At 63.1% G+C, this 56862-nt stretch carries 56 protein-coding genes and 1 tRNA gene (1 of these 57 only partly in view); 41 read left to right on the top strand and 16 right to left on the bottom strand.

Features of this window, described 5'->3' with window-relative positions:
• The 3 genes from AC1D75_RS00285 to AC1D75_RS00275 form a co-directional block, all read left to right on the top strand.
• Positions 1-2241: the 3' portion of a DUF4118 domain-containing protein gene (locus AC1D75_RS00285; protein ID WP_495513347.1), read on the top strand. 294 nt of this gene lie to the left of the window's left edge; only the last 2241 of its 2535 coding nucleotides appear in the window; its start codon lies off the left edge, out of view; its stop codon occupies positions 2239-2241.
• Positions 2234-2923 carry a response regulator gene (locus AC1D75_RS00280; protein ID WP_495513346.1) on the top strand — a complete coding sequence of 230 codons (690 nt, stop codon included), beginning with the start codon at positions 2234-2236 and terminating at the stop codon, positions 2921-2923. The genes AC1D75_RS00285 and AC1D75_RS00280 overlap by 8 nt, the downstream gene beginning before the upstream one ends.
• A gap of 515 nt (positions 2924-3438) precedes the next feature.
• Positions 3439-3918 (top strand): hypothetical protein, encoded by a 480-nt coding sequence (locus tag AC1D75_RS00275; protein WP_495513345.1) that lies wholly within the window; start codon positions 3439-3441, stop codon positions 3916-3918.
• Between the two features lie 635 nt (positions 3919-4553).
• Here AC1D75_RS00275 and AC1D75_RS00270 read toward each other — a convergent pair.
• Positions 4554-4627: transfer RNA gene (locus AC1D75_RS00270), tRNA-Pro, on the bottom strand.
• A gap of 65 nt (positions 4628-4692) precedes the next feature.
• Positions 4693-5688, bottom strand: a complete 996-nt coding sequence (locus AC1D75_RS00265; RefSeq protein ID WP_495513344.1) for a metallophosphoesterase — start codon at positions 5686-5688, stop codon at positions 4693-4695.
• A gap of 104 nt (positions 5689-5792) precedes the next feature.
• Between AC1D75_RS00265 and AC1D75_RS00260 the strand changes: the two genes are divergently transcribed.
• On the top strand, positions 5793-6260 hold the full coding sequence (locus tag AC1D75_RS00260) for a GatB/YqeY domain-containing protein (protein ID WP_495513343.1): 468 nt from the start codon (positions 5793-5795) through the stop codon (positions 6258-6260).
• A gap of 85 nt (positions 6261-6345) precedes the next feature.
• Here the strand turns inward: AC1D75_RS00260 and AC1D75_RS00255 are convergent, their stop codons facing one another.
• Positions 6346-8832 (bottom strand): penicillin-binding protein, encoded by a 2487-nt coding sequence (locus AC1D75_RS00255; RefSeq protein ID WP_495513342.1) that lies wholly within the window; start codon positions 8830-8832, stop codon positions 6346-6348.
• 206 nt (positions 8833-9038) lie between these two features.
• Between AC1D75_RS00255 and AC1D75_RS00250 the strand changes: the two genes are divergently transcribed.
• The gene (locus AC1D75_RS00250; RefSeq protein ID WP_495513341.1) at positions 9039-9356 is read left to right on the top strand and encodes a WhiB family transcriptional regulator; all 318 of its coding nucleotides are present in this window, start codon (positions 9039-9041) and stop codon (positions 9354-9356) included.
• A gap of 58 nt (positions 9357-9414) precedes the next feature.
• On the opposite strand, the gene bagB is transcribed toward AC1D75_RS00250, so the two are convergent.
• Together bagB and bagA are read right to left on the bottom strand one after the other, a co-directional pair.
• Entirely contained in the window at positions 9415-10509 is a 1095-nt protein-coding gene (bagB, locus tag AC1D75_RS00245; protein ID WP_495513340.1) for an ATPase BagB, read from the bottom strand.
• Complete coding sequence (bagA, locus tag AC1D75_RS00240) at positions 10509-11519, bottom strand: ATPase BagA (RefSeq protein ID WP_495513339.1); 1011 nt, start codon at positions 11517-11519, stop codon at positions 10509-10511. Before bagA ends, bagB begins: the two co-directional genes overlap by 1 nt.
• 144 nt (positions 11520-11663) lie before the next feature.
• Here bagA and sp36 point away from each other — a divergent pair, with 144 nt between their 5' ends.
• The 5 genes from sp36 (at position 11664) to AC1D75_RS00215 (ending at position 16012) form a co-directional block, all read left to right on the top strand.
• Entirely contained in the window at positions 11664-11828 is a 165-nt protein-coding gene (gene sp36, locus AC1D75_RS00235) for a Sp36 family protein (RefSeq protein ID WP_023956445.1), read from the top strand.
• A 7-nt stretch (positions 11829-11835) separates the two neighbouring features.
• The gene (locus tag AC1D75_RS00230) at positions 11836-12300 is read left to right on the top strand and encodes a RidA family protein (RefSeq protein WP_495513338.1); all 465 of its coding nucleotides are present in this window, start codon (positions 11836-11838) and stop codon (positions 12298-12300) included.
• Positions 12301-12594: 294 nt separating this feature from the next.
• Positions 12595-13767, top strand: coding sequence for a CoA transferase (locus AC1D75_RS00225; protein ID WP_495513337.1), 1173 nt, complete (start codon positions 12595-12597; stop codon positions 13765-13767).
• Positions 13761-15101, top strand: a complete 1341-nt coding sequence (locus tag AC1D75_RS00220) for an amidohydrolase family protein (RefSeq protein ID WP_495513336.1) — start codon at positions 13761-13763, stop codon at positions 15099-15101. The genes AC1D75_RS00225 and AC1D75_RS00220 overlap by 7 nt, the downstream gene beginning before the upstream one ends.
• 11 nt (positions 15102-15112) lie before the next feature.
• The gene (locus AC1D75_RS00215; protein WP_495513335.1) at positions 15113-16012 is read left to right on the top strand and encodes an LLM class flavin-dependent oxidoreductase; all 900 of its coding nucleotides are present in this window, start codon (positions 15113-15115) and stop codon (positions 16010-16012) included.
• Here AC1D75_RS00215 and AC1D75_RS00210 read toward each other — a convergent pair.
• Both AC1D75_RS00210 and AC1D75_RS00205 read right to left on the bottom strand, forming a co-directional pair.
• Positions 16009-16995: a MaoC family dehydratase gene (locus AC1D75_RS00210; RefSeq protein WP_495513334.1), complete on the bottom strand. Its 987-nt coding sequence runs from the start codon at positions 16993-16995 to the stop codon at positions 16009-16011. The genes AC1D75_RS00215 and AC1D75_RS00210 overlap by 4 nt on opposite strands.
• Positions 16988-17842: an HpcH/HpaI aldolase/citrate lyase family protein gene (locus AC1D75_RS00205; RefSeq protein ID WP_495513333.1), complete on the bottom strand. Its 855-nt coding sequence runs from the start codon at positions 17840-17842 to the stop codon at positions 16988-16990. The genes AC1D75_RS00210 and AC1D75_RS00205 overlap by 8 nt, the downstream gene beginning before the upstream one ends.
• A gap of 166 nt (positions 17843-18008) precedes the next feature.
• Here AC1D75_RS00205 and AC1D75_RS00200 point away from each other — a divergent pair, with 166 nt between their 5' ends.
• From AC1D75_RS00200 to AC1D75_RS00170, 7 genes are all read left to right on the top strand, one after another.
• A complete protein-coding gene (locus AC1D75_RS00200; RefSeq protein ID WP_495513332.1) occupies positions 18009-19163 on the top strand; it encodes an acyl-CoA dehydrogenase family protein in 1155 nt (384 codons plus the stop codon).
• Positions 19164-19190: 27 nt separating this feature from the next.
• A complete protein-coding gene (locus AC1D75_RS00195) occupies positions 19191-19937 on the top strand; it encodes a GntR family transcriptional regulator (RefSeq protein ID WP_495513331.1) in 747 nt (248 codons plus the stop codon).
• A gap of 34 nt (positions 19938-19971) precedes the next feature.
• Positions 19972-20778: an MBL fold metallo-hydrolase gene (locus AC1D75_RS00190; protein WP_495513330.1), complete on the top strand. Its 807-nt coding sequence runs from the start codon at positions 19972-19974 to the stop codon at positions 20776-20778.
• A gap of 393 nt (positions 20779-21171) precedes the next feature.
• Entirely contained in the window at positions 21172-23886 is a 2715-nt protein-coding gene (locus AC1D75_RS00185; protein ID WP_495513329.1) for a HAMP domain-containing sensor histidine kinase, read from the top strand.
• Positions 23883-24296 carry a roadblock/LC7 domain-containing protein gene (locus AC1D75_RS00180; RefSeq protein WP_495513328.1) on the top strand — a complete coding sequence of 138 codons (414 nt, stop codon included), beginning with the start codon at positions 23883-23885 and terminating at the stop codon, positions 24294-24296. The genes AC1D75_RS00185 and AC1D75_RS00180 overlap by 4 nt, the downstream gene beginning before the upstream one ends.
• A gap of 7 nt (positions 24297-24303) precedes the next feature.
• A complete protein-coding gene (locus AC1D75_RS00175) occupies positions 24304-24696 on the top strand; it encodes a DUF742 domain-containing protein (protein ID WP_495513327.1) in 393 nt (130 codons plus the stop codon).
• A complete protein-coding gene (locus tag AC1D75_RS00170; RefSeq protein WP_495513326.1) occupies positions 24677-25258 on the top strand; it encodes a GTP-binding protein in 582 nt (193 codons plus the stop codon). The genes AC1D75_RS00175 and AC1D75_RS00170 overlap by 20 nt, the downstream gene beginning before the upstream one ends.
• Positions 25259-25335: 77 nt before the next feature.
• Here the strand turns inward: AC1D75_RS00170 and AC1D75_RS00165 are convergent, their stop codons facing one another.
• Both AC1D75_RS00165 and AC1D75_RS00160 read right to left on the bottom strand, forming a co-directional pair.
• Entirely contained in the window at positions 25336-26010 is a 675-nt protein-coding gene (locus tag AC1D75_RS00165; protein WP_482137185.1) for a Crp/Fnr family transcriptional regulator, read from the bottom strand.
• A 169-nt stretch (positions 26011-26179) separates the two neighbouring features.
• Entirely contained in the window at positions 26180-26428 is a 249-nt protein-coding gene (locus tag AC1D75_RS00160) for a hypothetical protein (RefSeq protein ID WP_495513325.1), read from the bottom strand.
• 222 nt (positions 26429-26650) lie between these two features.
• On the opposite strand from AC1D75_RS00160, the gene nth reads away from it, so the two are divergent.
• Genes nth through AC1D75_RS00140 form a run of 4 tightly spaced genes read left to right on the top strand, consistent with a single transcriptional unit; the run spans position 26651 to position 29993 of the window.
• A complete protein-coding gene (gene nth, locus AC1D75_RS00155; protein ID WP_495515927.1) occupies positions 26651-27331 on the top strand; it encodes an endonuclease III in 681 nt (226 codons plus the stop codon).
• Between the two features lie 3 nt (positions 27332-27334).
• On the top strand, positions 27335-28063 hold the full coding sequence (locus tag AC1D75_RS00150; protein WP_495513324.1) for a TlpA family protein disulfide reductase: 729 nt from the start codon (positions 27335-27337) through the stop codon (positions 28061-28063).
• Complete coding sequence (locus AC1D75_RS00145; RefSeq protein WP_495513323.1) at positions 28060-28794, top strand: NUDIX hydrolase; 735 nt, start codon at positions 28060-28062, stop codon at positions 28792-28794. The genes AC1D75_RS00150 and AC1D75_RS00145 overlap by 4 nt, the downstream gene beginning before the upstream one ends.
• A complete protein-coding gene (locus AC1D75_RS00140) occupies positions 28794-29993 on the top strand; it encodes a MarP family serine protease (RefSeq protein WP_495513322.1) in 1200 nt (399 codons plus the stop codon). Before AC1D75_RS00145 ends, AC1D75_RS00140 begins: the two co-directional genes overlap by 1 nt.
• 31 nt (positions 29994-30024) lie before the next feature.
• Here the strand turns inward: AC1D75_RS00140 and AC1D75_RS00135 are convergent, their stop codons facing one another.
• On the bottom strand, positions 30025-30951 hold the full coding sequence (locus tag AC1D75_RS00135) for an alpha/beta fold hydrolase (protein ID WP_495513321.1): 927 nt from the start codon (positions 30949-30951) through the stop codon (positions 30025-30027).
• Between the two features lie 3 nt (positions 30952-30954).
• Positions 30955-31473, bottom strand: coding sequence for a phage holin family protein (locus tag AC1D75_RS00130; RefSeq protein WP_495513320.1), 519 nt, complete (start codon positions 31471-31473; stop codon positions 30955-30957).
• A gap of 193 nt (positions 31474-31666) precedes the next feature.
• Here AC1D75_RS00130 and AC1D75_RS00125 point away from each other — a divergent pair, with 193 nt between their 5' ends.
• Positions 31667-32170 carry an SRPBCC family protein gene (locus AC1D75_RS00125; RefSeq protein WP_495513319.1) on the top strand — a complete coding sequence of 168 codons (504 nt, stop codon included), beginning with the start codon at positions 31667-31669 and terminating at the stop codon, positions 32168-32170.
• A 16-nt stretch (positions 32171-32186) separates the two neighbouring features.
• On the opposite strand, the gene AC1D75_RS00120 is transcribed toward AC1D75_RS00125, so the two are convergent.
• Together AC1D75_RS00120 and AC1D75_RS00115 are read right to left on the bottom strand one after the other, a co-directional pair.
• A complete protein-coding gene (locus tag AC1D75_RS00120; RefSeq protein WP_495515926.1) occupies positions 32187-32849 on the bottom strand; it encodes a response regulator transcription factor in 663 nt (220 codons plus the stop codon).
• 1 nt (position 32850) lies between these two features.
• Positions 32851-34053, bottom strand: a complete 1203-nt coding sequence (locus AC1D75_RS00115) for a sensor histidine kinase (RefSeq protein ID WP_495513318.1) — start codon at positions 34051-34053, stop codon at positions 32851-32853.
• Positions 34054-34236: 183 nt separating this feature from the next.
• Between AC1D75_RS00115 and AC1D75_RS00110 the strand changes: the two genes are divergently transcribed.
• Positions 34237-34461 (top strand): hypothetical protein, encoded by a 225-nt coding sequence (locus AC1D75_RS00110; protein WP_495513317.1) that lies wholly within the window; start codon positions 34237-34239, stop codon positions 34459-34461.
• A 14-nt stretch (positions 34462-34475) separates the two neighbouring features.
• Here AC1D75_RS00110 and acs read toward each other — a convergent pair whose 3' ends face one another.
• Entirely contained in the window at positions 34476-36419 is a 1944-nt protein-coding gene (gene acs / locus AC1D75_RS00105; protein WP_495513316.1) for an acetate--CoA ligase, read from the bottom strand.
• 135 nt (positions 36420-36554) lie between these two features.
• Here acs and AC1D75_RS00100 point away from each other — a divergent pair, with 135 nt between their 5' ends.
• Both AC1D75_RS00100 and AC1D75_RS00095 read left to right on the top strand, forming a co-directional pair.
• Positions 36555-37403 carry a LuxR C-terminal-related transcriptional regulator gene (locus AC1D75_RS00100; protein ID WP_495513315.1) on the top strand — a complete coding sequence of 283 codons (849 nt, stop codon included), beginning with the start codon at positions 36555-36557 and terminating at the stop codon, positions 37401-37403.
• Positions 37404-37489: 86 nt separating this feature from the next.
• Positions 37490-38215, top strand: coding sequence for a Fic family protein (locus AC1D75_RS00095; protein WP_495515925.1), 726 nt, complete (start codon positions 37490-37492; stop codon positions 38213-38215).
• 435 nt (positions 38216-38650) lie between these two features.
• Here AC1D75_RS00095 and AC1D75_RS00090 read toward each other — a convergent pair whose 3' ends face one another.
• On the bottom strand, positions 38651-39487 hold the full coding sequence (locus tag AC1D75_RS00090) for an HAD family hydrolase (RefSeq protein WP_495513314.1): 837 nt from the start codon (positions 39485-39487) through the stop codon (positions 38651-38653).
• A 404-nt stretch (positions 39488-39891) separates the two neighbouring features.
• On the opposite strand from AC1D75_RS00090, the gene ssd reads away from it, so the two are divergent.
• From ssd to AC1D75_RS00035, 11 genes are all read left to right on the top strand, one after another.
• Positions 39892-40959, top strand: a complete 1068-nt coding sequence (gene ssd, locus AC1D75_RS00085; protein WP_495513313.1) for a septum site-determining protein Ssd — start codon at positions 39892-39894, stop codon at positions 40957-40959.
• Positions 40956-42152, top strand: coding sequence for a TadA family conjugal transfer-associated ATPase (locus AC1D75_RS00080; protein ID WP_495513312.1), 1197 nt, complete (start codon positions 40956-40958; stop codon positions 42150-42152). The genes ssd and AC1D75_RS00080 overlap by 4 nt, the downstream gene beginning before the upstream one ends.
• On the top strand, positions 42149-42958 hold the full coding sequence (locus AC1D75_RS00075; protein ID WP_495513311.1) for a type II secretion system F family protein: 810 nt from the start codon (positions 42149-42151) through the stop codon (positions 42956-42958). The genes AC1D75_RS00080 and AC1D75_RS00075 overlap by 4 nt, the downstream gene beginning before the upstream one ends.
• On the top strand, positions 42955-43557 hold the full coding sequence (locus tag AC1D75_RS00070) for a type II secretion system F family protein (RefSeq protein ID WP_495513310.1): 603 nt from the start codon (positions 42955-42957) through the stop codon (positions 43555-43557). Before AC1D75_RS00075 ends, AC1D75_RS00070 begins: the two co-directional genes overlap by 4 nt.
• Positions 43558-43604: 47 nt before the next feature.
• Positions 43605-43766, top strand: a complete 162-nt coding sequence (locus tag AC1D75_RS00065; protein ID WP_495515924.1) for a DUF4244 domain-containing protein — start codon at positions 43605-43607, stop codon at positions 43764-43766.
• Between the two features lie 8 nt (positions 43767-43774).
• Positions 43775-45157, top strand: a complete 1383-nt coding sequence (locus tag AC1D75_RS00060; protein ID WP_495515923.1) for a recombinase family protein — start codon at positions 43775-43777, stop codon at positions 45155-45157.
• Between the two features lie 178 nt (positions 45158-45335).
• A complete protein-coding gene (locus AC1D75_RS00055; RefSeq protein WP_495513309.1) occupies positions 45336-45584 on the top strand; it encodes a hypothetical protein in 249 nt (82 codons plus the stop codon).
• 295 nt (positions 45585-45879) lie between these two features.
• Positions 45880-46071, top strand: coding sequence for a helix-turn-helix domain-containing protein (locus AC1D75_RS00050; RefSeq protein ID WP_495513308.1), 192 nt, complete (start codon positions 45880-45882; stop codon positions 46069-46071).
• The gene (locus tag AC1D75_RS00045) at positions 46064-46228 is read left to right on the top strand and encodes a hypothetical protein (protein WP_495513307.1); all 165 of its coding nucleotides are present in this window, start codon (positions 46064-46066) and stop codon (positions 46226-46228) included. Before AC1D75_RS00050 ends, AC1D75_RS00045 begins: the two co-directional genes overlap by 8 nt.
• Positions 46229-48499: 2271 nt before the next feature.
• The gene (locus AC1D75_RS00040; RefSeq protein ID WP_495513306.1) at positions 48500-49276 is read left to right on the top strand and encodes a hypothetical protein; all 777 of its coding nucleotides are present in this window, start codon (positions 48500-48502) and stop codon (positions 49274-49276) included.
• 53 nt (positions 49277-49329) lie between these two features.
• Positions 49330-49632, top strand: coding sequence for a hypothetical protein (locus AC1D75_RS00035; protein ID WP_495513305.1), 303 nt, complete (start codon positions 49330-49332; stop codon positions 49630-49632).
• A gap of 693 nt (positions 49633-50325) precedes the next feature.
• Here AC1D75_RS00035 and AC1D75_RS00030 read toward each other — a convergent pair.
• A complete protein-coding gene (locus AC1D75_RS00030) occupies positions 50326-50988 on the bottom strand; it encodes a hypothetical protein (protein ID WP_495513304.1) in 663 nt (220 codons plus the stop codon).
• A 268-nt stretch (positions 50989-51256) separates the two neighbouring features.
• Here AC1D75_RS00030 and AC1D75_RS00025 point away from each other — a divergent pair, with 268 nt between their 5' ends.
• The 5 genes from AC1D75_RS00025 to AC1D75_RS00005 all read left to right on the top strand — a co-directional run bounded on the left by AC1D75_RS00025 (position 51257) and on the right by AC1D75_RS00005 (position 56192).
• A complete protein-coding gene (locus tag AC1D75_RS00025; protein WP_495513303.1) occupies positions 51257-52000 on the top strand; it encodes a DUF8168 domain-containing protein in 744 nt (247 codons plus the stop codon).
• Positions 52001-52432: 432 nt separating this feature from the next.
• Complete coding sequence (locus AC1D75_RS00020; RefSeq protein WP_495513302.1) at positions 52433-52951, top strand: hypothetical protein; 519 nt, start codon at positions 52433-52435, stop codon at positions 52949-52951.
• Complete coding sequence (locus AC1D75_RS00015; protein ID WP_495513301.1) at positions 52948-54372, top strand: hypothetical protein; 1425 nt, start codon at positions 52948-52950, stop codon at positions 54370-54372. The genes AC1D75_RS00020 and AC1D75_RS00015 overlap by 4 nt, the downstream gene beginning before the upstream one ends.
• Before the next feature lie 1143 nt (positions 54373-55515).
• Positions 55516-55836, top strand: coding sequence for a TadE family type IV pilus minor pilin (locus tag AC1D75_RS00010; protein ID WP_495513300.1), 321 nt, complete (start codon positions 55516-55518; stop codon positions 55834-55836).
• Positions 55833-56192 (top strand): Rv3654c family TadE-like protein, encoded by a 360-nt coding sequence (locus AC1D75_RS00005; protein WP_495513299.1) that lies wholly within the window; start codon positions 55833-55835, stop codon positions 56190-56192. The genes AC1D75_RS00010 and AC1D75_RS00005 overlap by 4 nt, the downstream gene beginning before the upstream one ends.
• The last annotated feature ends 670 nt before the right edge of the window (positions 56193-56862 follow it).

Here is a 56862-nt window from a genome sequence, read left to right as displayed (position 1 = left end):
CACACCAACGTTCCCGGTTCGCGAAATACCAAGCGGTGGCAGGACATCGACAAGCTGCGCGACGCCGGGATCGACGTGCTGTCCACGATCAACATCCAGCATCTGGAGAGTCTCAACGACGTTGTCCAGGAGATCACGGGCATCGTGCAGCGCGAGACGGTTCCCGATGATGTCGTCCGCAAAGCCGATGAGATCGAACTCGTCGACATCGCTCCGCAGGCGCTGCGACAACGACTGGCTGCGGGCAAGGTCTATCCCGGCGACCGGGTCGGCGGCGCGCTCGCCAACTACTTCCGGCAGGGAAACCTCACCGCACTCCGTGAGCTGGCGCTGCTCTGGTTGGCCGACCAGGTCGACGACAACCTGGCGGCATACCGTGCCGCACACGACATCACCGCGACGTGGGAGGCGCGCGAGCGAGTGGTGGTGGCGCTGACCGGTGGCCCCGAATCGGCGACGTTGTTGCGTCGGGCGAGCCGGATCGCTTCGAGATCAAGTGCTGAACTGGTTGTCGTGCACATCGTGCGGGCCGACGGACTGGCCGACCCGACGGCTGTCGACATCATCAAACTGACCGAGATCGCCAAAGGGTTTGGTGCACAGATCCACACGATCGTCGGGGACGACGTTCCGGTCGCGTTGCTCGAGTTCGCCCGCGGCATCAACGCCACGCAGCTCGTGCTGGGAACGTCGCGGCGCCCGCGGTGGAAGCGGATCTTCGACGAGGGTGTCGGTGCCACGGTGGTCCGGAACTCAGGGAAGATCGACGTGCACATGGTCACTCACGAAGAGGCCACGGCACGGAACCCGCTGGACATCAGGCAGACCAGATTTCATCGCCCACTTAGCTGGCTCGCCGCAGCGGTGGTTCCCTGCGTGGCCGCGGCTTTCCTTGCGCTGCTGGACGAATGGTTGGGGATCGCCGGCGAATCGGCGCTGTTCTTCGTGGTGATATTGGCGGTCTCGATGCTCGGTGGCATCGGGCCGGCGGTACTGTCGGCGCTCCTGTCCGGGTTGCTGCTCAACTACTTCTTCACCACCCCCCGGCACACGTTCACCATCAACGAGCCAGAGAATCTCATCACCATCATCGTGATGTTGATGATTGCCATCGCTGTTGCGGCCCTGGTCGATTCGGCGACGGTGCGGCGGACGCAGGCACAACGTGCCAGCCGCGATGCCGAACTCCTGGCAACATTCGCCGGAGCCGTCCTCAGTGGCGAGGGCCTCGAGGGGCTGCTGCAACGCGTCCGGGAGACATACGACCAGGAGGCGGTGTCGGTGGTGCGTCGGGGTGGTCGTGACCCGAACACCGTCGAGGGGGCGGTCGGTGATGACCCGCCGACGGAGTCGTCCGAGGCCGACACCGTGTGTTCGGTTCCGGGCGGTGAGTTCGAGATGCTGCTGAAGGGACCGAAACTCGGAGGACGAGAACGCAAGGTGCTGTCGGCGGTCGCCACGCAGGCGGCGGGGATCGTGGAGCGCCGTGAACTGGCTGCCGAGGCGTCCGAAGCACGCGCACTCGCGGAAACCGATCAATTGCGCAGGGCGCTGTTGTCGGCGGTGAGCCACGATTTGCGTACCCCGCTGGCCGCGGTCAAGGCGGCGGCGTCGAGTCTGCGGGGTACCGACGTCACATTCTCCCCCGAGGACACCGCAGAATTGCTCGCCACGATCGAGGAGTCGACCGATCATCTGACCGCGCTGGTGGGCAATCTGCTCGACTCGTCGCGGTTGGCGGCGGGTGTCGTCCGCCCCGACCTACAGATGGTCTACCTGACCGAGGTGGTGAGCGGGGCGACGGTCGGGATATCGCGGCTTGACCCGGCAGGCGCGAATCGCATCGAACTCGATGTCGAACACATCCTCGTCTACGCGGATCCGGGCCTGTTGGAGCGGGTTCTCGCCAACCTCATCGACAACGCCCTGCGTCACAGCGGCCAGTCGAGTCCGGTTCAGGTTCGAGCCCGGCTCACTGCCGATGACCCGCCTCGGTGCACCATTTCGGTATGCGACCACGGACCGGGTGTTCCCGCCGATGATCGGGACAAGATTTTCACCGCATTTCAGCGACTCGGTGATCACGACAACGGTGTGGGCGTCGGGCTCGGGCTGTCGGTTGCCCAGGGGTTCGTTGCGGCCATGGACAGCAAGATCGTCCCCGGCGTCACCCCCGGTGGGGGTTTGACGATGTCATTCCAACTTCCCGTCGGTCCTCCATCGGAGCGCGACGATGAGTGAGCGGGTGCGGGTCCTGGTCGTCGATGACGAACCGCAGATTCTGCGTGCGCTCCGAATCAACCTGAACGCGCGTGGATTCGACGTCACCACCGCCTCCAGCGGCGCCGGCGCGCTGACTGCCGCCGGGCAGACGAATCCACAGGTCATCGTGCTCGACCTCGGTCTGCCTGATATCGACGGGTTCACCGTGCTTGCCGGATTGCGAGGCTGGACCAATGTGCCGGTGATCGTGCTGTCCGCGCGCGTCGATTCGGCGGACAAGGTGCAGGCCCTCGACGCAGGGGCCGACGATTACGTGACGAAACCGTTCGGGATGGAAGAGTTCCTGGCCAGGCTACGAGCAGCGGTACGTCGCGGGAGTGCAAGCACCGATGACGGCGCTCCGGTGGTCGAGACCGACGCCTTCACTGTCGACCTGCGAGCCAAACAGGTGACGCGCGCCGGCGAGCCCGTGCACCTGACTCCCACAGAGTGGGGTGTGCTCGAAATGCTTGTGCGGCACGAGGGAAAGCTCGTCAGCCAGCGCGACATACTCAGCCACGTCTGGGGCCCGTCCTATGGCACCCAGACAAACTATTTGCGTGTTTATCTGGCCAGCCTGCGGCGCAAGCTCGAACCCGATCCCACCCGGCCGCGGCACCTTCTGACAGAAGCGGGCATGGGATATCGCTTCGTGCGATAGCGCGTTGTGTCGTCCAATATTTGTTGATTGCAATGAAATTATCATTGGTCCACTTGCCCGAAAGGGTAGGTGGACTTCGTTGCTAATTCTCGATCGCTTTTTTGAACCCTGTGGATCACAAACTTTGCGAGTGCTCGCTTTCGATACGATCCGCGTTAGTTGTTTGTGAACTTAGAAAACAGAATCCGATGAAGTAGGTGTGCCCGAAAGTTCGCACGTTTGTACTACAGCGCAGGTCAGTGGTGGTGTCACAATACTTCTTGACCCGCTCGAGGCCGCCGGTTTGCCAAAGATATTTCCCTTGTGGGAGTTTTACTTGGAATGACCGGTTTGGCAATTCAGTTGTGTAGTTCCGTGCCGGATTTCAGTTGTTGCCGGGCGAAGCCGTCCATTATGTGTTTAGGATCGAAGTGCTCTAGTGGAAGGGTGGACAATGGTGGTGGCCGGTCGGCTTGGTGATACTCAACTGTTTATCGAACCCGAGGGCATTTTGTTACAGAGAGCGGGCGAGCGCTGTGCAGCAATCAGGACCTGAGACAACAACGCTCCTTGCCACTCTTCGGCGCTGGCAGGACGTCGAATGTGCCGACGGCGTGTACTGGTGTGCAGCGTGGCTGTACTCGTGTGGAGATACGCTCGCCAATGACCTCCTCGAAGACCTCGTCCGCGATGAGGGTCTGGAAGACGCCTACATCGACGAGGCCCTTCGTATGTTGGCGCGCTCCCGATTCCAAGACCTCGTCGAGTGGTGCCTGCAGACGGCGACCCGCCTCGACGGATCGCTGACCACTGATCCCGGCCGCTGGTTGCCGGAACTCGTCCGGAGTCTCGACGACGGCGTTCTGACCCTGAGTGTGGCGCTGCACCGACTTGTATTGGCCGACATGTGGCTGATGACCTGTTCCGACTCCGTACTGATCCAGAACGCGCCTGCCATTCGCGCGTACCAGGCCAAACGCCAGGCGATTCTGGCAACGGCGGCGCAACGCAACTGATTTCATCGAGAGGCCTTGCCCAACGCCGGTCGCCGGGTACTTCAGATGACATGACCGGACGCTGCCGATCTTGTTCGGCACCAGAGATTCAGTACGCGCGAAGACGGGGGCATGATGCCCCCGTCTTCGTCCGGATCGTAGCTGTCGCAGAGACCTAGTTGGCTTGTGGCCCTGCGGTATCCGCGTCGACGCCTAGGACCTCTGCCCCGGGAGTTGCAGGGGCCAGTACTTCGTCGTCAGTTCCGGTTGAACCACCGGATGCGTCGGATGGGGCGTCCGGAGAGCCCAGTGTCTCTGCTCCGGGTGTCGCGGGCGCCAACACCTCGTTTGCGGCATCTTCCGAAGAGACCTCCGTCGTGCGGAGTTCCTGTGGGTCCTGGGCTGCCATGGTCGACCTCTCATGATGCTGATCGTGCAGTCGAGACTGCTTGTCAGTCCACAAAGAAATGTGGGGTGCACTTCTTCTTTACCCAGATCGGACATCACGAAACTTCTGCAACCGCGAACCGATGGGACCAGCGGGCGAGGGGACCGCAGATACGAGGAAACCCCGGCTCACATTTCTGCGAACCGGGGTCTCACTGCTTGTGTCTCAACCAACACATCTTGCAAGACCGATCGAATCGGTCTTTCAGTCGGGGTGGCGGGATTCGAACCCACGACCTCTTCGTCCCGAACGAAGCACGCTACCAAGCTGCGCCACACCCCGTGACAATCAACCTGCGATAGCTTACCGCAGTCCGCCCGAGGCATTAAATCGCCTGGTCAAGGGCCTCAATTGGCCTCGGCGCTGATCGGCGGAAGCGAGCCTTCCTGGTCAAAATCGGAGTCGTGATCGGAGACCGGTGTGAGCGTCAACAACGACGCCTCCGGACGGCAGCAGAAACGGGCCGGTGCGTACGGGGAGGTGCCCAGGCCCGCACTCACGTGCAGGCGCATCGAGGCGCCCCATGCGGACGGTCCCTTGACCCGCGACCGGTCGAGGTGGCAGTTGGTCACCAGCGCGCCGTACAGCGGCAGGCAGAGCTGTCCACCGTGGGTGTGGCCGGCCATGACGAGGTCGTAGCCGTCGTCGGCGAACCGGTCCAGGACGCGCGGCTCGGGCGAGTGGGTCAGGCCCAGGCGCAGGTGCGCGAGCGGGTTGGGCCGTCCCTCGATGGTCTCGTAGCGGTCGCGCCCGATGTGTGGATCGTCGACGCCGGCGGCGGCCACGCGGACCCCGGCGACCTCGAGTTCACGGACCGAATGGGTGGCATCGAGCCAGCCACGCTCGGTGAACGCCGCCCGCAGGTCCTGCCAGGGCAAAGGCTCCCCATGGGACCGTTTGTGGTTCTTCTTGAAGTACTTCAGCGGGTTCTTGGCGGTCGGACCGAAGTAGTCATTGGAGCCGAAAACAAACAACCCGGGCACCGACAGCAGTCCACCGAGGGCCTGCACCACCGCGGGCACCGCCTGGGGGTGGGCAAGGTTGTCGCCGGTATTGATCACCAGGTCGGGCTTGAGGCCGGCGAGTTCCTGGACCCACGCCTGCTTGAGGCGCTGGCCAGGCATCATGTGCAGGTCGCTGATATGCAGAACCCGCAGTGGTGTGGCGCCGGGCTCGAGCACCGGAAGTGTCTGATGGCGCAGCGCAAAGGCATTGCGCTCCACCAGAGTTGCGTAGGCGAGGCCGGTTGCGCCTGCGGCGACGGCGCCGAGCGCGATCTGCTGCAGCGTCGGGCGTGAGAGTTGATTCCCGCGCCGAGGAGCGCCTTGTAGTCCCTGAATCATGGTCCCAGAATACGCGCCGGTCCCGAACCCGCAGGTTGCTCGCCCTATGCCCTGAGAGAAAACAGGTTGGGAACGCGGTACCTCGTCGGCGTAGCTTTGACCTCATGTCGACCATCAAGGAACAGATCCGCGCCGATCTGACCACTGCCACGAAGGCCAAGGAAACCCTCGTCACCGGGACGTTGCGGATGGTTCTGGCCGCGATCGGTGCCGAAGAGGTCTCCGGCAAGGCGGCACGTGAGTTGACCGACGACGACGTGCTCAAAGTGCTTGCCCGCGAAAACAAGAAGCGGGCCGAGGCGGCCTCGATCTTCGCCGAGAACGACCGTGAGGAACTCGCCGCCAAGGAGCGCGCCGAAGCTGAGATCATCGCCCGCTACCTGCCGAGTCAGCTCGACGACGCCGAGCTCGAGACAGTGGTGAACCAGGCCTATGCGGCCGTCGCGGAACAGACGGGCGCCGAGCCGACGATGAAGCAGATGGGCCAGATCATGGGACAGGCCACAGCCCTGGCAGCCGGCCGGGCCGACGGCAAACGACTGTCGGCTGCGGTCCGCGCGCGACTGCAGTAACCGCAGCACCCCGAATTCGCGCCACTTACCTGCGTTCGCACCGGTTGCAACCGGCGCAAACGTAAGCAAGTGGCGCGAATTTTGGTTATGGGGGTGGCGGGATCTCGATCGGACCGATCCCCGGCACGGTGATCGTCGTCGGCAGAGCGGGTGCACGTGACGTCGCCGGTGGCGGTGGCTGCGTTCGCCCGGTGCTGACGTAGATCGTGATGGTGCTGCCGCCGATCGCGGTGTCCGCAGGGCTCGTCGACAGGACGGTCCCTGCGGTCGCAGTACCGTCTGTCTGGACCGAAGCGACCCGGAATCCGGCGTCCTCGAGGCGTTTGGTGGCCGCACTTGCGCTCATGCCAGCCACATTCGGGACGGATGCGCCGCCGACTCCGGCGACATAGCGCGGATCGTTGGGCGGCAGCGTGGTTGGCCCGAAGTTGTTGGCGATCGGCATGATCGCGGTGAACCAGGTCCGTGCCGGTTCACTACCGCCATACAGGGTTCCGCTGCCGCACTGCCGAAGTGGGCCCGAGCAGAGTTCGGACGGCGTCGGGGAATCGTTGTAGGTGTAGGTGGCCGCAGCCAGATTGTTGGTGAAACCGACAAAAGCCGACGAGCGGTGCGCTTCGGTGGTGCCGGTCTTGCTGGCCAACGGCAGACTCCAACCGGTGGAACTGGCGGCACCGGCGGCGGTACCCGCGCCGCGATCGTCGGCGCTCAAGGCGTTGGCGAGGGTGTCCGCGAGCCCGGGTTCGACGGCTTTCTCACACTTCGGTCGCTCGAAGGCGACTTCCTGGACCGCGGGGGCGCCGTTGGCGTCGACCACCTCGTTGCCGTAGCGGTCCCGCTTGGGCTGCGTGATCGATGCGATCGGATTGGGTGGGCACCAGACGCCGTGCGAGGCGAGCGTTGCGCCGACGTTCGACAACTCCAGCGCGTTGACCGCGGTCGGTCCCAAGGTGAACGAACCGAGGTTGCTCTGTTTGAAGTAGTCCGCCAGAGATTGCTCGCCGTTACCGGAGCTTCCGGGGCTGGCATAGGACCTCATGCCCAACCGAACCGCGATATCGACAGCCGGTCCCACGCCGACGTCCTGCAGTAGCTTCACAAACGCGGTGTTGGGCGACTGCGCGAGAGCGTCGGTCACCGACATCCGGGCCGGATACCTGCCGTCGTTCTTGACGCAGTAGCTGGCCGGGGGACAGCCGTTGGCGCCATCGCTGCTTCCCATGCCCTGGGCTTGGAACGATGGCGGGACCACCAGCGACGATCCGGCGCCGAGCCCGTTCTCCATGGCTGCGGCGACGGTGAAGATCTTGAAGATCGATCCGGCGCCGTCTCCGACCATCGAGAACGGCTGCGGCTGGACGGTCTGGTTCGCGTTCTGATCGAGCCCGTACGCACGACTCGAGGCCATCGACATGATGTCGTGCGATTCGGTGCCGGGCTTGATCACGCTCATCACCGTCGCAACGCCCTCGAGGTTGGGGTCGGTGATCTTCTGCACGCCGGCATCCGTCGATCGTTGGACGGCCGGATCAAGCGTGGTGCGGATCGTGTAGCCGCCACGGTTGATGGCTTCGCGGTTCATGCCGTTGGCGGCCAGGAACTGCAGTGCGTAGTCGCAGAAGAATCCGGCGTCGGCGGCGGAGAGGCAGCCATTGGGCAGGGTGATCGGGGAGGGGGCAACGCCCAGCGGGGCGCTCATCGCCGCGCGGTATTCGGCGGCGCGGTTCGGGAAGTTCGAGACCATCGTCTCGAGCACGACGTTGCGGCGTTCGATCACACCCTCGGGGTTGGCGTACGGGTCCAGGGCCGAGCTCGACTGGACCATGCCTGCGAGCATGGCTGATTCGGGCACCGTCAGATCTTTGGCCGGCTTGCCGAAGTAGGTCTGGGCGGCGGCTTCGATGCCGTAGGCCCCGTTACCGAACGGCACCACGTTCAGATAACGGGTGACGATCTCCTTCTTCGCCTCCTGCTTGGCCTCTGCGTCACTGAGGTTCCGGTCGCTCTTGATCTGCTCGGTGAGCGTGTTCTCGAGGGTCAACGCCATGCGGACCTCTTTGAGCTTGCGGGCCGGAGTCGTCTCGGTGGCCGCGCGGCGCTCGGCATCGTTCTGCGCGAGTACCAGCAGTTGGTAGTTCTTCACATACTGCTGGTCAATGGTCGATGCGCCCTGCTGGACCTCGCCGGACGACTGGTTCTTGAGGAACGCGCGGATGGTCCCCTTCCAGTCGACGCCGTCGTGATCGAGGAATCGGCGGTCCTCGACGGAGATGATCGCTCGGATCATTTCCGGCGAGATGTCGTTGTATCCGACCTGGGTGCGACGTTGGTCGTAGACATACGCAAACGGCTTGCCGTTGACGTCTGTCATGGTCGTGACCTCGGGGACCTGCCCCTCGATGAGCTCCGACGACACGTTCTGCATGGTGTCCGCCGCCCGATTCGACACCAGGCCAAGACCGCCGGCGATCGGAAACAGCAGGCCGGCGACCAGAACTCCGGCCAGGACACAGGATCCAACGAGCAGAGTTAAAGACTTCGACTTCGACACGCCCGCCACGATACGTGTCACCCCGCGGTGCCTTGAGGGGGTTCGACGGTCTTGAGATCGACCCGATACCTCATCTGTTTGGACGTCAGTGCCACTTTTTTCAACCCAGCTCTTGACTGGCCATGACTGTGATCCATAGATTAGTTCTACTTGAATGTGACTCACATAACATTCAGTCGTAAATGCAAGTCCAGGCGTACTTCATATGCTTTAGACAGGGGATGCACATGGCGAAAGCGGCAGCTGCGACCGTAGAAAACGAAGCCAGACTGGCCTGGGTGGCCAGGGCACGGTGCCGTGAGGTGGATCCTGACCAGCTGTTTGTCCGCGGCGCTGCACAGCGCAAGGCGGCAACCATCTGTCGGCATTGCCCGGTGCAACTCGAATGTGGAGCTGATGCACTCGACAACCACGTCGAATTCGGTGTGTGGGGCGGGATGACGGAGCGTCAGCGTCGAGCACTTCTGCGGCAGCATCCCGAGGTCACCTCGTGGAGCACATTCTTCGAAACTCAGCGCAGGCGTCAAATCGTCGGCGTTGGTTGAGTAGTCAAAAATAAATCACCAGAGGAGGCGGCCGGGGAGACCGCCTCCTTCCATGTTTTCAGCCTTTGTTTGTGAGCTGTTCGGCCACGGCACGTAACGCGGTCATATCCGCGACCTCGAACGGCAATGCCGGAACACCCACGATCGGAACCGTGGGATGTGAGGTTGTGAAGCTGTGCAGCAGGTGCAGCTCGCGTTTACCGATGGTGGCCCGCTCCGCGTGAATGGTCAGAATCGCCTTGGTCAGTGGATCATCGATCTGCGCGGCGGTGGCCTCGGCGGTCGATCCGCTGATGCTGGTCAGATTCGGATGGGTCCGATTGAGGATCAGCCCGGCCAGCGGCATCTTCTCTTCCGACAGTCGATCGACGAAAAATGCGGCCTCACGCAGTGCGTCCGGCTCGGCCGTGGCAACCACCGCGAACTTGGTCCCCGGCTGTTTGAGTAGCGTGTAAGTCTTGTTGGCCCGCTCGCGGAAGCTGCCGAACATCGTGTCGAGTGACTGTACGAACACGGACACGTCGCGCAGGGTCTCGCCGCCGATGATCGTCGAGACGCCCTTCATCGCCAGGCCCACGGCGCCGGTGACCACGCGCCCGACACCGCGTCCACCGCCGACGAGCACCTTCATCAGGCGACCTTCGAGGAACGAACCGAGTCGCTGCGGTGCATCGAGGAAATCCAAGGCATTGCGCGACGGTGGGGTATCGACCACCACGAGGTCCCAATCATCCTGCGCCAGAAGCTGTCCCAGCTTCTCCATCGCCATGTATTCCTGTGTCCCGGAGAACGAGCTGGCAACCGTCTGATAGAAGGAGTTGTTCATGATCGCCTCGGCCCGATCGGGCGGCGAGTATTGCGTGACCATCTCGTCGAAGGTCCTGCGCATGTCGAGCATCATCGCGTCGAGCGTTCCCTCACCGTCGATCTTCACCGGCTGCGGGCTGTTGGTCAGCTCGTCCATGCCCAGCGACTGGGCAAGGCGTTTCGCCGGATCGATCGTCAGCACAACAACTTTGCGACCACGCTCGGCAGCCCAGACCGCCATCGCCGCCGCAGTGGTGGTCTTGCCGACTCCACCTGCGCCGCAACAGATCACAACCTTGGTGCCCGGATCGACGAGGATCGCACCCATTTTCAGATCGATGGGCATCAGGCACCCGCTTTCTGCAGGATCTCGGACAGGTCGTAGAGACCGCCGAGGTCGATACCTTCGTCAAAGGCCGGGAGTTGCAGCTTGTCCTGGTGCAACGATTCCAGTTCGGCCCCGGCCTCGAGTTGTGCCTGCACCCGGCTGGCATGCTCGATGGTCTCGGTCAACAGGCCCTCGAAGTCGGCTTCGGTGACGGTCAGGCCTGCGGCGTCGAGCTGAGCCCTCAGCCGGCCGGCGTCGATCACGCCATCGGCGATGTCGGTGACCGAAGCGGCAGGCAGATGCTGCGGCGACACCCTGTTGATGATCAGCGACCCGATCGTCAGGTCTTTGCCCTCGAGCTCGTTCACCGCATCGATGGTCTCCTGAATCGGCATCGCCTCGAGCAGGGTCACCAGATGCACCACGGTCTCGCCCGAGTGCAGCAGCTTCACGACACCGTCGCTCTGATTGCGGAGCGGACCGGTCTTTGTCAGATCGGCCATCGCCTTGGTGACATCGAGGAAGTTACCGATCCGGCCCGTCGGCGGTGAATCCACAACCACCGCGTCGTAGATCCGGTTGCCCTTCTTGTCCGTCCGGACCACGCACTCTTTGATCTTTCCGGTCACCAGAACATCGCGAAGCCCCGGCGCGACGGTGGTGACAAAATCGATCGCCCCGATCCGGCGCATGGCGCGGCCGGCGAATCCGAGGTTGTAGAACATGTCGAGATATTCGAGCAATGCGTGCTCGATGTCGATGGCCAGCGCCGAAACCTGGCCGCCGCCCTCTGCGGTCGCGACTTTGGTCTCGGTCGGTGCCAACGGCGGGACATCGAATATCTGCGCGATGCCCTGCCGCCCCTCGCATTCCACGAGCAGCACCTTCTTGCCCTCGGCCGCAAGAGCCAACGCGAGCGCAGCCGCGACGGTCGTCTTCCCGGTCCCACCCTTACCTGACACGAAATGAAGCCGTGCTTTCCTGGCTGCTTCCGGCCAGTGATAACCCTGAGGTTGTTCTGACGTCACCGGCTCACCTTATCCATCAAGGGCGGTGACCAACATGGCGCAGCGGACTTCGGGCCCAAGTTTTGTCGCTCGCCCCGACTGTGGTTCCGACAGTTGACCGCGGCTGCCCCTGGCTTGCGCGTATGCAGCCGTTAGGCTGGGCACATGAGTGAGCCAACTGCCTGGGAATACGTGACCGTTCCGCTTCTGACCCATGCCACCAAACAGATTCTCGACCAGTGGGGTGCCGACGGTTGGGAGCTGGTCAGCGTCCTGCCCGGACCCACCGGCGAACAGCACGTCGCCTACCTCAAGCGCGCGAAAGGCTGATCTGCACATGACCTGGTCGGAGCGACTGACTGAACTGAACATCGTGCTCCCCAAAGTGGTGGCGCCCCTTGCCGCATACGTGCCTGCCGTCCAGACCGGCAACCTCGTATACACCTCGGGTCAGCTGCCGATGCTCGGGGGAGAGCTCACAGCGCACGGCAAGGTGTCCGAGGGCGCCGAAGGTGTGGTCCGGCCCGACGCCGCCGCAGAGGCCGCACGGGTCTGCGCGCTGAACGCGCTGGCCGCCATCGACGCGCTGGTGGGTATCGACTCGATCAAGCGGATCGTCAAGGTCGTCGGATTCGTGGCCTCGGCACCCGGGTTCACCGGACAGCCCGTCGTCATCAACGGCGCCTCGCACCTGCTCGGTGAGATCTTCGGTGAAGCCGGAGCCCACGCCCGATCAGCAGTCGGTGTAACCGAACTGCCACTCGGTGCACCGGTCGAGGTCGAACTCATCGTCGAGGTCTGACCACAGCGGTATCGATCCAGCTGTAACACTATTCCAAACCTTCACCGGTCCGCGCGCTCACTCCGAATCACGTGGGCGCGCGGATTCGTCTGGTCCAGACGACATTTCCCGCCGAAACCGTTGGCGGTGTTGATGAGTGAGACCTGGGCACCCTTGTCTTGAAGCCTTGTGGCATCGAGATCCCGGCGAACTCATCGTCGTGACGATGGAATCGACCCCCCTACCGCCTATGACAGGCGGGTGTGAGCTGGGTAATAGGCTGGTGCGAAATGCGGGGGACCAGAAGGAGCATCGGTGACCGATCCGGCGAGGCGCTGGGCCAGTAGCGGGATGGCTCATCTGACCGGTGACCCCGGCGGCCCACCTGATTTCAGCCGGGCCGGCATCCTGGCGCTGGCCGACGAGGCCGCAGCGCCCTTTGATGTCTCGGTCGACGATCTCCTCGCAGGCCGATCCGCGCTGATGGGGACCCGGCGACAGGGGCGGATATCGGTGGGCGGTGCCACCCGGTTGATCCGGTGCAGCGACACCTGGGCGGCGTTCTCCCTGGCCCGCAGCACTGACATCGAATCGCTGGGCGCATTGCTCAGTACCGATGAACCCATCGAGGACGTGTGGTCGACGCTGGAAGTCGCGGCCCGGGCCTGGGTGGCGGACGAACTCGTCGAGCGCGCACAGATGCTCGAGATCCCCGCATCGGTGCTGGGATCGGCGACCGCACCACCGTCGGTGATCACGCGAGGTTGGGACCGGTCGCAGCCGCGGGCAGTCGACAGCGAGTTGCTGGTGGTCGACCTGTCCGCGATGTGGGCCGGACCGCTGTGTGGACAACTTCTCGGGCGCCTGGGAGCCACGGTGATCAAGGTGGAGAGTCCCGGCCGGCCGGACGGCGCTCGCGCCGGGAACCCCGACTTCTTCCGGTGGATGAACGGTGGGAAGCATCTCTTTCCAGCCGAGATCACCAGCCGGAACATCGAATTGGCGAATCTGCTCGACGTCGCCGACGTGGTGATCGAGGCATCGCGACCACGGGCGCTGGAGTCCGCGGGGCTGGACGCCGCGACACGTGCACCCCGCGCGGGTCGGGTCTGGGTTCGGATCACCGGATACGGCACGGCCCCTGACATGCGCAACCGGGTGGCGTTCGGTGACGACGCGGCGGTCGCCGGTGGACTTGTCGGACAGGGGAGTGCCGGTCCGGTGTTCTGTGGCGACGCAATTGCCGACCCGTTGACGGGGCTCGAAGCCGCAGGCGCGGTGGTCGCATCGCTCGGTCGCGGCGGAGGGGAGATCATCGACCTGGTGATGTCGGGGGTTGCGGCAAAATACGCTGCAGTGCAGACGATCCCGAGTCGCAACGATCACGCCGACACTGTCGCCCGGGTGCCCGTCATCGCGGAGGCCACCGGCGCGGCGGTGGACGCGCAGTGGGTGGCAGGTCTGATCGAGAGTCGGGCGGCATGCTGATCGTCAATGCGCGACGACTCACCGGGGAGCCCCTCGCGGTGCGCACGGTGGGTGACCGCATCGGTGAGGTCGGTTCCGAACTGGTTGCGGTACAACGAGAAACAGTTCTCGATGGACGAGGAGGCACCCTGATCCCAGGCCTCTGCGACCACCACATCCATCTTCGGGCCACCGCGGCCGCGGCCGAGTCGACAAGGGTCGGTCCCCCGCAGGTCCGGACCCCCCAGGAGTTCAGGGCCGCGCTGATCACGGCAACCCCGCAACCGGATGGGTGGATCCGTGCGGTCGGCTACCACCACAGCGTCGCCGGAGAGCTCGACCGGCATACTCTCGACACGCTGGTTCCGCACGTGCCCTTGCGGATTCAGCATCGTAGCGGTGCGATGTGGTTCGTGAACTCGGCCGGTCTGGCTGCTCTCGGGCAGGGCGATCATCCCACCGGACAGCTCTTTCGGCAGGACGCCCAGGTGGCTGCGACAACCACCGGCAATCCCACTGATTTCGGTCCGCTCAGCCGCCGTTTGAGTGCGTACGGCGTCACCGCCGTCACGGAGGCGACCCCGGATCTGACCGCGTCCGACCTGGATTCGCTCGACGCCGCCGTCGGCGGCGGTCAGATCCGTCAGCGGGTCCTGGTGATGTCTGCCGATTCGGGACGCGACCATCCGTACCTGTCGTTCGGGCCCGTCAAACGTATTCTCGACGACACCACCCTCGACCTCGATGCCCTCGCCGAATGGATTGCGGCGGTGCATCTCCGGGGCGCTACGGTGGCCTTGCACTGCGTCACCACCGTGCAGTTGGTGGTGGCCACCACCGCGCTGCGGTCCGCCGGAGTGCACGCCGGCGACCGCATCGAACACGCTGCAGTGGTGCCCGAGGCGATGATCGATGACCTTGCGGAACTCGGCATCACCGTGGTGACGCAACCGGGCTTCGTGGCCGAACGCGGCGACGAGTACCTACAGGATGTGCCGACCGCCGAGCACGAAGAACTCTGGAGGCTGCGAAGTCTGCAATGCGCTGGAATACCGGTGGCAGGCAGCACGGACGCCCCGTTCGGGGATCTTGATCCCTGGGCGGCGATGCGCGCGGCGCGCGATCGCACAACGGTGAGCGGATCGGAACTGTCCATCTCGGAGCGTATTTCGGCCAGGTCTGCCGTAGAACTGTTCCTGGGCGAGCCCGGCGATCCGGGAACGCCACGTGAGCTGACCGCCGGTTCGGTGGCCGATCTGTGCCTGCTCTCCGAACCGCCAGAGGTGGTATTCGCCGAGCTCGACGCAGAACTTGTGGCCGCCACGGTGATCGGTGGACGGTTGATAGGCCGATGAGGAGTGAAGAGATGACAGATCTGCCGCAGTTCGGGATCTTCGTTCCCCAGTTGGGGATGGAGGCCGATGCCGTGATCGCCGCCGCGCGGGGCGCCGAGCAGGCCGGATTTGATTCGTTCTGGGTGATGGACCACCTCTTTGCGCCCGGCGCACCGTCCCTCGATGCGCTGGAGAGTTGGACATTGCTGTCGGCGATCGCCGGGGCGACCTCGGACATCCGGCTCGGACATCTGGTGGTGTGCAACCCACTTCGGCACCCGGCGGTTCTGGCGAAGATGGCGGCCACAGTCGACCGGATCTCTGCAGGCAGGCTCGATCTGGGCTTGGGCTGGGGATCGATCGAAGCCGAGTTCGAGATGTTCGGCATCGAACACGGGTCACGGAGGGAACGTGCGCAGCAGTTGGGGGAGACGGTCGAGATCCTCCGCCTGATGTTCTCCGGAGAGCCGTTCGACTACCAGGGCAAGCACTTTGCGCTGTCCGGTGCCTACGGTAGGCCGACGCCGGTCCAGAGTTCGATCCCCATCCACATCGGCGGAGCAGGCAAACAACTGACGATGCCGCTGGTCGCCGAATACGCAGACTGGTGGAACTGCGTTGGTGGCGCGCGTGATCAGCTCGACGAACTGCGTCCGTTGAGCGGTGGTGCACGCCTGTCGGTGCAGTACGCCGTGGGTGTTGTAACCGACGAGTCGCTGCGCGCCAAGGTGATCGAGAGAACCGCTCGCCGGCTGCCTGAATCCGGTTGGGGCAAAGCCCTTGTCGGTACACCCGGCGAACTGGTCGACATGTTCAAGGCCGAGATCGATCGCGGGGTGGAACTGTGCATCGTCCGGCTGCACGACCTCGCCGACCCGGAGACCATCGAGATCTTCGGGCGCGAGGTGATCGCGGGGGTACTGGATGGTTAAGTCGTCAGGGCGGTGAACTTCCAATCGAGCACGGGTGTTGTAGTGCCGTCGGCGGCAACAACATCGGCCAATGACCGCAGTTTTAACAGGGTTCCACCGGCATCGAGCGATTCAGCCGACTCCACCTCGAGTCGGCTGGCGATGGTGTCGCCCTCGTGTACCGGACCGACATGGTCGCAGGACTGCCAGCCCAATACCGTCACCAAATTGGGCAGCGCGCGATTGGCCTGAGACAGTGCGATGCCGATGGTGTGACCGCCATACACCAGGCGCTCGCCACCGATCCGCGCATCATGATGGGTGGCCGCGATATTGAGTGAGAGTCGCGCCAGCTCAGGGGCACTCGACACCACATCGGCACTGGATACGTAGACCGTACCGGGTGCCGGAATCGACTGGGACTTCGGCAATACCGACAGATCCCAGCCGGCGGGGATCTGAAAGGCAGGTTCGTCGGCGGGGCCGATCGCGGAGAGATCGTCGGCCGCCTCGGGACGGCCTGAGGCCGGAGAGTCGGACAGCGGGATCATCGCGCACCGGTAGAAATCGAGGATCTTGTTCCCGTCGGCGTCGGTGGTCTCCATCCGCAAGGCCGCAAGTCCGGTGGGCCGCCGTCCGGGTTTGACCGAGTTCGCGCGTAATCCAACAACTTCGGTGCGGGTGTAGAGCGTGTCGCCGATGTGGGGAAAGCGGTGGAAGCGGAGACCGCGGTAGAAGAGGTTGGCCTTCACATGATGTGTCGCCAGCGTCGACTGGCCGATCGCCACATCGCAGACCAGTCCGGGATGGGCCAGTGGCGTCGGCCTCCCGGTGACAGCCTGTGACAGGTGTGCGTTGAGTGAGAGGCGCAACCTGTCGCCGAGTATCGACTGGTGCACTGCGGCAGCACCTTCGGTCAGGGTCATCGACGGGGCGGAGTCGAAGACCTGTCCGATCACGAGTTCGTCGAAGTATGGTCCACCGACGGCGATCGGGTCAGACATCAATGCTCTCCTCTACCTTGGCCAATGTGCGTCGTGCAGACAATGCAACCGCCTCGTCGAGCATCTGCCCGTCGAGTTGAGCGGCCCCGGCGCCGCGCAGAGCGGCTTCCTCGAGTGCGGCCAGAACGCGTTGTGCGTGTTCGACAACATTGGCCGATGGAGTGAATTCGTTGGTCACGTAATCGATTTGGCGTGGATGGATCACCCATTTGCCGTCGAACCCCAGTTCGCGTACCCAGCGCGTCGCAAACCGGAAATCGTCGTCGTCGCCGGTACCGAGATGTGGTCCGTCGATCGCGGCGATACCAGCGGTCCGCGCGGCGATCAGGACCCGGTCCTGAATGGCTGCCCACCGGTGCGGCGGCAGGCCCGGTTCTCGACCGAGTTCGGCCCCGAGGTCGGCGTATCCGATGATCAGGCCGTCCAATTCGTCGACGGCACTACAGATGTCGTCGAGAAATGTCAGGCCGATGGGGGTTTCGATGAGCGCTTGCAAGGTTGCGCCATGGCCGGCGAGGCCGGCGGCGGCTGTCTCGAGATCGGCGGCGCCCTGAACCTTGGGGACCACCACGCTGGAGAGTTGGGGTCCGGCCTGCGCCAGCGCCGCGAGGTCGTCGGCCGCCCATGGTGAATCGATGCTGTTGATGCGCACGGCGATGGTGGTACCGGACGCCGGTGTGATCGTGTTGATGGCCTCGACCACCAGGGCGCGGGCGTCACCCTTGTTCGTGGGTGTGACGGCGTCCTCGAGATCAAGGACTACCTCGTCGGCTCCGGCCTGCAGTGCCTTGGTCAACTTGCGGCGGTCAGAACCCGGGGCCACGAGCACAGATCGTCGGCGGCTCATCGCATCCTTTCGGTGACTGGTGCATAGCGTATGTACGGCCAAATCATGGTCGTCGACGTTCGGCGGTGTCAAGCAGTGTGTGGTCGAGCCGGGCAATGTGTGGTTGACAAGGAGCTGCTTTGCACCGAATATGGCCGTACAAAGTTTCACTGTCGCGGAGGGTGTCATGAGCTACAACTTGAACGACGAAGAATCGATGCTGGTGCAGACGGTGCGCGATTTCGTCGACCGCGAGGTGAAGCCCTCCGTACGTGAGGTCGAGAAAGCCAACGAGTATCCCGACAAGTGGATCGATCAGATGAAACAGATCGGTATCTACGGGCTTGCGGTCGATGAAGAATACGGCGGCTCGCCCGTGTCGATGCCCTGCTATGTGGCGGTCACCGAAGAACTCTCCCGCGGCTGGATGAGCCTGGCAGGCGCCATGGGCGGACACACCGTTGTCGCCAAACTGATCACCATGTTCGGGACCGACGAACAAAAGCAGAAGTACCTCCCGGTGATGGCGACCGGTGAGATGCGGGCCACGATGGCACTGACCGAACCGGCTGGTGGTTCGGACTTGCAGGCGCTGACGACCGTGGCCAAGACCGATGGCGACGACCTGGTCATCAACGGCGCCAAGACCTGGATCAGCAACGCGCGGCGATCCGGCGTGATCGCACTGCTCTGCAAGACGGATCCGGCCGCCACGCCACGCCACGCCGGTATCTCCATTGTTCTGGTGGAACATGGCCCCGGACTGACGATCTCACGTGACCTACCCAAGCTGGGCTACAAGGGCGTCGAGTCATGCGAGCTCTCCTTCGACAACTACCGCATCGGGCAATCGGCGATCCTCGGTGGTACACCGGGCAAGGGGTTCCCCCAGATGATGAAGGGCCTCGAGACCGGGCGCATCCAGGTTGCCTCGCGGGCGCTCGGTGTCGCGGCGGCGGCACTCGAAGACGCGTTGGCCTATGCCCAGCAGCGGGAGAGTTTCGGCAAGCCGATCTGGAAGCACCAGTCGATCGGAAACTACCTGGCCGACATGGCAACCAAGCTGACCGCCGCCCGGCAACTCACCCGTTTTGCCGCCGAGAAGTTCGACTCGGGGGAGCGTTGCGACATGGAAGCCGGTATGGCCAAGCTCTTCGCCTCCGAAGTCGCGATGGAGATCGCCCTCAATGCGGTCCGGATCCACGGTGGCTACGGATACTCCACCGAATACGACGTCGAACGCTACTTCCGGGACGCCCCGCTGATGATCGTCGGGGAGGGCACCAACGAGATCCAGCGCAATGTCATTGCCGGACAATTGGTGTCCCGCGGCGGGCTATAGGCCTGCCCGCGTAGCATCGTGGCGATCATGCCTGGGAAAAGGAGCGAGGCGGCGCCCGCCTACCAATTGTTGGCCAACCAGCTGCGGCAGGACATCGCCGCCGGCCGGTACGACAACGGGGTGCGCCTGCCGACGGAATCCGAACTGTCGGAGCTCTATGAGGTCAGCAGGCAGACCGTGCGCCGCGCATTCGTGGACCTGGTGGCAGCCGGCATCGTCTATCGGGTGCCGGGCCGCGGAACATTCGTCAATGAATCCGGTGGGCGGTACGTGCGGCAGCAGGGTTCGATCGAGGACCTGATGAACCTGTCGCACGACACCACGATGGAGGTGGTCGATCAGCTTCGCAGGCGGATCGATGTGGAGGCCGCCAGTCGGCTGCGGCTGGACAGCGACGTCGTCTACACCGTGGTGTTCCGGCGGGTCCACGAAGGGATCCCATTCGTGCTGACAACGGTCCATTTGCCCGAGGACGTCGCCCGACTGGTCATCGATGCCCCGGAAATGGCGCAGGGCGCAGTCAGTACCTACACGGTGATCGGGCTCCTGGAACGGCATCTTGCCGCGCCCATCGCCGAGGCGGCGCAATCCATAACGGTCGGGCAGGCCGATGACCTCGACGCCGCACATCTCGATTGCGAAGCGGGTCAGCCTGTTCTACGGATCGATCGGCTGTACACCGACAGCAACGGGGTGGTCAGTGAACTGTCGGTCAGTCACTTCCTGCCCGAGCACTACACCTACCGCGTCACGCTGTATCGCGATCGCGGGTGAGCTGGGTCATGCCGGGGACGTTAGCCTGAGTCGCATGAGTGAATTGCAGCATCCTGCATACCGTGAAGTTCGCCCGGTCACCGACTTCGCGTCGGTGTTGCTGTGTCGCAACCCCGGGATGATGACTCTGGATGGCACGAACTCCTGGATCTTGCGGGCACCCGGACATCCGGATTGTGTTGTGGTCGACCCCGGCCCCAAAGGCAAGAAAAAGCACGTGAAAGCCATTGCTGCGCAAGGAAACGTGGTGCTCGGGCTGATCACCCACCGGCACTACGACCACACCGGTGCGATCAAGTACTTCCGCGCGCAGACCGGTGCCCCGATCAGGGCCCGCAGCGCCGAATACACCCGCGGCGCCTCGACCCTGGCCGACCGCGAGGTCATCGAGGCGGCGGGATTGAAGATCACGGTGCTCTACACACCCGGTCACACCGGGGATTCGGTCAGCTTCCTCGTCGAGCACGAGGGACAGCGAGCCATGTTGACCGGCGACACCATCCTCGGCGGGGGCACCACGGTTCTCGATCCGTCGGACGGATCATTGCGCGACTACATGAACTCACTCAATCGGCTCATCGTCGAGGGCGACGAATGTGTGATGCTGCCGGGCCACGGCCCCGATCATGCCGAGCTGATCCCGGTGGCCCGCTATTACAAGGCGCACCGCGAGCAGCGGATCGATCAGGTGCGGGCAGCGCTGGCCGAACTCGGGGTGAGTGCAAAAGATGCCAAGCCCGGCAAGGTCGTGAAAAAGGTATATGCCGACGTCGACAAGAAACTCTGGCCTGCCGCCAAGATGTCGGTCAAGACGCAACTCGCCTATCTCGCAGAGGATTAGATTTAATGGCGTGGATCTTATCGGCGAGATTGGGAACAATTCGTTAGCGTTGAAAAGTACCGTCCGACAACGGGTTTGGCTTCGTCATTAATCTTTGATCGTGGCGATATTGGCCTCTGATCGCGACGATCAAAATGATCGCATTCAGAGCAGCTCAAGCGTCTGATCGTTTATTCCTAAGCGAGTCAGGGCAATCTCAAAACTATCGTCACGCAACGCGTTGGTATAAGTTGCTCCCACAGAAGATGCCCAAGCTTTCGTTATGCGTCACATCAAGCCAAGGCGTCTTTGCCGGGGAACATCCGTTGCCCTTGCCTCCAGCCCACCCGGGCGAATCGAAGTGGGATTCGAGTCGTGGTCGAAATCGGAACTGAGTCATCGAAGCGTAGAGGTGTGCCGCGTATCTGGTCCCTCTCCGGCTGGCCGGTCAGCGTCAAGGTCGCGGCCGTTGTTGCGCTCCCGCTTGCGCTGGCCATCTTTTTTGGTGCGTTGCGTATCCAGTCCGTGGTTGCCGACGCATCGGACCTGTCGGCGAATGTCGAGAAGTCGAGTGCGTCCTCGATGCTGTTCGTCATCGACAACCTGGTGGGTGACCTCGCCACCACCGGTGATCCGGGGCAGGAGGATCAGCTCGGCAAAGTGCTGTCGTCACTCGCCGTCGGTGACCGACTGAAAGATTCGCCGCTGCAGGCCAACGTCGCCGGCGAGTTCCAGGCTGCCTTGGCAGCTGCGAGTGAGCTGCGAAAACGCCTACAGTCCGGGCCGGTACCGGTCGCAGATCGTATCGCCGTCGCAGAGGGCATGACAGCGGCGGCTACGGAACTCTGGCTCGCCTCTGTGACCAATCTCACCAACGGGTTGGCCGACGACAAAACGGATTTGAGAACGCTCGGCAACGGCATCATCGATGCGCTCTCCGGTAACCGGGCGGCGCAAACCCAGCAGATCCTGCTGTCCGAGCCGAACAAGGCCACGCTCGGCCTGGCCAACCAAGCCGCGGGCCGCGAGAGCGCTTATCTCGCGGCGTTGGCCGTGCTGCTCGGTGACGACTCCCCGGAAGTCCAGGAGCTTCGTTCTCAACTCGACAGCCGCCTCGCCATCTACGCCACCGGATCGAACGCCGGCCTGGCCGAAGCGGCTGCATCGGCGGAGAGGTCGGGGCAGGTGTACAGCACCATCACCGAGCGTCTTCTCGCAGAGTCGATCGATTCGCTGACCGCGCAGGCGGACGATCGGCGCAGGGCCGCGTGGATTGAGTCGGCGATCGTCCTTGCCGCTGTGTTGATCGCGTCTCTGGTCGCCCTTTTGGTGGCGCGGTCGCTGATCCGACCGATTCGGCGACTACGACAAGGCGCGCTCGATGTTGCGCACCGCGCTCTTCCCGACGAGATCGAAGAGATCCGCATGGGTGGCGATCCGCCCAAGGTCGTCCCCATCCCGGTGCACACCAAAGAGGAGATCGGTCAGCTGGCCCGAGCTGTTGACGACATCCACGAAGAAGCCCTGGCACTCGCCGGCGAGCAAGCACGACTGCGACTCCAGGTCGGCAACATGTTCGAGACGCTTTCGCGGCGGAGTCAATCGCTCGTGGACCATCAGCTCGCCCTCATCGAGGAACTCGAGCGCGATGAGGACGACCCGCGCAGGCTGGAGAGCCTGTTCCGCCTCGATCACCTCGCGACGAGGATGCGGCGTAACGGGGCCAACCTGATGGTGCTCGCCGGCACCGCGCCGCGCCGGAACCAGAACGACCAACCGGTGGCTGTGGACACCGTCCTGAGTGCCGCTGTGTCCGAGGTCGAGGACTATCGCCGCGTGTCGATGCAAGAGGTACCCGACGCGATGGTGGTGGCCACGGCGGCGTCCGACATCGTGCATCTCCTCGCCGAGTTGATCGACAACGCGCTGCGGTACTCGCCTCCCGACACCCTTGTCTCCGTCGCGGCCGCGCGTGCCGTCGATGGCGGAATCCTCATGGAGGTCGCCGACCGTGGCCTCGGGATGTCCGCATCGGAGATCGACGAGACGAATGTCCGGTTGTCCGTCGGCGGCGAGGTGACACCCGAGACGGCGCGCCGGATGGGCCTGTACGTGGTGGGGAGCCTTGCGCAACGCCACAACGTGACGGTTCGCCTTCGTATGACGCAGGCGCAGGGGAGTACGTCTGGAGTCACCGCCAGCGTGCACATCCCCGTGAACCTGGTCGTCACCTCCTTCCCGTCGCATAGTCGGAACGGGCGGCCGGCCCGGCGGGACTCGGCAGCATCGTCTCGGACGGCGGCGAACCGTCTGTTCGACGGGGCTGGTTCAGACAGGGGTGCCCAGAGCGCAGGTGCACCTACAGCGGTCGCCTCACCAGCAGCACCCGCAGCGAAGTCCGGTTCCTCGACCGCGTACACCGAGCTCACCGCGGCCAGGCTGCCACGACGTCGGCCCGGAGCGAGCGGAGTCGACAAAGCTCCGGCGCCGGTCTTCCCTCCCACCGACTCCGTCTCGTCGACTGTTGACTGGAACGTGAACGGTTCGCCCTCCGATACCTCTGCGTTCTTCAGTGCCCGGCCCGCGGCTCGCGCCGACAGAGCGGCGGCTGACGCCACCGGGAACGGTCCGACGACCAACGGCCACAATCGTCCGCCGCCGAAGGACCAGACCCCCGCCTTTGAATCGATGGACTGGGCCGAACCTCCGCCGTCGGCACAGGAGGCCATGTCTCCTGAGACTGTGTTGCCTGAGGGCGGCCCACCGGTGTCCATCTATGAACGCATGGTCTCGGAGTGGTTGCTCGATCCCGCAGAGGCTCAGCGCCCGAGCGGTTCCTGGTTCACCGCTGCCGACGCCGGATGGGCAGCGGCGGCGAGCGCAGCCGAGTCTCCGATCACGACACGGACGGAAAGCGGTCTGCCCGCCCGTACGCCCGGCGCCCGCCTGATCCCAGGAGGTGTCAACCCGTCGCGGACGTCCCCCCTCCCGCACCGCCCCGATCCGGCGAGCGGACCGACGAGGAATCCGGAGGACGTGCGGCGAAAGTTCACGAACCATTTCGACGGCGTCCGCGCCGGCCGTTCCGAAGACGCCTCCCACCGACACAGAACGGATGAGAACGAATGAATTACTCCGTGGCCCCAACACCGGACCGGTCGCTCGACTGGCTCGTGTCGAACTTCGCGAGAGACATAGTCGGTGTCGTACACGCCGTCCTGGTCTCGGCCGATGGCCTGCTCATGGCAACAAGCGAAGACCTGCCTCAGGAACGGGCCGAGCAGCTGGCGGCCGTGACATCTGGTCTGGCGAGCTTGTCCTCAGGTGCGGCGCGATTGTTCGACGGCGGCCCGGTGTTGCAGTCGGTCGTCGAGATGGAGAACGGCTACCTCCTACTGATGAGCGTCGGTGACGGATCGCACCTGGCGACACTGACCGCCGCGTCGTGCGACATCGGCCAGGTCGGGTACGAGATGGCCGTGCTCGTCTCGCGCGTCGGCAACATGGTGGAACCGTCGGCCCGAATGCGAGAGCGGTGACGCACTCATGCCCCCACCCGATCCGCCGCAGGACGATTTCTCTGAGATCGATGCGCCGTCGCCCAATCTGGTGAGGCCGTACACGCTCACGGCGGGGCGTACCAACACCGACATCTACCTCCCGCTCGAAGCTCCGGTGCACACCACCCCGGACACCATCCCGAACTTCTGGCCTGCCAGCGACGTCCGCACGAAAATCATTGCGCTGTGCAGGAACGGACCGTCCGTGGCCGAGATATCGGCACGTCTGAACCTGCCCCTCGGCGTTGCGCGTGTGCTGGTCGGGGATCTCGTCGAAACCGGAAGCCTGCGCCTTTCGGAGACCCTCAGCGACGACGCGACTGCGGCGGAGCGCCGCGAACTCATCGGAAGGACACTTCGTGGACTACAGGCACTCTGATACGAGAGGCCGAGCCGCATCGACAAAGATTGTGGTGGCGGGCGGTTTCGGCGTGGGCAAAACCACGTTGGTCGGCACGATTTCGGAAATCGTGCCCCTTCGCACCGAGGCGATGATCACCGACCAGTCCGAAGGCGTTGACGAACTCGACACGGCGGGAACGAAATCGACGACGACGGTCGCCATGGACTTCGGCCGCATCACGCTGTCGGACGATCTCGTCCTCTACCTCTTCGGCACCCCGGGTCAGCGTCGCTTCTGGTTCATGTGGGACGACCTCGTGCGCGGGGCGATCGGTGCCATCGTGCTCATCGACACCAGGCGCCTCGACGATTCGTTCGCGGCAATCGACTACTTCGAAGCCTGCGGTCTGCCGTTTGTCGTTGCGATCAACCAGTTCGACGACGCACCACGTTTCGCGATCGACGACATTCGAGAAGCGTTGGCGATCTCGGGTTCCGTGCCCATCCTCGAAGTCGACGCCCGGCGGGCACAGTCGGTACGCACAGCGTTGATCACCCTCACCGAGTACGCACTCACCAGCGTGAGGTCAGCCAGCTAGGTTCCTCGGTCAAACCAAAACCGCCAGTTCCAACGCGCCACATGGGGCGCCGGAACTGGCGGTTGAGGAAAAGGAAATCAGCGAGCGCGACGTGCCAGGCGCTCGGAGTCGGCGATCAGGACACTCTTGCCCTCGAGACGGAGCCAGCCGCGCTGCGCGAAGTCGGCCAGGGCCTTGTTCACGGTTTCGCGGGAGGCGCCCACCAGCTGGGCGATCTCTTCCTGGGTGAGGTCGTGGGTCACACGCAGAGCCCCGGCTTCCTGCGTTCCGAAGCGCTGGGCCAGCTGCAGGAGCTGCTTGGCCACGCGTCCGGGAACGTCGGTGAAGATGAGGTCGGCGAGGTTGTTGTTGGTGCGTCGCAGACGGCGGGCCAACACCCGGAGCAGCTGCTCCGCGATCTCCGGCCGGTCAGCGATCCATGAGCGCAGAGCGTCACGGTCCATCGAGACCGCACGGACCTCGGTCACGGTGGTGGCCGAGGAGGTACGCGGACCCGGATCGAAGATGGACAGCTCGCCGAACATGTCGGACGGCCCCATGATCGTCAGCAGATTTTCACGGCCGTCGACCGACTTGCGGCCGACCTTCACCTTGCCGGACAAGATGATGTACAGCCGGTCTCCGGGCTCACCTTCGTTGAAGATGACATGTCCACGGGGAAAATCAACAGGCTGGAGCTGATTGGCCAGTGCTGCGACGGCGGTGGGCTCCACACCTTGAAAAATGCCCGCCCGCGCCAGTACTTCCTCCACTTACGCCCCTTTCTAAGGGTCCAGCCAGACCACGTTCAAACCTGAGAATGCTCACACAAATCATGCTGTTGTGTTCGTCACCCGTTATGCAGTCTACGGGTAACCGGAAGAAAAGCTGGCCGTTACCCCCACTAACGCCGATGGCCTGTCGCGAGAGGGTCCACAATCGCTAACTGACACGAATCGAATCGTCCGATTCGGAGTTCGCCGGCATCCGGCGATCGCGGAACTCGTCGAGCGCGGCGGGAAAACCGTGCGTGGCCAGCGTGTCGAGCTGTTCGGGTTTTGCCGACTCCAAGAATTCCTCGACGTGTTCACCGCGGACGGTGAGACGTTCGAGCCGGCTCTCGAGCCGCTCCATCGACAGAGCGAAGAGCATGAGTGCGGCTGGGAAGAGAAGTACTGCGAGTCCGTGCATGGGGTGTAGTTAACACAACCCAGGTCTCAGAAGTGAAACAATCGCCATAGGAACGGTTGTTGGGTGCGTTTCCGGAGGCGGAGCTCGACCGGTCGAGAGCGCACTCTGACGGGCGCCCCGTACTCTGAGTTGGTGAGTTCGAAGGCAGGGGTCAAACGCGCCAAGACCGCGGCGCAGCGCGGGACCGAGACCCACACAGGTCTGGTGCGGCGTGCGCGACGGATGGATCGCACCCTGCAGGTCGCGTTTCCGCACGTCTATTGCGAACTGGACTTCACCAATCCGCTGGAGCTGTCGGTCGCCACCATCCTGTCGGCGCAGTGCACTGACGTGCGGGTGAACCTGACAACGCCTGCACTCTTCAAGCGCTACCGCAGCGCCGAGGACTACGCAGGCGCCGATCGGACCGAACTCGAAGAGATGATCAGATCGACCGGTTTCTACCGGAACAAGGCGAACTCGATCATCGGCCTGGGCCAGGCACTCGTGGAGCGATTCGACGGTGAGGTGCCGTCGAATCTGCGTGATCTGGTGTCGCTGCCCGGGTTCGGCCGCAAGACCGCCAACGTCGTACTCGGCAACGCCTTCGGTGTACCCGGAATCACAGTGGACACCCACTTCGGACGGTTGGTGCAGCGCTGGAAATGGACCGCGGAGACCGACCCGGTCAAGATCGAGCACGCTGTCGGTGAGCTCATCGAGCGCAAGAACTGGACCGACATGTCGCACCGCGTGATCTTTCACGGTCGACGGGTCTGCCATTCGCGCAAGCCCGCCTGCGGCGTCTGCGTGCTTGCCGCCGACTGCCCGTCCTACGGTCTGGGACCCACGGAGAAATCCGAGGCCGCCGCTTTGGTGAAGGGGCCCGAGACCGACCATCTACTTGCACTGGCAGGTCTCTAGTCGATGTCGGATTCACCTGAACCGGGCCAGGCCCGGCCCACTGAGCGGTCGCGTTTTGCGTTGTCGACCTCGGCCCGCTGGACACTGGCTGTCCTGATTGTCGTGATCGCGCTGATCGTTGCCATCTGGCCGCGGTCCTCTCCCGATCCCTCGCCTGCGCCGTCCGCGGTGTCGACGGATGGAACCGGAAAGCTCCCCGGACTGCAGGCGGCAGTCTCTGACGAGGACATGGTGAAGGCCAGGGAAAAGGCCGGATTGCAGCCTTGCCCGGCCGCGCCCGGTCCGGCGCCGGAGAACTCCGCACTCAAGGGTGTTCTGGTGCCTTGCCTGGCCGACGGCTCGACCGTCGATCTCGGGGTTGCGACGGCCGGTACCCCGATGCTGGTCAATGTCTGGGCTCACTGGTGTGGTCCGTGCCGGGCCGAACTCCCGGTGATCGCCGACTATGCCGAGCAGGCAGGCGACAAGATCCGGGTGCTGACCGTGCAGGGCAAAGAAGGGGCGGAGAACGTCTTCCTATCACTCAATCTGCTGGCCGAAATCGGTGTGAACCTGCCGACCGTTGTCGATCCGGATGCGAAGATCGCTGCTGCCCTTGGCATTCCGCGCGTCTATCCGGCGACCGTTCTGGTTCGGGCCGACGGTACGGTCGCCGCGGTGCTGCCGACGGTCTTCGACACCGTCGACGAGGTGTCGGCGGCCGTCGACAAATACCTGGGTGTCGCCGCGTGACCGAGATCTTGGTGCCGACGGCGTCGGTGCCCCCATGGATGCGCGCGCTCACCGCGAATCTTGCCGGCGTCACGCAATCGGTCGAGGAGCGCGGAGGGATGACCGCCCGGCTCATGCGTTCGCAGATGCCGATCACTCGGCCCGCTGCCGTGCTGATTCTGATCGGTGGCGACTGGGACGGCGATCCGACCCATCACGGTGGTGTCCCCGCCGATGCCACGGTGCTCCTGACCCAGCGCGCCAGCACCCTGCGTAACCACGGCGGGCAGATCGCCTTCCCCGGTGGCGCCCGCGATCCGGGCGACGACTTCCCGGTGGGCACCGCAATGCGTGAGGCGGAGGAGGAGACCGGGCTCGATCCCTCCGGTGTCAGCCAACTGGCGGTCCTGGACATGTTCCCGGTTCCGCCTTCCGGCTTCGAGGTGTCGCCCGTGCTGGCCTACTGGACCGAACTGTCCGACGTCGGTGTCGTCGACGTCGGTGAGACCTCTCGGGTGCTCCGGGTTTCGCTGCGCGACCTGATCGATCCGCACAACAGGATTCAGGTCGAACGGATGATCGCAGGCACCCGCGCCTACCGGGCACCGGCTTTCTGCGTCGAAGGCATGCTCGTGTGGGGCTTCACCGGCGGGCTGCTGGCCGCGGTCATCGAGGCCGCCGGCTGGGAGATTCCCTGGGACAAGTCGGATATCCGTGACCTCGATGAGGAGCTCGCCAAGGTGGGTCAGTGATGAGCGGATCCGCATGGGTCGACGTGATCGTCATCGGCATCGCACTGCTCGCCGCCGCGTCGGGATATCGCCAGGGCGCGATGTCGTCGGCGCTGGCGTTCATCGGGGTCCTGCTCGGCGCGGCAGCCGGTGTACTGCTGGCGCCGCATCTGATCCGCAACATCGAAGACCAGCGTTGGCGGCTGATCGCCGGCGTTCTACTGCTGGTCGCGTTGGTGATCGTCGGCGAGATCTCGGGCATGGTGCTGGGCCGGGCGGCTCGGAGCGGTATCCGGACCCTGTCATTGCGACGGGTGGATTCGGTGATCGGTTCGCTGCTGCAAGCGGTCGCGGTCCTGTTGGCCGCCTGGATCCTGGCCACACCGATCAGCACATCGGCGCAACCGCAGATCGCTGCGGCGGTCCGAGATTCCAAGGTGATCGAGGAGATCAACCAGATCGCGCCGGCGTGGCTCCAGCGGGCCCCGCGCGAATTCTGGGACATGTTCGACAACTCGGGGCTCAAAGAGGCCATCGGGCCGTTCGGCCGGACCCCGATCACCAGCGTCGACCCACCCGACGAAACGCTCCTCGATCAGCCCATCGTCGAACAGGTCCGGGGCAGTGTCGTCAAGATCGAAGGCATCGCGCAGAGCTGTCGGCAGGCTCTGGAGGGCAGTGGCTTCGTGGTCTCGCCCGAACGGGTGATGACCAACGCGCACGTGGTGGCAGGCACCAACCTGCTGCAGGTGTCGGCCTCCGACGACACCTTCGACGCGACCGTTGTCTACTTCGATCCGCTCACCGACATCGCGGTTCTCGATGTCCCCGGCCTACCGGCCCGGGCGATGCGATTCGCGGACGAGCTCGCGAAAACGGGTACCGATGCGATTGCGCTCGGCTTTCCCGAAGGCGGGCCGTTCAACGCCAGCGCCGAACGGATCCGTGAGGTCATCCAGTTGCGGGGCCCGGGCATCTATCCCGACACAGCGGTCACCCGCGAGGTCTACACCGTGCGGGGCTCGATTCGACAGGGCAATTCCGGCGGGCCGCTGATCAATTCAGATGGGGAGGTGCTCGGTGTGGTGTTCGGTGCTGCCGAGGATCCGTCCACCGAGACGGGGTTTGTGCTGACCGCGGCTCAGGTTCAACCGGGTCTGGCCGAATCCGAACGCCTGAGCGCGCCGGTCGACACCCAGTCCTGTGTCCACTCGTCCTGAAGGCGCGGCCGGGTGATCGGTGGGGGACAGGTCAGTTCTGCAGGAACTCGATCAACTGGCGATTGACCTCGTCGGGCTGCTCTTGATGTGCGTAATGACCGGCATCGGCGACCTCGGTCAGTTCCAGCTTCGACGACCAGTGCGCGCTCGCGGTGAGCGTCGATCGCTGGATGTAGTTGTCGAGTTCACCCCGGATCGCGAGAACCGGGATGTGCAGCCGTTTGTCCATGAGCTCCAGGAAGCGGTTCCCGTCGGGCCGGAACTGCGACCGGAAGGCCCAGCGCTGGTATTCCAGACTGCAATGGGCCACGCCCGGTATCTGGATCGCGGAACGGTTCCGATGCGCGGTGTCGGTGAAGTCCTCGGTGTCGATCCAGGCGGGACCGGAATGTCTGCGCAGGAGTATCTCGGCCATCACGCCGTCATCCTCGGTGAGTGTGCGCTCCGCCGTCCGGGGGATCTGGGACTTCAGGAACCCGCCGAGGAATGCCTTGCGCTGGCTCGGTTCGCGCAGCGTGGCCGTCTTGAGGGCCTGCGGGTGCGGAGAGGAGAGCACCACCATCGACTTGACCGAACGGGGATGCAGGACGGCGGTGGCCCAGCAGACCAGGCCACCGTCGGCGTGACCCACGAGGGTCGCGTCGGTATGACCCAAGGCCCGGATCAGGCCGTCGGTGTCACCGGCCAGTGTCCAGCCGTCGTAGCCGCGGGGAGGTTTGTCGCTGTCGCCGTAGCCACGCAGGTCGACGGCGACCGCCCGGTAGCCGGCCTCGGTGAGCGCTGTGAGCTGGTGGCGCCAACTCCACCAGAACTCACCGAAACCGTGCATGAACAGGACCAGCGGACGATCGTTCCGCGGGGTCGCGGCCTCAACCGCATGTAGTCGGACGCCGTTGGCGCGGACATCGCTGTGGTGCCATCCCGTGAACCGGACGGTCGACGGATCCGGGGCAGGCAAATGTCAGCCCTTGGCGGGCTGGCTGGGCTTGCGCAGGTCGGTGCCGGGGCGAACCTGTGCGTCGTGGCTACCAGGGCCTGCAGGCAACACGTCCGAGAGGTGCTGGACGGACGCGATGGTCTTCTTGGGCCCGGTCATCCGTTTGAACACGATGTACCCGACAAGTCCGGTGATGATCGCCAACACGAGAAGGATCAGGAAGACGATGCCGAATGCGGCCCACCGCGGCAGCCATTCCGAGAGCAGCTCTCCGAGGAACCAGAAGAAGAACAGGCTGGCGTAGAGCGCGACAGTGAGGGCCACGACGATCAGGCCCGTGCCGATGGCAGCCTTCTTGGCCTCCCCGGTCAGTTCGGCCTTGGCCAACGCCACTTCAGCGCGGAACAGTGTCGACAGATGTGCGGTGGCTTCTTTCACCAGCGCGCCAACACTCGGGTCACCACCGGGGCGCAAATTGGGGTCGGACAACGGGATCGATGAGACGTTCGGAACATCTCCCGAGGTGCGGTCGTCCAGAGTCACTGCTACTCCTCCATCCTCGGACAAGTATCCGAGACCACCCGGACGCTTGGCTTTCTTGTCGCCGGGGTTTGTAGCCTCTTATGTTGCCATGCCAGGATTGATCGCAGGCTCATCGGACCGTTCTCGCGCGATTGGTCGAATCCTGTAATCGCCTCACCGCCCGCCGGGAACGAACGCCTCACGAAAGGCAATCATGCCCGCGTACCCGCTCGAACCGTTTGGTCTCGACTTCTTCGAGACCGCCCCGCTCACCCACCGGTTCTCGGTCAACCTGCCGGTCAGCCCCGCCACGGCGTGGGCCGAACTGACAAGGCAGAACACCCTCGACTGGTGCCGGATCATCAAATCGATCACCTTCACCTCGCCGCCACCTTACGGCGTCGGCACCACGCGGTCGGCCGAATTGGCCCCCGGCTACGTGAAGTTGTCGGAGAAATTCTTCTGTTGGGACGAGGACCCAGAGGCGGGGCGATACCGCAACGCCTTCTACGTCGAGCAGGCCAACGTCCCGAGCCTCAAGGCGTTCGGTGAACTCACCGAGGTCGAGCCCGCACCGATCGGCTGTCGATTCACGTGGTCGTTCGCCATCGAACTCACGGGGGTGATGGCCAAGACCACCAAGTTCGCGACGCCGATCTCCGCGAAGACCTTCGCAACCATCGAGACCGACACGGTCAAACACTTCGCGAGGCTGTAGCGCTGCGAAGGAGTGCTCAGCGGGCGCGGGGACTGACCACTCCGTGGTCGAACGCGTAGACCACCGCTGCAGCCCGATCGCGCACACCGAGCTTGTGGAAGACGTTGCCGACATGGCTCTTGACGGTGACCACCGAGATCACCAGTTCTGCGGCGATCTCGTCGTTCGACAACCCGCGTCCGATCAGGCCCAGGACCGCCGATTCGCGTGAGGTCAGGCGATCGAGTGAGGCGCCGGCGGCAGTCGGGCCCGGCGCAGCCCGATAGGTGTCGAGTACCCGCGCGGTGATCGCCGGATCGAGGACTGCCTCACCTTCGGCGACGATGCGCACGGCCCGGATCAGCTCTTCGGCGGGTGAATCCTTCAACACGAACCCGGCCGCACCGGCCCGCAGCGCGTCCGACAACAACTCTTCGTCCCGGAACGTGGTGAGTACCAAGACCGGTGGAGGATCGACTGTCGACGCCAGCCTCCGGGTTGCGGCCATCCCACTGACCCGCTTCATCCGCAGATCCATCACGACCACATCGGGCCGGTGGTCTGCCACGGCGTCGACCACCTCGTCGCCGTCGGAGCATTCGCCGATCACGTCGAAACCGTCTTTGCGGCGCAGGATTCGACGCAGTCCGGATCGGACCAGGTCCTGATCGTCGACCAGCAGTACGCGGATCCGCGGCATCTCAGTGGACACCGGGTACCGCCGTGCCGCGCAGGTCATTGCCGGTCCGGTGGTCGGTGGCAAACGGCAACACCGCGTTGACCTCCCAGGCGTCGTCGGTCGGCGCCGCATGGAACCGGCCGCCCAGATGCTCGATTCGTGAACGCATCCCGCTGAGGCCGGACCCACCCGGTCGGCGACGGTTGTCGGGCGTGACCTTGTTGCGCACGGTGATGTGCAGACTTCCGGCCGCATCGGGCCGCACTTTCAGATCAACGGTGGCGCCGGGAGCGTGTTTCGATGCGTTGGTCAGGGATTCCTGGACGATGCGGAACGTCGCGAGTTCGGTTGCACTCGTGGCGGGCGCACCGGGATCGTCGTAGTCGAACCGAATGTCCTGTCCGGCCCGCCGGAACGTCGAGACGAGTTCGTGCAGATCGCTCAGACCCGGTGTCGGGGAGTCGGGTTCGGCGTCGGCGCGGAGCAATTCGATGGTCTGGCGGATGTCGGCCATCGCCGCGCGGCCCTGTTGTTCGGCATCGAGGAGGGCGGCGACGGCCTCGGTGGTGTCGTTGTCCTCCTGCAGCGCCCGCCGGGCGCCGGTGACGTTGAGCAGAACGATGCTGAGGGAGTGTGCGATCACATCGTGTACTTCGCTGGCGAGGGTGACGCGGTCGAGCTGCAGTCGCGCGGCCCTGGCCTGACGCTCCCGCAACAACAACGCCAACTGTGCCTGCATCAGATGGCCCACTGCGACACCGAAACACAGCATCGCGGCGATCAACCATCCCTGCTCAACCGCTCCGGTCGCGATTCCGATCGCCAGGGCACCGGCGCTCAGGATCATGTTGACGACCGACTGTTTCCACGTGCTGATCGCCCCGCCGGTGGTGACACCCAGAACCAGCAGCAGTGGCGCGGCATCGGCGTACACCGGGATCATCCAGAAGAAGGCCACCGAGATGACCGTTCCCACAACGAGTAACGGGGTGAACACGATCCGCTTCTTGAGGAACAGGCAGGCGATGTGCGGAGCTGTTGCGAAGAACACCGCAAGCGAGAGGTACAACCATTCCCAACCGTGCGGATGATCAGCGATCCGTTGTGCGGTCGCGGCGCTCACGGCGGCCAGTATCGCGACGTCGGTGATCAGCATGTAGTACCAGGGGTACTGGTACCCCATCAGCGCGAAGGTGCGCGCATACCGTGCAGTCAACCACCGCATCTCGTTGATCTTATCGGGTGAGGTCCGTTAAAACCTCCGTCCTGGGGAGGATTCTCCGGACCTGCGGTGGTAGGAGTGAAAGATCGTCCCCGAGGTGGCTGACCTGCGGATTTGTTCTGATTAGCGTTCTTGGTACCCGATCGGTGTCCCACCTGATGCCGACAGAAACCAAGGAGAGCGACGATGTTCTGGATCCTGGTGTGTGTGGGTGTTGTGGTGATCTCGACGTGGCCGTTCGGTGGCGGCGACGGCCTGGACTATCGGGCGCGTGAAGTGCGTGCTGCGATGGCACGGCGCGACGCAGCGGATAGTGCGCAGATGCGGAAAATCCGACGGACTCGTCGCCGCCATGACCTGCGTGAATCGCTGCGGTGGGCCCGGACGACACCTGAGGTCGCCCGGGCCTGACACAACTGGTGCGCTCAGCTGTTGTTGCCGCGGCGGATGTTGTCGAAGACCGTCGGGTCCACCAGTGTTGAGGTGTCACCGAGTTCCCGGCCCTCGGCGACGTCCTTCAACAGACGGCGCATGATCTTGCCGGACCTCGTCTTCGGGAGTTCGGGCACAACATGGATCTCGCGCGGCTTGGCGATGGGCGAAATGTCTTTGGCGACCTGATCTTTGAGCTCTTTGACGAGCTGATCGCCGGTGTCTTCCTGGCCCTGACGCAGGATGACAAACGCGACAATGCCCTGACCTGTGGTCGCGTCGGCGGCGCCGATCACCGCGGCCTCGGCGATGCTGTGGTGGCCGACAAGCGCGGATTCGACTTCGGCCGTGGAGATTCGGTGTCCCGAGATGTTCATGACATCGTCGATGCGACCCAGGACCCAGAGATCGTGATCGTCGTCGTAACGGGCACCGTCACCGGCGAAATACCAGCCCTGGTCCGCGAACCGCGACCAGTAGGTGTCCCGGAAACGCTCGTCGTCGCGCCAGATTCCACGGAGCATCGCCGGCCACGGCTTGTCGAGGACCAGGAATCCCTGTTCGCCGGCGCCCACTGATTTACCTTCTTCGTCAACGATGTTCGCGCTGATCCCAGGCAGCGGGGCCATCGCGGAACCGGGTTTGGTGGCGGTGATCCCGGGAAGTGGCGAGATCATGATGGCCCCGGTTTCGGTCTGCCACCAGGTGTCGACGATCGGGCAGCGCTCGCCGCCGATGACCTCGTGGTACCAGCGCCAGGCCTCGGGGTTGATGGGTTCGCCGACGCTGCCGAGCAGCCGCAGCGAGCTCAGGTCGTGGGCGTCGGGAATCTCGCGGCCCCACTTCATGAAGGTCCGGATCAGAGTCGGCGCGATGTAGTAGGTGCTGACCTTGTACTTCTCGATGATCTCGAAATGGCGATGTTCGTTGGGGGAGTTGGGAGTTCCCTCGTAGACGACCTCGGTGGCACCGTTCGACAACGGGCCGTAGACGAGGTAGCTGTGTCCGGTGACCCAGCCGATGTCGGCGCCGCACCAGAACACGTCCTGGCCGGGCTTGTGGTCGAAGACGTTGTGAAAGGTATAGCTGACCTGGGTCAGATAGCCGCCCGAGGTGTGGACGATGCCCTTGGGCTTACCGGTGGTTCCCGAGGTGTAGAGCAGGAACAGGGGATGTTCGGCGTCGTGAGCTTCCGGGGTGTGCGAGGTATCGGCCTTGGCGACCGTCTCGTGCCACCACTGATCGCGACCGTCGGTCCAGTTGATGTCGGAGTCGGTGCGGTTCACCACGAGCACATGCTCAACCGACTTCGCGGCGTCGTCACCGCTGCCGAGAGCTTCGTCGACGGCGGCCTTGAGCGGTGCAGGCTTGCCGCGTCGGTACTGGCCGTCGGTGGTGACCACCAGTTTCGCTTCGGCATCGTCGACCCGCGAGCGCAGTGCACCGGCAGAGAATCCGGCGAAGACCACAGAGTGGGTCAGTCCAAGGCGGGCGCAGGCCAGCATCGTGACGATCGCTTCGGGAACCATCGGCATGTAGATGGCGACACGATCACCGGAGACCAGTCCGATCTCGGTGAAGTAGTTGGCAGCTTGCGAGACCTCGGCGAGCAACTGGTCGTAGGTGACGTCGCGGGAGTCGCCCGGTTCACCGACCCAGTGGATCGCGACACGACTGCCGTTGCCTGCTTCCACATGGCGGTCGACGCAGTTGTAGGCCACGTTGAGCTTGCCGCCGACAAACCACTTCGCGAACGGGGCGTCGGACCAGTCGAGGACGTCGGTGAAGTCGGTGTCCCAATGGAGGCGGCGCGCCTGCTCGGCCCAGAAGGCCAGGCGGTCGGCCTCGGCGGCCTTCTCGAGTTCGGGCCCCGCATTTGCTTGCGCGACGAACTCCGCTGGTGGGGGATATACCGCTTGTGCAGTGCCTTCGCTCATTGTCTCCCTTTCGCTTGCCGCCGGTTCGCGTGCCGTCATCAGCTGTGATGTGGGCGGGTTCGGCTGCCGCTGTGTTGTGTACCACATCATGTCTGCGGCATCATCAACTGAAATAGCCCCGAAAGTGGATAGTGCATGAGTGGTGACAACGCGGTCCTCCGTCCCAGCGATCGTGAGCTGGTGCGGGCTACGAGCGCGCGCTTTCGTCGGATGACCGGAACACCGGTGGTTTTCGCGGGCCTGCGTGATCAGGACACCATCGCGGTCACGACATCGGTCGGTCACAAGACCTCTGCACTGCGCACCATTCGGGTGACCCCGCAGCGCGGCCTCGGCGGACTCATCTGGCTCAACAAACGCGCGATCCTGCTCCGCGACTACGGCTCGGCCGACGAGATCACCCACGATTTCGACGACCAGATCCTCGGTGAGGGCATCACGGATCTCGCGGCGGCACCGATAGTTGTCGACGGTTCGGTGCGCGGGCTCTTGTATGCCGGCTGGCGTGGCCAGGGACCCATGGGCGACGACGTGATCAACGCATTGACCGTCGAAGCGGCTCGGGTTGCCACCGAACTGAGCACACGCGATGAGGTCGATCGCCGCGTTGCCGCTCTGGCCGCCCGCACCCAGGCCGAGCAGGCGCAGGCGTCTGCGCTCGATTGGTGCAATGAGCTGCGCGATATCGCCACGGTGTCGACCGATGAAGAGTCTCGCAGGCGGATCCTCGAACTCGTCGACCAGATGGGTGGCGGGGGACGATCGGCCGCTCAACCGTCAGTACCGCTCACACCGCGCCAACTCGAGGTGTTGTCGCTGGTGGCGATGGGTTTTGGCAATCGGGTGGTGGCCGACCGGCTGGGGTTGACGGTGGACACGGTGAAGACCTATCTGCGCGCCGCGATGGTCCGCCTGGGCGCGCACACCCGGCACGAGGCCGTGGTGAAGGCGCGGAGTGCGGGCCATGCTCTTGCGTTGCCCTGACCACCGGGAGATGCACTGATCCTGGCGGGAGTGTGGGCCGCGTACGCTGATCTGTCGTGACCGATCCGCTGGCTCCACTGTTCGAGATGCCGGGCGTCGCGACGGCCGCCGACCGTGCGCGCGATGCGCTGGCCGCCGCACACCGACACCCCGCCAACCTGCGCGGCTGGGACAAAACAGCCACCGAGGCGTCGTGGCGGGCCGGCCGTTCGTCGGCCGCAATTGACGGCGGCAGTGTCGAACTCGTCCGCGATGGAGATTTCGACGATCCGGTACTCGCAGGCGCGATGAGGGTCGCCCAGGCGCTCGACGGTGATTCCCTGCCGCAGATGGTTGCGGTCTGGATGCGTGCGCCGTTGCAGACTCTCGCGCGACTACATGTGCTCGCCGCCGCCGACATCACCGACGACCAGCAGTTGCTGGGTCGGCCGCGCGCCGATGCCGAACTCGGGCAGAGGCTGGACTTGCTCGCCCAACTGGTTACCGGCGCAACCAAGGCGCCGGCACCGGTGCTCGCAGCTGTGGTGCATGCCGAGCTGCTGGCGCTCGCACCCTTTCAGCACGCCAATGGTGTGGTGGCCCGGGCCGCGTCCCGGCTGGTCTGTGCCGGCACCGGACTGGACCCGCACAATCTCGGAGTCCCCGAGGTCACGTGGTTCAAGCGGGTTTCCGAGTACCGCGACCTGTCGAAGGGATTCGGTACGGGTGATTCCGAGGCAATCAGGTTGTGGTTGCTGCTCAGCTGTGAAGCGCTGGAAGCCGGTGCTGCCGAAGCGATGTCGATCGCAGAAGCGGCGCGTCCGAGAAAGTAAAAGCGGCAGACAACGCGCTGCGGACGGCTCTCTGGCCCGACGTTTTAGAACGTGGGGTCAGATCGCCGCCCGCTAGCACGGATCCGAGTTACACATGCGTGCGTTTTGTGGTTGTGTGGGATGACCTCGGCAAGTGTTCCGGCGTCTTGTCCAAATGCGCTCCCACCCAAAGGAACTCAGTTGAACTCGGTGCGGATCTTGCAGGTCCACTACCTGTAGCCTCCCGCGGCGTGCTTCGCGTGGGTGCTCGCTATCCGTGCTGGGAGTGCGCGGTCAGGAGTCCGTACCTTCTCTTCCGGCCCGCACTTGGCGTTCCGCGCTTTCCGTAACTACTTTGTACACCGTGACCACAGTCACATCAAGTGTTCCCCGGCACGAATTCGAGGATTCATTCATCCGTTGCGGCTGAACATATTTGCAACCGCCGTCCCGGACTCAGTGCCGTTTGCGCTGCAGGATCGTATAGGTCAGTGCGCCGGCCGCCAATGCGCTCAAACCGACTGCAGCAGAAGCAGTCACCTTTGGTGAAGGGGTTGATGGGAGCCGATCGCGGAGTGAGATCGGTTTGGTGAACGACAGCATCGGCCACCCGCGTTCGGCGGCCTCACGCCGCAGGCCCCGATCAGGATTGATGACTGTCGGATGGCCGACCGCGCTGAGCATCGGCAGGTCGGTGATCGAATCGGAGTACGCGAAGCACTGCGAGAGGTCGTAGCCGACGGCCCTGGAGATGTCGTTCATCGCCACCGCCTTTTCCTCGCCGTAGCAGTAGAAGTCCATCACGCCTGCGTACTTGCCGTCGACGACCTTCATTCGGCTGGCCATCGAATAGTCGGCGCCGAGCATCTCTCCGATGGGCTCGACGATCTCGGCGCCCGAAGCCGACACGATCACCACGTCATGGCCACGCGCCTTGTGAGCGGCGATGAGATCGGCGGCCTCGGCGAAGACGAGCGGGTCCACGATGTCGTGCAGTGTTTCGCGGACAATCGAGGAGACCTGCTCGACGTCCCAGCCGGTACACATCTCGGTGACGTGTTTGCGCATCCGCTCGACCTGATCATGGTCTGCCGCCGACAGCAGGAACATGAACTGCGCATACGACGATTTGAGGACCGACCGCCGATTGATCAGACCCTGATCGAAGAACGGGCGCGAGAATGCCAGCGAGCTGGACTTGGCGATGATCGTCTTGTCGAGGTCGAAAAAGGCGGCGATCGGGGCGCTGGCCGAGTGCTGCGAGCCCTCTTCGGTCGGCCGGAATGCTGTCACTCGTCGAGGGTACGTCCGGGCCGCGCACTAGGCGAAGATTCAATTGTTCGGGTTACTCCATTGGAAGTCCGCGCGCCGCGGGATGAACGAAGTAAGGCGATTGGTTGAAGTTGCAATCAATCATGGATTCTTGTGTATAGTCGTACTTACCCGGACGAGATCCGGGGCTTTCAGCCCGACCCCCCGGGGCTGAACGCGACGACCCTGGCCTCCTCCCCCCCTGGCCGGGGTCGTCCCCATATCTGGGGGTTTTCGGTCATCTGACCCACACGCTCACCACTTGCTCTACCAGCGGTTTTGTCGTCTTTTGGGCAATTGTCCACAGTGCGGAGATCCATTCACAACCACCGCTCGAACCGGTGGTTTCGGGCGATGTCACGGTGCAACCAGCGCCACAGTGAGGCATGACCGAAGCTCCCCGGGTACTGGCGATGGTGTCGCCCGAAATGGCCGACGATATCGAGCGTGTCGCGGCCGCATCCGGCTATCACGTGATTCGTGCACGTCCCGATCGTTGCCGACGCGAATGGGCTGAGGCGACAGCCATTTTTGTCGACGCGTCGACCGTTGAGCAGACCCTCGCGGCCGGTTTGCCCCGCCGCAACGGGCTGATGGTCGTCGGTGTCACCGGAGACGGCCCGAACATGTGGCGGAGCGCGCTGGCGCTCGGGGCCGGCCACGGATTCGTGCTTCCGGATGACGAGCACGCGGTGGTTCAGGCGTTGTCGAGGATCCGGCGACCCACCGGCCCGGCGGGCGTCGCCATCGCAGTGATAGCCGGCCACGGTGGGGCCGGTGCGTCCACACTTGCCGCCGGTATCGGGTTGATCGCGTGTGAACGCGGCCACGGCGCTCTGCTGCTCGACCTCGATGAACTCGGCGGAGGTCAGGACCTGCTGCTCGGCGTCGAGGATCATCCCGGGTTGCGGTGGCAGGAACTCACACTGGAGAGCGGACAGGTTGTTGCCGAATCGCTGCACACCGCATTGCCCCATGCCCGCGGAGGCCTGGCCATCCTGGCCGGTCGGCGGGGTACGCCTGCGCCGGTCCGGCCAGAGTCGGCGCTTGCCGCGATCGACGCTGCCCGAGCAAACGGGGACGTCGTGGTCGTGGACGTACCGCGGCGTGCGGACGAGGTGGTCTCGGCCGTGGTGGAGGCGGCCGATCTGGTTGTCCTGGTCTGTGGCGCCTCGATCCGGGCATGTGCCGCCGGACGTGAGATGGCGGCCAGGCTTCGGGCGCGGGCAGGTCGGATCGAGGTGGTGGTACGCGGGCCGTCTCCGGGTGGACTGCGTGCCGGTCAGGTGGCGCAGGTGGTGGGATTGCCGCTGCTCACCGCCACCCGCGCGGATTCCCGGCTTGCCCGCGACCTCGAGTCCGGCGGACTGCTGTTGGCGCGGCGCTCGCCGTTGCGGCGCTGTGCGGCGACGGTCCTCGAGCGCGCCGAGACGCTGCGGGGGGCTGTGCGATGAGTGAACCGAGCCCGGTGACGGCGTCCAACCGCAGCCAACTCCTGACGAGGGTCCGCGAACGGTTGGCCGCCACCGCCCAGGACCCGACGCCCGAGGTGATGGCCGCGGTGGTCCGGGCCGAGGCCGGTGGTGTGCTCGGTGACACCGATCTTCTCGACGCGCTGCGCTTTCTGCAGACCGAATTGGTGGGTGCAGGCCGACTGGAGGATCTACTGGCCGGTCCTGGCGTCAACGACATTCTCGTTGTGGGTCCGCGGGCCGTCTGGGTTGATCAGGGGCGCGGACTTCGCTTGTCGGACATCGAATTCGAAGACGACGATGCGGTCCGGCGACTGGCCATGCGGCTGGCCCTGGCCGCAGGCAAACGACTCGATGATGCGCAGCCCTGGGTTGATGGTCAGCTGTCCGGACTCGGTCGACGTGGGTACAGCGTTCGCCTGCACGCGGTGATCCCGCCGATTGCCGTGGACGGAACCTGCCTGTCGCTGCGAGTCCTGCGGCCGGCAACCCAGAACCTGGACGCACTGGTGTCATCCGGTGCCATCGCAGAGGAAGCCGCGACTCTGCTGGAGGCGATCATCGATGCTCGGCTCGCGTTCCTGGTTGTCGGCGGGACCGGCGCCGGAAAGACCACCCTGCTGTCGGCACTGCTCGGTCGCGTCGATCCGGCCGAACGCATTCTCTGCGTGGAAGATGCCGTGGAGCTGGCCCCGCAACATCCACACGTGGTGCGACTGGTCGCCCGAACCCCCAATGTCGAAGGGGCGGGCGAGGTTCCGGTCCGTGCGCTGGTGCGCCAAGCGCTGCGTATGCGTCCGGATCGGATCGTGGTCGGTGAAGTGCGTGGCGCTGAAGTGGTTGATCTACTGACCGCGATGAACACCGGCCATGACGGCGGCGCCGGAACGCTGCACGCCAACTCCACTGCCGAGGTCCCGGCCCGGATGGAAGCGCTCGCCGCGCTCGGTGGCATGGACCGGCCTGCGCTCCACAGCCAGCTCGCGGCAGCCATCTCGGTCGTGATCGGTGTGTTCCGCGACGCGAACGGTGCCCGCGGGGTGGGGGAGATCGGGATGCTGCGCCGCGGTGCCGACGGTTTGGTGCACGTCGAAGCGGTGTGGCGTCGCCGCGGTGGCTTCACCGCTGCCGCCGCCGACCTGGCCGCGCTCCTCGACAGCAGGCTCGTTCGATGAGCGCGGTGCTCGCAGCGGTGGCGCTGACGCTGCTGCTCTGGCCGCGGACTCGAGCGCAGGTCCGGACACTCTCTTTGGACGGTGCCCGGGGCGTTCGGCGCCGCAGGTCCACTGAAGACGTTGTCGCCGTTGCGGCCTTCGGGGTCCCGGTCGCAGTTCTTCTGGTTGTCGGGATATCTGCCGGTATTGCCACTTCCATGGCGTCGGGCATGGCCTACCTGCTGTTTCGGGCCAGGAGACGCGAGGCGGAGGTGGTCGACGAGTTGGCCGCACTACTCGCTGCGCTCGAGGTGATGATCGCCGAGCTACATGTCGGCGCCCATCCTGCGCACGCTTGCCGGCAGGCAGCCGAAGACGCCGGAGGTGGACCGCGGTCGGCCGTTGCCGAGACGTTGTCGACGATGGCCGGACGGTCCATGCTGGGCGGCGACGTCGCAGGTGGGATCGAACAGGCACACGTCCGTGACCCGCAGGCCTGGTCTCGGGTGGCGGTGGCATGGCGAACAGCCGAACGGTACGGTCTGCCGATTGCCGAACTGTTGACCTCCGTGCGATCAGACTTGCTCGCACGCAGCAGATTTCGGGATCGGACGCGAGCCTCCCTCGCCGGGGCCAAAGCGACCGCGATGGTGCTGGCCCTGCTGCCGGTGCTGGGTATCGGTCTCGGGCAAGCAATTGGTGCCTCGCCGTTGTCGGTCCTGCTCGGGGGCGGCCTCGGAGGGATCCTCCTGGTTGTCGGCGTCGGTCTTGTCTGCGCGGGACTGTTGTGGTCGAGGCGCATTGTCGGAAAGGTCGCGGGGTCATGACCGGGTGGGTGGTGGCAGCTCTGGTCTGTGCGGTGGCGATTGTCGTGTGGCCCAGACCGGAGTGGATCACCTACCGGGTTGTCGGTCCGCCGGCCCGGCGTGAACGCAACCGGGAGCCGCGTTGGCTGGGCGCCAAGACCCCTGCTGACGATCCGTTTGCTGCAGCCGCAGGTTACGACCTGTTTGCGGTGTGCCTGCGCTCTGGACTGCCGGTCGGTATGGCAGCGAGGGTGGTGTCGCAATCGGCGCCTCCTGCACTTGCACGCGCACTCGCCCAGGCTGCGGATCTGCTCGCACTGGGTGCTGACCCGATGCAGGCATGGGCGGTTCCCGACAATGCAGACCCAGCAGTACAGGCACTGGCTTCAATGGCTCGGCGATCCGCGCGGGCCGGCTCATCCCCGGTCCGTGGGCTGGCCGAGCTGGCGGAGAGCAGACGAGCCGACGCCCAGGACCGGGCGGCAGCTGGAGCCGAACGTGCGGGTGTGGCGATCAGCGGACCACTGGGTTTGTGTTTTCTGCCGGCGTTCGTGTGCCTGGGAATCGTGCCGGTGGTCATCGGGCTTGCCGGACCGGTCTTCGGCGGCGGGCTGATGTGAGACCTGCCGCGGATACTCCGCGGCACGGATAGGGGAGGGAAATGACCATGATCAACAGGATGATTCGAGAGGCCCAGGTCAGGGCGGCACTTCTGATGACCGACGACAGCGGAATGAGCACCGCTGAATATGCGATCGGCACGATCGCTGCCGCGGCCTTCGGCGCGATCCTCTACACAGTGGTGACGGAGAGTCAAGTTAGACTGTGAGCGTGTCGATGCCGATAGATGCCGTGATCTACTGCCGAATCTCCCAGGACCGCGAAGGCGAAGGCGGGGGAGTGGAGCGGCAACGCGCAGACTGCCAAAAACTCGCAGATTCGTTGGGCTGGAACGTTGTTCATGTCTACACCGACAACGATGTGAGCGCCTACGGTAAGAAGCCTAGACCCGAATACATCAGGATGCTGAAACGTCTGTCCACAGGCGAATTGGGCGGACTTCTGGCGTGGCACACTGACCGGTTGTACCGGTCGATCCCTGATCTGTCTGAACTGGTCGATGTGTGTGAGTCGAACGCAGTCAGCATTCGGACCGTCAAAGCTGGTCGGATTGACTTGTCGACACCCAGCGGCAGGCTGAACGCGACAATGTTCGCCAGTATCGCCCGATATGAGGTCGAACGGTCGGCGGAACGGATCAAGAGCGTCAAGGACCAACAAGCTCGCGACGGCAAGTTCCGTGGTGGACCCCGTCCATTCGGCTACCGCGATGGTGGAATGGAAATCGAGTCAGTTGAGGCAGATGCCCTGCGGCAGGCGGCAGAACATGTGCTGGCTGGCGGGTCGCTCATGGCCGTTACGAAACAATGGGCAAACGACGGCATCATGACAGCACGCGGGAAAAGTCGGTGGACAGTCACCGCGCTACGGAAGGTGCTTGTCCGGGCGCGCAATGCTGGCTTGGTCGAGCAGGGAGGCCGGATTGTCGGGCCTGCGCTGTGGCCTGCAATCTTCGATGCGGACACTTTGCACGCGGTGCGTGCAATCTTGTCTGATCCTGCACGGCGAACATCCGTCTCGTATGAGCGCGTCCACCAGGGATCGGGCGTCTACATGTGCGGCAAGTGCGGTGGGCCAATGAAGATCTTCAAATCTAGCTCCGGCCCGATCTATCGATGTGTGGACCGGCCCCACTTATCGCAACGCAAGGAATCCTTGGACGAGTTCGTTAGTGCGGTGGTGATTGAGCGGTTGACGCAGCCGGACGCCGTCGAAGTCTTCTCATCGAGCGAGGATGGTGTCGACACGTGGGCGTTGCAAGTCGAGCGGGACGGGTTGCAGGCTCGCAAGGATGAGTTGGCGTCCATGTTCGCTGGCGGCACGATTGATGGCTCCCAGTTGGGGCGTGGGAGTGACGAACTGCAAAAGAGGATCACAAAATTGGATGAGAGGTTGGCGTCGGCGCGTGAGTCGTCACCTGTCGCAGATCTTGTTTCGGCTGACGATGTACAGGGCCGGTGGGATGCGATGTCGGCAGATGTTCGCAACAAGGTCATTGATGCGCTGATGACGGTCACTGTGTTGCCCGTTGGGTCCGGGCAGCGAGCGGTTGGTGGCGGGCTGATCGTTGAGCGCGTCCGTATCGAGTGGAAAGCCTGATGGACAATGAGCTGCCGGATATTGCGGTCGAGACCATTCGGAATGCGGTGGCGCTTGTCCGTTTAGATATGGAGATCGATCCTCGGTCACGGGATGACGACAGCCCTTAGGACAGACCATCGGTAACTGGGTCGGTTGGGGACGTGTTCACAACATCTGGCACGAGTTGGACCAGAAGTTGGGCATCACGACGCTCGAACCCAGTGGCAACGACATGGCGTGCAAGGTGATGCTGGGCGGTTACATCCTCAACTACGCTGATGAGAAGATCCGACCGAAGATCGAAACCCTAAAGAGCGGTCCATGGCGTCTTAAAGTCCGACTTGTGGCAGAAGTCAACAGCATCATGCACAAGGTGCAGGTAATTGGCAACGGGCGCCAGTCTGTTTTGCTGGCATCGACCACAGGAAATGCTGGCCGCCGATGAGAACTCGATCGAGCCGTTAGCCGCAACCTCACGAGAACACCGCGCACCGTACTTCAGGCGAGGGACTGGGAGATCGTGCAGGGGCTAGGTATCCGCAAGCTGGAAAACGCGGCGTATACATGTGCGGGCCTTAATGAGCTGAAGAGTTGTCGGGTGCGGGGAATATTGTGGACATAACGCCGCGTAGAGCGACCGACTAGGAATCCCGCTGAATTGAGAGCGGACCCCGGCCCCGTGGCTGTCCCCACACATCTAGCGGGTTGAACCCTGCCCGCACGCTGATCGGAAGTCAATTTTGAAGTACCTGAGTGTTATTGAGGCGGCGCAAGAGGTTGGTGTGTGCTCGAAGACTATCCGGCGATGGATCTCGGATGGGCGTTTGACGGCGCGGCGCGCTGGCCCGCGTCTAATTCGGCTCGCAAAGTCCGACCTGGAGAACATGATGATGCCGGTTGGCGAGGCGATGTTGGCGGCGACGCATGAGTAAGCGTGGTGACGATGTCGCGAATGTTGTGAGCATGTACCGCCACGCGGCCCATGTGCGGGCTGTCGTAGAGAAGGCACCTCCGATGACGGGGGAGCAGCGCGACCGGATTTCGGCACTACTTGCTGTCCGTTCGGTCAACGGAGGGGTTGCCGCGTGAGCGTCCAGAACCCGTATTCGATGCATTACCAACATGTTTGGGAAGAACGGGCCCTTGACAAGGGGCTGCCGAGTTGGGCCAGGGTGGCATTTCTGGCCTACGGGCGCCACAAGGCAAACGGGCACGCCACCTTTGAACGCGGGATGATTGCGATTTTGCTCGGCTCGATGAGTTCAGAGGGTGAACTGGTGCCGATGGATAGGTCTAATGTGCAGCGGGCAATTCGCGCAGCGGTACGCGCCGGATGGTTGGCAGAAGGTTCGGGTACCGAATGCTTGATCGTTCCGGCCCACGCAATCCATGGCGGCATCGGAAGTGCGACAGCTGAGTGTCCAATTCATGCGAGAAAGGCTCGCCGCCGGAATGACAAGAGGGTAGGTGTAGGTCAGTAGACGACCTACAAATGGCGTGAATGTGGGTCAGTAGGTGACCTACTGTGAGGGTCATTAGGCGACCTATAGATAACTCTGTGACCTGTGGTTATGTCGGACCTTCTCTATGATCTATCTTCGTCTGTCCTCCCGGAACGAATCTGGACGTGCGAGATCCATTGATGGGCGAATTGGTGGGCTGCTTAGCAGAGAACGTTTAGTCTTTTTCTCGGCGGCGGAATTGGTAACAGGAGATCGTCCCAGCGCGCTTGATTACGGTTGGCGGGATGGGTAATCAGATCGAGCTATAAGCTCAGGGGCTTAGTCGGCTGTTCGATATGAAACCGTGCTGTCTGCCTCGCTGGCCGTAATATTTAAGTTGAAGGTTGTCTTAATAGTCGATCTAATCCGCAAGCTAAACATGAAAGGAGGTGACTATGCTCGGAAATTCGACCTACGTTCCAGTCAGTGGGCTACAGGAAATCGTGGGATGTACGCGGCCGTCGGCGATTCGATTGATCGAGTCCGGAGAAATCGATGGACGAAAGATCGGTGGACGCTGGTACGCAGTGCGAGCTGCTGTCGAGGCGCTAGCGACTAACGATTAGCGAGTCCGTCACAATGGGGGGGATGGCTTGTTAGCCGTGTGCGCTGTCGAGGGTTGCACTATGCACATTTACGCTCATGGTTGGTGCAAATCGCGCTATCAGCAGGCTCGGAGAACGGGTCAGCCCGAAGCTATAACGCTAAGGTTTCTGGTTTCAAGGCCACACCTGTTGGGCAAAGATTCCGTATCCGGAAACATCCCGCCCGCTTAGGGTCACGATTGATCCGAAGAACCTTCCGGTATCGCCTTACTACGTAACATGTCCACACCCTCGATGTCGCGCGTGGCCTTGACTGGCTTGCGACACGCGATATTCGACTAACCGCGGTGTTCGTCTCAATCGGTGGCTGGCGATTCTAAAGAATACTCACCGTTGCCAATATCAGTGAAAGTGTTGCGGCTATTTTAGGCACCCACTGCAAGCGTGAGCCGGTTATTCGCATCTGATGCCCGAATAGTCGTTCGGCGGTTCTGTGTCGTCTGCATCGAATGTGGCGGCATTATTGAGGTATTTATTGATCTGCACGACCAGCGTTGGTAAGTCCATCAAATTGATGGGTGGCAAAGCCTACAACGATATCCCGCACCTAGTTATCGAGCAGGCTGGTGCAAAAGTCGCGTTACCCACCAATGATCTCTATATATTCTCCGACACCCTATGCGCGATTGCTGAACTACTCGAAAATCGTGCCGATCCCGTCAAACCTAATTCCTAAGGATTGTTCTAATGCCCGCTAACGCCTTAAGTACCCCAACGGTGCTTAGCTCCATCATCACACCGCCCATCCGGTTTTCGCGGGACACCTACAGCCAGGGTGAGCGCGTCACCCTTCGGCAAGCTGGTATCCACATCAGTTTCCCGATTCAAGATAGTCAGCGCGTAATTGACGCGATCCTGCACACTGCGCAGGGTCGATGAAGGTGGCCCGCGCAAATACGCAAGTGCGGCCAGCGGTCTCCAGCCGAAACGTATGGAGTGACCACAACGGTCCAAGCAAGCTCGTCGTCTTGCGCTTCGCGGACACAGACAAAACCCGTCTTGAGATGTCCGCTGATGAAGCACTGCGGGTTGCAGCTGACCTCGTCATCGTTGCGGCACAGATCGGATCGCATGCGGCGGCGGTGGTGAAGCTAACCGACCTTGCCGGCCAGCTGTCAGAGCTTAAGGCGGCTGCACGACCAGCGCGTCCTTAGCGTCCTTAGCCCGACTGAGTGTGCGCCTGGGCGTACACCACGAACCCCTTGCCGTCGCGATTGTCGACGGCAACAAACCCTAAAGACAGGAAATCCACCATGGCACTCGAGATTCACGACACCGTGCTGAAGAACTTGGCAGCCGTCGACACGCTGATTGACCCCCTCGAAACGCTGGGCGTCGTCACCGCTAAGGACGCAAAGACTGCCCGTGCAGCATCGGACCGCGCACACCATGCCGAAGCGTTGGCGAAGCAGTACGCCGACTATCAACTAGCTGCGGCTACGACAGCGGGTGAGGCCTTGGCTGACCTCGACAACCTCACTATTGAAGCTGTGGCGGAGGCAAACACTCTGCCGGACGCTAGCTTGATCAACCGTTGCCTGATGGCGACGTGGCAACAGAACCTCAGGACCGCTCGCAAAGCCGCGTTCAGCAGCATCGGCACGGTGCCACGACTCCTCACGGACCGATTCGATTCGATTTCCGATGAGGTGCTGGAGATCGCCGCGAAACTGGGCATCGTCGGTACGCCGCAGGAAGCGATCGATGCAGATCTGACAGTCGAATGGAAACGGCTCATGGTGCTCAAGAACGAGTTCAACGCCCTGACCATGTTGCGTACGAACCTGCGGAGCTACAACCTGATCCCCGGACTAAACGAGTACAGCGGTGTTGGCTGGGCATGGAACCTTCGGACCGAATACCCGCTGGGCCACTTCAAAGCTGCGAACGACCTCAGGCCTGTGGATGAAGGACGCGCTTTGCTGATTCTGACTGCGCGTTGCCGACCCTATGCGGCATCGTCCAAGCAAGAAGCCGATGCGACACTTACGGCTGCGCGGAACGCGCGGAACGCACAGGGGGCGTTGTGAGTTACCAACGAGAGCCAGCGACAAGGCAATTCGATCCGCAACTCGTGTGCGTCGTGACATCGGTCAACGAACGTCAGCCTGATGTCCGTGACGAGGTGCAGGCGCCAACGGAGGATGCAGTCACGGTCCAGGCCGTGCAGGAGCGGACGCAGCCCGTCCTAGGAGGCGTCTCACAGCAACCTGTGTTGATGAACGGCGACGAGCTATCAGAGCCTGTCGGCGGTGGTGCACCTCCAATACCTGGGGCAACCCCGCTGGTTTCGCCGAAGGACTTCATCGACAAGTTTCTGAACGAGAGCGAAACTAAGGCGACACTGACTGGTTACTACGACTACGCAGGTGGCGCGTGGGTCTGAGCTCATCCATCAAAACGTCACACTTCGAGAACCCCGACTGGAAACGCTGCACCGGCTGCGATGTCGATAAGTCGCTCTTGCAGTTCAGCAAGGATCGAAGCCGGAGCGACGGACACCGGATCTACTGCAAGCCTTGCGACGCCAAGCAGTCTGCGGAGTACTACCAGCGGGAATCGGAGACGGTCCTGGAACGGATGCGGCACTACTACGTCGATCATCAGGACCTTGTTCGAGCCAAGCAACGCGCGAGCTACTGGCAGAAGCAAGCCGGGCTGGCCCGATCCCGCGTCCGAAAGACCACGCACAGGACCTGCACGGTGTGTGAACGGAACCGCCAGCTGAGCGATTTTCATCTCAAGGGCGAAGTGCGGAAGGACGGAACACCTCGCAGAGAGGCCAAGTGTCAGGATTGCCGCAACGCTAAGGCGCGGGAGACCTACCGCGCTAAGGTAGCGGCGCAAGCTTAGCTACGATCGATCAACACATAATTGCTGGTCAAGGCACTTCTGCCCCGTTCGTAGCGGCAGAATCCCTGGAGGGAGAAGCGGTCCCTGGGTCGCAGATATGGACCAAAGCGCGCTTAGCAGGGGTACCCCCACCCTTAAGGCTTAGCTAGTCAGTTGGTGGGTCAGATTCTGCCTCCGATCCGGGCTAGCCGCTGCTTCATCGCACTCATCTACTGGGCTGCCGCAGTCACGCAGGATCGGGCTGTTGTTCTTCTCTAAGCTTGACCGCGTCATAGCGGGTCATGATGTAGGTGGACGCAGATTCGACTCGGCTAACCCGTTGAATCCGCTGTAGGTTCCACTCCACTTCGAGTCGAGCAAGATCGTCCCCGAGTGTCGCCACCACAGCCGGGATTCCGAGTATCTGACGGGCGTCCCCGGGATAGTTCTCCCGGGGAATGTTGAAGTGGTGGCCGGCGAGAATCGCGTAGCCGCCTGGCAACGCGCTCACCAGGGCGCGAATCTTGGCTCGCTGCTCGCGTCCGTCTTGGAGGGCTCTTTGCGAATAGAAGAGATCTAGTGCTTCCGCGAGTTCGAGCAGTCGATCGATCTTCCAGCGTCGTTCGGCCTCCTCAATCTGCTTCTCAACTAACTGACGTTGGCTCGTCAACTCGGCACGTAACCGACCATCTGCGGCGCCGCGTTCCTGCGCTGCTTGTTCCTCGACCTTGCTGACTTGTCGGACCGCGAACAAGACTGCCGCGGTGCTCGCGAAAGCAGCTGCCCATGCTGCGGTGTCGCCCATGTGCGCCCCGACTTTCCAAGCGACGACGAGCGTGACGACGGCTAGTGCGGATAGCGTGGTGACTAGAATCCACCAACGACGCAGTGCGGGTTGGTCATCAGGCATAGCTCCCGACGATAGCCGCCAGGGAAGGTGGGTGTCGGCCATACCAATCGCCGTTTTGGAATAGTGCCCCAGCGGCTCGGTCTATGCCGACTACTCCGGATTGACCGTTTTGAGACCTTCCGAGATTCATCCGCGTGTGGTTGGCGGCGCCTGCGAATCCCGGGCTGCGTATGTGGTGGCCTCGGCTTGTGCGACTCGAGGATCATGCTTCGGCGTCTTACGGTGTGTCCGGGCTGCGATCGGGTAGTGACCGTGCCAGCCTCTCGACATGAATGAGAACACTGTGACGTTCGCTGGGGTCGTGCACCCGCAAGGCGGGGCTTGGACCTTGGGCAGCGTTAGAACTGTCGTCGTAGGTCAGCGACAGTTCGATATATCGCTGCGCGAGTCCATCTTCAACGTCAGAGTCACTTTGGGTACCGGGGAATCGCGCTTTACCGGCGATGAGTCCGCTGATGCGGTGTCCCTGTTAGAGCTATGGGGCGATACCGAGGCGGTGCTGAGGGGAGTGCTGGACATCCTAGGCTTCCACCTAGCCGGAAGGTTGGAACCCCAGTTCACGGCAGGCTCCATCGGACTCCGGGCGGCCACCGGACTTCGCGCCGTCTATCCAGACTTGGCACGGGTTGAGGGCAACGAAGTGCCACGTGACGTGTTTGACACGTACTCAACACTTATGGAGACCAGTGCGAATCTCCGTCACGCGCTGGCTGACCTGAGGTCTGCGCTGGCGCTTACCGACGATTGCGCGTTCTATTGCTATCGAGCAATCGAGTGTTTGCGGCAGGAATTCCTGGTCGGCGCGGATACGCGAGTCGCACGCGGACGGTCATGGTCTGCGATGCGTAAAGCGCTTGCAATCGACGAGAATGAGCTGCGGCAACTTGAAAAACTGGCGGTGCCACGACGACATGGCGCTAGTCCCGACTTGAACCTTCGCGAGCGAGTGCGCTGGCTACGCTGGACGCGCGGCATATTGGCGTCCTACGTGGAGAAATGTCCTCCAGTCTGATCGGCGCACCAACGTTCGGGTGCTCATGCCGTCCGATCCGACGACGCTCTACCCCAGTGTGTTGCACAGTGCGACGGTGGTCCTGCCCATTCGGGTACTGGATTGTGACGGTCATCCCATGTGGCAGCCCGACGTGATGGGCGCCTTGCTATCGTCTTCGCATGGGTTCGGGATGCGGAGTTTGCGCCGGTCACGTCGGGTTGATCGCGGCGCATACATGACGGATGTGCAAGCGCTCTCCACGTTTTTGACGGTGGAGTCGTTTATGCTGGCCGTGTTGAGTTTGACAGCGAGTCTGTCGTCACCGGGGCGTCAGCGTGTATCGGCGTTGCCATTGAAGCCAGCGAATCTTGCAATCGGTGTCGCGGCATTCGTAGTCGTACTCGCCTTCGGTGCAGTGTTGTGTTGGGGTGGCATCTACGTAGGAGGCTCGTGGCTTCCAGTTCGAGAAGTACTCATTTCTGGAGTCCTTCTGTGTGCGGTGCTGGTGCAGCCGGTGATCGCGGTGTTGATGGCATTGGGCGTGAAGTCACGGTGATAGCGAGCCGGAAGTCCCGCGAACGGGATCGCGTTGTCATTCCCACGCACCTGCGTGCCCACGTGACGCAATACGCAATGGCAGACTGGTTTGCCAAGCATTGCCCGCACCGAGAGCAGATGATTGCAGGGGTGCCTGACGTTTTCAAGTGTTACATCACGATGAGTTCAGGTGAGCATGAGGACAGTGCGATAGAACACGCGGAGCTCAACGAACTCGATGCGGTGGCCGGATTGATCGGAAGGTCTATCGATAGGGAGGAATCCCTGGTCGAATGGATAGAAGGGAACCACCAGACTTACCCGACGGATGCCGAAGGTTGGTACGGCGTCTGTTCTGCGGCCGGTTGGCTGGTCGTCCAAACGTACTTTCGGGAACAACCCTTGCGGAAGGGGGAGGTGAGTAGAGCATGACGATGACACGGAAGAGTCCACGGCGAATCGTTCGATCCGAGGACGTGAACGGTCGCATCTCTGAGTTGCTGAACCGTGTTGACAGCATTATGGACTTCGGTGACGACGAGGATTCGCACAGAGAGCCCCGTACACCTGACTTCACTTCCCTCTTGCGCGACGATCTCAAGGCGTACTTCGAGGACGAGATCATTCCAGCAGTTCCGGAATCTAGCGGCGGCGGCTACATCGATGAGACTGAACTCAACCATGAGCTGGCGAAGAAGGCCCTCGTCGGGTTAAAGCTTGCGAAGTTGAGGGAGGGCGCGCAGGAAATCGGTGCTCCTCTGACCGGCGCAAAGACATCCGAAGATGTCGCCACCGCCGTTGCAAAGGCTCTGGGTTGGGACTCTGAGGCTGTCGCGAGGTTTGTGTTGGACCACGAGGAGGAGCCGTCAGAGACGAGCGCTGCTCACGGATCTCGGCTCTATTCGCTCGATCCGGTCAATCTTGTCAATGACGATGCCATCACCCTAACGGTCAAAGAACTTATCGGGCGGTATGTCCGCGTAGACATCGCGCGTTGGTATGTCTTCGACAGCGCGGACATCACCGACGACGGAATCAGCGTCGCGGGAAAGCACATGTGGTTCATGGCCGACGTCGATCCAACAAAAGACCATGCCGTACTTCGATCTGTACCAAAGAGTGACGACGTTACGGCGCTGGTTATGCCTCTTCGCAGCGCAATCGAGGTTGGAAATGTTGTGGCGCGCACTGCGAAGGCTTCCGTATTCGCGTTGACCTCGGCGCTACGCCAGCGGACGCTTGACTACGTTCCAAACGCGGGAAGTGGTGCGGATCGCGTGGGCGGCGAGATCCACGGTTCCGCTGAGTTCCTCTTGAGCATCCTTCAGGATCGACTACCTAGAGCTGGTGTTGTTGCAGTCAACCCGACTGTGGCACGGTTCAAGTTCGACAACTCGGAAGATGGAGCTGGCCAGAACCAGCCTAGGTTGAAGGCTGTCCGCTTTGAAGGCAATCACATCCTGGACTCCGCCTCTGCATGTCGGTTCATCGTCGTGGAAGGCCGGCCCCTCGCTAACGTGGCGTTTCGAATGGATTTGAAGATCTCGGATGGCAAGGGAATTGCGAAGAATAGTTCCTTCCCAGTGAAAATTGCTTTGGAGTCAGATCACGTTCAGGTTGTCACTGGGCTTGGGGACGATCCAATCGGGTCGAAATACGCACATAACATCGTCAAAAACGCCGTTTGGGACGAGATTACTGAGGGTCGACCTTTCTACTCGACCTTCAATGAGCTGGTGGAGCGCATGACCGAACGTGCTTCTGCCGAGGAATCTTCGGTCGAAGCGAACATTCTGTGGCTCAAGCGCGAGGGAGAACACACACATCCGGACAGGACCGCAGACGAAGAGTAACGAGCGCATCACGATAGACGACTGGCGCCGCAAATCTAGGGCTAGATGTATGTGAGCTACGTGCAGGGTTCGGTCCAGCCTGCGACCGTCGTGCGCGATGGACGAAGCCTATTGAAGACGACGAGACCCCCACCTGCTGGCTGCGCATGGGTGGGGGCTTTTCTGTGATTGCCCAAGTCTATTCGCTCACTCCGGTTTCAATGAAGCTGTCGATGTCGGCCTTGGTGAAGCGCCATTCGCCTTGGACACCGGCTGGCTGAAATCCTCGCAACCCGCGCTTACCGCCTGTCACCAGATACATCCGTGTCCGACGATGAACAGTCTTCGTGGAGCAACCCATTCGTTTAGCCGCAAGAGCGGTGGTCAGGTACTTCATTTCGTCGAACTCGGCGCGTGTCTCAGTGCGGTCATCGGCTGTGGTCCTTCTGTCGTTTGATGGGATCCATTGTGAGACAGAGGAAGACGTAGCACGCACTACGCCCGGAGAATGGGTGTGTCATAAGAGGGTGGTCGAGTTGACGGAGGTCCACTACTGGCCGCCTTGCTAGATGACCCCCCATGGCCCATGCCCATTTTTCCGCTGACCGTCTGTCATCCCACGACCGGTAGCCCGTCCAGCTCGAAGCTGGAAGGTTTCACGGTATGACCCAGGCCCAAAGCTGATCAGGTTTTGGGTGGGTGCGTCTCGCCGGTTCGGACGCCTTGCGCTGTCAGCACATGACCGGGGTGCACTGGTTAGGGGCGGGTGCACTGAGAAGAACGCCCCGAGGATTGCGCTAGATACCCCTTCGATCTGTGCGGGGCTGAGCCGTCACTCGATATGGACGTAGATACCGAAAAGTGCCTCGAAGACGTTGCGTTCGGAACAAGGCACTACAGAGGGGCTGCGCAGGGAGTTGTTCGACCTGGCGCAGATAGAATTGAGCTACGACACACGACGGGTACATCCGTTCTGTTGTCGAGGTCTCGGAGGGCGTTGCACCGCCAGCCGGGACCGTGCGATCTGAGGACAGTTCTACTTGTACTTCCGTCGTCACCGGCGACAACATCGTCGCTGCGCTGACGGGGATCATCAACAAGGCGCTGCAGACCGCGGTCGGCTGATCCATGCGGCGGCGGGGGTTGCCGGCAGACGACCGGGGGATGGTGACGGTCGAAGCGGCGTTCGCCATCGCTTCGATTGTCGCGGTTGTGGTGATCTCCGTGGTCGGGGTGGCGGCAATGGCAACCCATATTCGATGTATCGATGCGGCCCGAGAGGTTGCACGCGTTGCCGCACAGGGAGATTCGGCCAAGGCGAGGGATGTAGGGAGGCAGGTGGCTCCCAGGGGTGCCTCGGTGTCCCTTCGCACTGAGGGAGAGGTGGTGGAGGCACGGGTCCGGGTGTCGGTCCCCTTGTTGACGATGGTCGACGTGGGCGCCACTGCGGTGGCCGCAATGGAGCCGATCGGGGCGGATCCGTGAACCTCGTGCGCGACGAGCGCGGCTCGGCGACGGTGATCGGGGCGATGGTCATCGCGGCGCTGGTCGCTGTGGTGGTGCTGGTTGTGTATGTGGGAGCAGCGATTTCGGCCCGACATCAGTCGCAGTCGGCCGCCGACCTTGCGGCATTGGCCGCGGCGCAACGGTTGGTGATGGGGGAGCCCGATCCGTGCCGGGCCGCGCGAGACATTGCTTCTCGGATGTCTGCATCGCTGCAAAAGTGCCGCGTGCTGGGCGGTGACGTCGTGGTCACCGCCCAGGTCGCAGTGGAGATAGGTGCTTTCGGACTTCGAGATGCTCGGTCGAGCGCCCGGGCGGGACCGGTGGAGGTGGGATGAGGGCAGATGTCGCAACCAGAGTCACGCGTGAGGCCCAGTGGTCACGGTCACAGAAGCTTCGTGGCCGACCGTCGCGAGCGTCTGCGTGCCTCTGGTCTGCGGCGATTCATCCAAACACCGCTCGGACCAGGCGATTTGACGGTAGGTGTCCGGTTCCCGTAACTTTCTTCAAGTCAGCGAGTGAGGCGCCGGAGAGCAGGAAGCCGGGGGCCGAGAACACCGACAGGGAAGTCTTTTCCTGAAGGAACAACGTTGACCGCCCATAGGTTGAATGTGCTCCGCTTTTCGGTGGAGGGTTCAAACGCGGGTGGTGACGGACTGCGAGAGCGGCGAGTTGCGGACCGGATGCGAGTCGGGTAAGCTTGAAAAGTTGCCTCCGAGACGGAGACGGCCTGTTAGATACAACAAAATATCCCTTCCAGGATGGCGCCACAGTGTGTGTGTCGAAGTTGGTTGTGGGTGTGTTCTTTGAGAACTCGATAGTGTGTCGATGGATTGTTAGTGCCAATTTAGGTGCTGTATGTCTGTCACGGTGACGAAATCCCATTCCGGGGTTTGGTCTGGTGGCAGGTGTGTGGTGCCGGCATTAGTTAGATATTTTGATCCCATCGCAGGTTTTGAGTCCTGTGGTGGTGTCAGTTTTTGTTTGGTTGGGATTTGAAAATCTCTT

This window comes from Williamsia sp. Y712 (assembly GCF_059445525.1).
Note: the sequence above shows the minus strand (reverse complement) of the source record. Positions and strands in the feature narration are given on the sequence as shown.

Excerpts from the sequence above, each read along its gene's own strand:
- nth (WP_495515927.1), top strand. The coding sequence starts at position 26,651 with ATGGATCGCACCCTGCAGGTCGCGTTTCCGCACGTCTATTGCGAACTG.
- AC1D75_RS00025 (WP_495513303.1), top strand. The coding sequence starts at position 51,257 with ATGAATGAGAACACTGTGACGTTCGCTGGGGTCGTGCACCCGCAAGGC.
- AC1D75_RS00150 (WP_495513324.1), top strand. The coding sequence starts at position 27,335 with ATGTCGGATTCACCTGAACCGGGCCAGGCCCGGCCCACTGAGCGGTCG.
- AC1D75_RS00250 (WP_495513341.1), top strand. The coding sequence starts at position 9,039 with ATGGCGAAAGCGGCAGCTGCGACCGTAGAAAACGAAGCCAGACTGGCC.
- AC1D75_RS00175 (WP_495513327.1), top strand. The coding sequence starts at position 24,304 with ATGCCCCCACCCGATCCGCCGCAGGACGATTTCTCTGAGATCGATGCG.
- AC1D75_RS00220 (WP_495513336.1), top strand. The coding sequence starts at position 13,761 with ATGCTGATCGTCAATGCGCGACGACTCACCGGGGAGCCCCTCGCGGTG.
- acs (WP_495513316.1), bottom strand. The coding sequence starts at position 36,419 with ATGAGCGAAGGCACTGCACAAGCGGTATATCCCCCACCAGCGGAGTTC.
- AC1D75_RS00110 (WP_495513317.1), top strand. The coding sequence starts at position 34,237 with ATGTTCTGGATCCTGGTGTGTGTGGGTGTTGTGGTGATCTCGACGTGG.
- AC1D75_RS00115 (WP_495513318.1), bottom strand. The coding sequence starts at position 34,053 with ATGCGGTGGTTGACTGCACGGTATGCGCGCACCTTCGCGCTGATGGGG.
- AC1D75_RS00040 (WP_495513306.1), top strand. The coding sequence starts at position 48,500 with ATGGCACTCGAGATTCACGACACCGTGCTGAAGAACTTGGCAGCCGTC.
- AC1D75_RS00180 (WP_495513328.1), top strand. The coding sequence starts at position 23,883 with ATGAATTACTCCGTGGCCCCAACACCGGACCGGTCGCTCGACTGGCTC.
- ssd (WP_495513313.1), top strand. The coding sequence starts at position 39,892 with ATGACCGAAGCTCCCCGGGTACTGGCGATGGTGTCGCCCGAAATGGCC.
- AC1D75_RS00065 (WP_495515924.1), top strand. The coding sequence starts at position 43,605 with ATGATCAACAGGATGATTCGAGAGGCCCAGGTCAGGGCGGCACTTCTG.
- AC1D75_RS00260 (WP_495513343.1), top strand. The coding sequence starts at position 5,793 with ATGTCGACCATCAAGGAACAGATCCGCGCCGATCTGACCACTGCCACG.
- AC1D75_RS00280 (WP_495513346.1), top strand. The coding sequence starts at position 2,234 with ATGAGTGAGCGGGTGCGGGTCCTGGTCGTCGATGACGAACCGCAGATT.
- AC1D75_RS00070 (WP_495513310.1), top strand. The coding sequence starts at position 42,955 with ATGACCGGGTGGGTGGTGGCAGCTCTGGTCTGTGCGGTGGCGATTGTC.
- AC1D75_RS00045 (WP_495513307.1), top strand. The coding sequence starts at position 46,064 with ATGAGTAAGCGTGGTGACGATGTCGCGAATGTTGTGAGCATGTACCGC.
- AC1D75_RS00195 (WP_495513331.1), top strand. The coding sequence starts at position 19,191 with ATGCCTGGGAAAAGGAGCGAGGCGGCGCCCGCCTACCAATTGTTGGCC.
- AC1D75_RS00095 (WP_495515925.1), top strand. The coding sequence starts at position 37,490 with ATGCCGGGCGTCGCGACGGCCGCCGACCGTGCGCGCGATGCGCTGGCC.
- bagB (WP_495513340.1), bottom strand. The coding sequence starts at position 10,509 with ATGCCCATCGATCTGAAAATGGGTGCGATCCTCGTCGATCCGGGCACC.
- AC1D75_RS00265 (WP_495513344.1), bottom strand. The coding sequence starts at position 5,688 with ATGATTCAGGGACTACAAGGCGCTCCTCGGCGCGGGAATCAACTCTCA.
- AC1D75_RS00140 (WP_495513322.1), top strand. The coding sequence starts at position 28,794 with ATGAGCGGATCCGCATGGGTCGACGTGATCGTCATCGGCATCGCACTG.
- AC1D75_RS00190 (WP_495513330.1), top strand. The coding sequence starts at position 19,972 with ATGAGTGAATTGCAGCATCCTGCATACCGTGAAGTTCGCCCGGTCACC.
- AC1D75_RS00160 (WP_495513325.1), bottom strand. The coding sequence starts at position 26,428 with ATGCACGGACTCGCAGTACTTCTCTTCCCAGCCGCACTCATGCTCTTC.
- AC1D75_RS00205 (WP_495513333.1), bottom strand. The coding sequence starts at position 17,842 with ATGAGCCGCCGACGATCTGTGCTCGTGGCCCCGGGTTCTGACCGCCGC.
- AC1D75_RS00015 (WP_495513301.1), top strand. The coding sequence starts at position 52,948 with ATGACGATGACACGGAAGAGTCCACGGCGAATCGTTCGATCCGAGGAC.
- AC1D75_RS00030 (WP_495513304.1), bottom strand. The coding sequence starts at position 50,988 with ATGCCTGATGACCAACCCGCACTGCGTCGTTGGTGGATTCTAGTCACC.
- AC1D75_RS00200 (WP_495513332.1), top strand. The coding sequence starts at position 18,009 with ATGAGCTACAACTTGAACGACGAAGAATCGATGCTGGTGCAGACGGTG.
- AC1D75_RS00120 (WP_495515926.1), bottom strand. The coding sequence starts at position 32,849 with ATGCCGCGGATCCGCGTACTGCTGGTCGACGATCAGGACCTGGTCCGA.
- AC1D75_RS00210 (WP_495513334.1), bottom strand. The coding sequence starts at position 16,995 with ATGTCTGACCCGATCGCCGTCGGTGGACCATACTTCGACGAACTCGTG.
- AC1D75_RS00075 (WP_495513311.1), top strand. The coding sequence starts at position 42,149 with ATGAGCGCGGTGCTCGCAGCGGTGGCGCTGACGCTGCTGCTCTGGCCG.
- sp36 (WP_023956445.1), top strand. The coding sequence starts at position 11,664 with ATGAGTGAGCCAACTGCCTGGGAATACGTGACCGTTCCGCTTCTGACC.
- AC1D75_RS00080 (WP_495513312.1), top strand. The coding sequence starts at position 40,956 with ATGAGTGAACCGAGCCCGGTGACGGCGTCCAACCGCAGCCAACTCCTG.
- AC1D75_RS00125 (WP_495513319.1), top strand. The coding sequence starts at position 31,667 with ATGCCCGCGTACCCGCTCGAACCGTTTGGTCTCGACTTCTTCGAGACC.
- AC1D75_RS00215 (WP_495513335.1), top strand. The coding sequence starts at position 15,113 with ATGACAGATCTGCCGCAGTTCGGGATCTTCGTTCCCCAGTTGGGGATG.
- AC1D75_RS00100 (WP_495513315.1), top strand. The coding sequence starts at position 36,555 with ATGAGTGGTGACAACGCGGTCCTCCGTCCCAGCGATCGTGAGCTGGTG.
- AC1D75_RS00060 (WP_495515923.1), top strand. The coding sequence starts at position 43,775 with ATGCCGATAGATGCCGTGATCTACTGCCGAATCTCCCAGGACCGCGAA.
- AC1D75_RS00230 (WP_495513338.1), top strand. The coding sequence starts at position 11,836 with ATGACCTGGTCGGAGCGACTGACTGAACTGAACATCGTGCTCCCCAAA.
- AC1D75_RS00010 (WP_495513300.1), top strand. The coding sequence starts at position 55,516 with ATGGTGACGGTCGAAGCGGCGTTCGCCATCGCTTCGATTGTCGCGGTT.